This is a genomic window from Streptomyces lavendulae subsp. lavendulae (assembly GCF_002803845.1).
GTDB classification, from domain to species: Bacteria; Actinomycetota; Actinomycetes; order Streptomycetales; family Streptomycetaceae; genus Streptomyces; species Streptomyces lavendulae.
Window position 1 is genome coordinate 3,543,989 of sequence record NZ_CP024985.1, and the last position, 55,953, is coordinate 3,599,941.

General features: G+C 73.4%; 51 protein-coding genes and 1 riboswitch (1 of these 52 running past the window's edge). Of the genes, 19 read left to right on the top strand and 32 right to left on the bottom strand.

Annotation, left to right across the window (positions count from 1 at the left end):
- Positions 1–75: 75 nt before the first annotated feature.
- The 3 genes from SLAV_RS15065 to SLAV_RS15075 are packed head-to-tail and all read right to left on the bottom strand — an operon-like array spanning position 76 to position 3,367.
- Positions 76–2,481: an ATP-binding cassette domain-containing protein gene (locus SLAV_RS15065; RefSeq protein ID WP_030231005.1), complete on the bottom strand. Its 2,406-nt coding sequence runs from the start codon at positions 2,479–2,481 to the stop codon at positions 76–78.
- Between the two features lie 40 nt (positions 2,482–2,521).
- Entirely contained in the window at positions 2,522–2,938 is a 417-nt protein-coding gene (locus SLAV_RS15070) for a VOC family protein (protein ID WP_030231003.1), read from the bottom strand.
- A 9-nt stretch (positions 2,939–2,947) separates the two neighbouring features.
- A complete protein-coding gene (locus SLAV_RS15075) occupies positions 2,948–3,367 on the bottom strand; it encodes a helix-turn-helix domain-containing protein (protein ID WP_030231000.1) in 420 nt (139 codons plus the stop codon).
- A gap of 124 nt (positions 3,368–3,491) precedes the next feature.
- Between SLAV_RS15075 and SLAV_RS15080 the strand changes: the two genes are divergently transcribed.
- From SLAV_RS15080 to SLAV_RS15090, 3 genes are read left to right on the top strand one after another with little or no spacing between them, the layout of a single operon-like run.
- A complete protein-coding gene (locus SLAV_RS15080) occupies positions 3,492–3,896 on the top strand; it encodes a hypothetical protein (RefSeq protein WP_030230998.1) in 405 nt (134 codons plus the stop codon).
- Between the two features lie 27 nt (positions 3,897–3,923).
- Positions 3,924–4,328 (top strand): thiol-disulfide oxidoreductase DCC family protein, encoded by a 405-nt coding sequence (locus SLAV_RS15085; protein ID WP_037687460.1) that lies wholly within the window; start codon positions 3,924–3,926, stop codon positions 4,326–4,328.
- Positions 4,329–4,339: 11 nt separating this feature from the next.
- Complete coding sequence (locus SLAV_RS15090) at positions 4,340–5,071, top strand: TetR family transcriptional regulator (protein WP_030230988.1); 732 nt, start codon at positions 4,340–4,342, stop codon at positions 5,069–5,071.
- Between the two features lie 42 nt (positions 5,072–5,113).
- On the opposite strand, the gene SLAV_RS15095 is transcribed toward SLAV_RS15090, so the two are convergent.
- The gene (locus SLAV_RS15095) at positions 5,114–6,352 is read right to left on the bottom strand and encodes an MFS transporter (RefSeq protein ID WP_030230985.1); all 1,239 of its coding nucleotides are present in this window, start codon (positions 6,350–6,352) and stop codon (positions 5,114–5,116) included.
- Between the two features lie 109 nt (positions 6,353–6,461).
- On the opposite strand from SLAV_RS15095, the gene SLAV_RS15100 reads away from it, so the two are divergent.
- Positions 6,462–6,989: a MarR family winged helix-turn-helix transcriptional regulator gene (locus SLAV_RS15100; RefSeq protein WP_030230983.1), complete on the top strand. Its 528-nt coding sequence runs from the start codon at positions 6,462–6,464 to the stop codon at positions 6,987–6,989.
- Here SLAV_RS15100 and SLAV_RS15105 read toward each other — a convergent pair.
- The 3 genes from SLAV_RS15105 to SLAV_RS15115 all read right to left on the bottom strand — a co-directional run bounded on the left by SLAV_RS15105 (position 6,976) and on the right by SLAV_RS15115 (position 10,305).
- Complete coding sequence (locus SLAV_RS15105; RefSeq protein ID WP_030230980.1) at positions 6,976–8,532, bottom strand: ABC transporter substrate-binding protein; 1,557 nt, start codon at positions 8,530–8,532, stop codon at positions 6,976–6,978. The genes SLAV_RS15100 and SLAV_RS15105 overlap by 14 nt on opposite strands.
- 97 nt (positions 8,533–8,629) lie before the next feature.
- Positions 8,630–10,063, bottom strand: coding sequence for a metallophosphoesterase (locus SLAV_RS15110; RefSeq protein WP_030230978.1), 1,434 nt, complete (start codon positions 10,061–10,063; stop codon positions 8,630–8,632).
- Positions 10,060–10,305, bottom strand: coding sequence for an SCO4848 family membrane protein (locus tag SLAV_RS15115; protein ID WP_030230975.1), 246 nt, complete (start codon positions 10,303–10,305; stop codon positions 10,060–10,062). Before SLAV_RS15115 ends, SLAV_RS15110 begins: the two co-directional genes overlap by 4 nt.
- Positions 10,306–10,426: 121 nt before the next feature.
- Between SLAV_RS15115 and SLAV_RS15120 the strand changes: the two genes are divergently transcribed.
- On the top strand, positions 10,427–11,671 hold the full coding sequence (locus tag SLAV_RS15120; RefSeq protein WP_037687458.1) for a D-alanyl-D-alanine carboxypeptidase family protein: 1,245 nt from the start codon (positions 10,427–10,429) through the stop codon (positions 11,669–11,671).
- Here the strand turns inward: SLAV_RS15120 and SLAV_RS15125 are convergent.
- The 4 genes from SLAV_RS15125 to SLAV_RS15140 form a co-directional block, all read right to left on the bottom strand.
- Entirely contained in the window at positions 11,668–12,549 is an 882-nt protein-coding gene (locus tag SLAV_RS15125; protein ID WP_030230970.1) for a YihY/virulence factor BrkB family protein, read from the bottom strand. The genes SLAV_RS15120 and SLAV_RS15125 overlap by 4 nt on opposite strands.
- Before the next feature lie 167 nt (positions 12,550–12,716).
- On the bottom strand, positions 12,717–13,313 hold the full coding sequence (locus SLAV_RS15130) for a 2'-5' RNA ligase family protein (protein WP_030230968.1): 597 nt from the start codon (positions 13,311–13,313) through the stop codon (positions 12,717–12,719).
- An 83-nt stretch (positions 13,314–13,396) separates the two neighbouring features.
- On the bottom strand, positions 13,397–14,410 hold the full coding sequence (gene trpS, locus SLAV_RS15135) for a tryptophan--tRNA ligase (RefSeq protein ID WP_030230965.1): 1,014 nt from the start codon (positions 14,408–14,410) through the stop codon (positions 13,397–13,399).
- Positions 14,411–14,640: 230 nt separating this feature from the next.
- Positions 14,641–15,909 (bottom strand): serine hydroxymethyltransferase, encoded by a 1,269-nt coding sequence (locus SLAV_RS15140; protein WP_030230962.1) that lies wholly within the window; start codon positions 15,907–15,909, stop codon positions 14,641–14,643.
- Positions 15,910–15,944: 35 nt separating this feature from the next.
- Positions 15,945–16,035, bottom strand: a riboswitch (ZMP/ZTP riboswitch).
- A 108-nt stretch (positions 16,036–16,143) separates the two neighbouring features.
- On the opposite strand from SLAV_RS15140, the gene rocD reads away from it, so the two are divergent.
- Positions 16,144–17,346, top strand: coding sequence for an ornithine--oxo-acid transaminase (gene rocD, locus SLAV_RS15145; RefSeq protein WP_030230959.1), 1,203 nt, complete (start codon positions 16,144–16,146; stop codon positions 17,344–17,346).
- A 25-nt stretch (positions 17,347–17,371) separates the two neighbouring features.
- Here rocD and SLAV_RS15150 read toward each other — a convergent pair whose 3' ends face one another.
- Together SLAV_RS15150 and SLAV_RS15155 are read right to left on the bottom strand one after the other, a co-directional pair.
- Positions 17,372–18,571 carry a glutathionylspermidine synthase family protein gene (locus tag SLAV_RS15150; RefSeq protein WP_030230955.1) on the bottom strand — a complete coding sequence of 400 codons (1,200 nt, stop codon included), beginning with the start codon at positions 18,569–18,571 and terminating at the stop codon, positions 17,372–17,374.
- A gap of 7 nt (positions 18,572–18,578) precedes the next feature.
- The gene (locus SLAV_RS15155; RefSeq protein WP_285526224.1) at positions 18,579–18,851 is read right to left on the bottom strand and encodes a hypothetical protein; all 273 of its coding nucleotides are present in this window, start codon (positions 18,849–18,851) and stop codon (positions 18,579–18,581) included.
- Positions 18,852–19,047: 196 nt separating this feature from the next.
- On the opposite strand from SLAV_RS15155, the gene SLAV_RS15160 reads away from it, so the two are divergent.
- Complete coding sequence (locus tag SLAV_RS15160; protein WP_030230951.1) at positions 19,048–19,863, top strand: DMT family transporter; 816 nt, start codon at positions 19,048–19,050, stop codon at positions 19,861–19,863.
- A gap of 45 nt (positions 19,864–19,908) precedes the next feature.
- Here SLAV_RS15160 and pdxR read toward each other — a convergent pair whose 3' ends face one another.
- The gene (gene pdxR / locus SLAV_RS15165; protein ID WP_030230948.1) at positions 19,909–21,324 is read right to left on the bottom strand and encodes a MocR-like pyridoxine biosynthesis transcription factor PdxR; all 1,416 of its coding nucleotides are present in this window, start codon (positions 21,322–21,324) and stop codon (positions 19,909–19,911) included.
- A gap of 46 nt (positions 21,325–21,370) precedes the next feature.
- Here pdxR and SLAV_RS15170 point away from each other — a divergent pair, with 46 nt between their 5' ends.
- On the top strand, positions 21,371–21,871 hold the full coding sequence (locus tag SLAV_RS15170; RefSeq protein ID WP_030230945.1) for a carboxymuconolactone decarboxylase family protein: 501 nt from the start codon (positions 21,371–21,373) through the stop codon (positions 21,869–21,871).
- Positions 21,872–21,934: 63 nt separating this feature from the next.
- Here the strand turns inward: SLAV_RS15170 and SLAV_RS15175 are convergent, their stop codons facing one another.
- From SLAV_RS15175 to SLAV_RS15195, 5 genes are all read right to left on the bottom strand, one after another.
- Positions 21,935–22,906, bottom strand: coding sequence for a serine/threonine kinase C-terminal domain-containing protein (locus SLAV_RS15175; RefSeq protein WP_030230942.1), 972 nt, complete (start codon positions 22,904–22,906; stop codon positions 21,935–21,937).
- A gap of 3 nt (positions 22,907–22,909) precedes the next feature.
- The gene (locus tag SLAV_RS15180; RefSeq protein WP_037687456.1) at positions 22,910–23,281 is read right to left on the bottom strand and encodes a hypothetical protein; all 372 of its coding nucleotides are present in this window, start codon (positions 23,279–23,281) and stop codon (positions 22,910–22,912) included.
- Positions 23,271–25,049 (bottom strand): AbeC-like domain-containing protein, encoded by a 1,779-nt coding sequence (locus SLAV_RS15185; RefSeq protein ID WP_199922173.1) that lies wholly within the window; start codon positions 25,047–25,049, stop codon positions 23,271–23,273. The genes SLAV_RS15180 and SLAV_RS15185 overlap by 11 nt, the downstream gene beginning before the upstream one ends.
- 147 nt (positions 25,050–25,196) lie before the next feature.
- Positions 25,197–26,186, bottom strand: coding sequence for a malate dehydrogenase (locus tag SLAV_RS15190; RefSeq protein ID WP_030230922.1), 990 nt, complete (start codon positions 26,184–26,186; stop codon positions 25,197–25,199).
- A 238-nt stretch (positions 26,187–26,424) separates the two neighbouring features.
- Entirely contained in the window at positions 26,425–27,027 is a 603-nt protein-coding gene (locus SLAV_RS15195) for a short chain dehydrogenase (RefSeq protein ID WP_030230919.1), read from the bottom strand.
- An 80-nt stretch (positions 27,028–27,107) separates the two neighbouring features.
- Between SLAV_RS15195 and SLAV_RS15200 the strand changes: the two genes are divergently transcribed.
- Positions 27,108–28,004 (top strand): LysR family transcriptional regulator, encoded by an 897-nt coding sequence (locus SLAV_RS15200; protein ID WP_030230917.1) that lies wholly within the window; start codon positions 27,108–27,110, stop codon positions 28,002–28,004.
- Here the strand turns inward: SLAV_RS15200 and SLAV_RS15205 are convergent.
- Positions 27,991–28,569, bottom strand: coding sequence for a DUF3017 domain-containing protein (locus SLAV_RS15205; protein WP_030230904.1), 579 nt, complete (start codon positions 28,567–28,569; stop codon positions 27,991–27,993). The two genes, SLAV_RS15200 and SLAV_RS15205, sit on opposite strands and share 14 nt — an antisense overlap.
- On the bottom strand, positions 28,559–29,419 hold the full coding sequence (locus SLAV_RS15210) for a bifunctional methylenetetrahydrofolate dehydrogenase/methenyltetrahydrofolate cyclohydrolase (protein ID WP_030230892.1): 861 nt from the start codon (positions 29,417–29,419) through the stop codon (positions 28,559–28,561). Before SLAV_RS15210 ends, SLAV_RS15205 begins: the two co-directional genes overlap by 11 nt.
- Before the next feature lie 252 nt (positions 29,420–29,671).
- Between SLAV_RS15210 and SLAV_RS15215 the strand changes: the two genes are divergently transcribed.
- Positions 29,672–30,412, top strand: coding sequence for an RDD family protein (locus SLAV_RS15215; protein WP_030230889.1), 741 nt, complete (start codon positions 29,672–29,674; stop codon positions 30,410–30,412).
- A 66-nt stretch (positions 30,413–30,478) separates the two neighbouring features.
- On the opposite strand, the gene purH is transcribed toward SLAV_RS15215, so the two are convergent.
- Positions 30,479–32,074 (bottom strand): bifunctional phosphoribosylaminoimidazolecarboxamide formyltransferase/IMP cyclohydrolase, encoded by a 1,596-nt coding sequence (purH, locus tag SLAV_RS15220; RefSeq protein ID WP_030230886.1) that lies wholly within the window; start codon positions 32,072–32,074, stop codon positions 30,479–30,481.
- Positions 32,071–32,694, bottom strand: a complete 624-nt coding sequence (gene purN, locus SLAV_RS15225; RefSeq protein WP_030230885.1) for a phosphoribosylglycinamide formyltransferase — start codon at positions 32,692–32,694, stop codon at positions 32,071–32,073. The genes purH and purN overlap by 4 nt, the downstream gene beginning before the upstream one ends.
- Positions 32,695–32,919: 225 nt before the next feature.
- Here purN and SLAV_RS15230 point away from each other — a divergent pair, with 225 nt between their 5' ends.
- The gene (locus SLAV_RS15230; protein WP_037687453.1) at positions 32,920–33,522 is read left to right on the top strand and encodes a hypothetical protein; all 603 of its coding nucleotides are present in this window, start codon (positions 32,920–32,922) and stop codon (positions 33,520–33,522) included.
- A 77-nt stretch (positions 33,523–33,599) separates the two neighbouring features.
- Here the strand turns inward: SLAV_RS15230 and SLAV_RS43145 are convergent, their stop codons facing one another.
- Entirely contained in the window at positions 33,600–35,282 is a 1,683-nt protein-coding gene (locus SLAV_RS43145; RefSeq protein ID WP_158740690.1) for a cell division protein PerM, read from the bottom strand.
- A gap of 119 nt (positions 35,283–35,401) precedes the next feature.
- Between SLAV_RS43145 and SLAV_RS42430 the strand changes: the two genes are divergently transcribed.
- The gene (locus SLAV_RS42430; protein WP_244225240.1) at positions 35,402–37,171 is read left to right on the top strand and encodes a helix-turn-helix domain-containing protein; all 1,770 of its coding nucleotides are present in this window, start codon (positions 35,402–35,404) and stop codon (positions 37,169–37,171) included.
- A gap of 71 nt (positions 37,172–37,242) precedes the next feature.
- Here SLAV_RS42430 and sucD read toward each other — a convergent pair whose 3' ends face one another.
- From sucD to SLAV_RS15270, 5 genes are all read right to left on the bottom strand, one after another.
- Entirely contained in the window at positions 37,243–38,130 is an 888-nt protein-coding gene (gene sucD / locus SLAV_RS15250) for a succinate--CoA ligase subunit alpha (RefSeq protein ID WP_030230875.1), read from the bottom strand.
- Positions 38,131–38,151: 21 nt separating this feature from the next.
- A complete protein-coding gene (sucC, locus tag SLAV_RS15255) occupies positions 38,152–39,330 on the bottom strand; it encodes an ADP-forming succinate--CoA ligase subunit beta (RefSeq protein WP_030230873.1) in 1,179 nt (392 codons plus the stop codon).
- A gap of 257 nt (positions 39,331–39,587) precedes the next feature.
- Positions 39,588–40,784, bottom strand: a complete 1,197-nt coding sequence (locus SLAV_RS15260; RefSeq protein WP_030230870.1) for a VWA domain-containing protein — start codon at positions 40,782–40,784, stop codon at positions 39,588–39,590.
- A 92-nt stretch (positions 40,785–40,876) separates the two neighbouring features.
- Positions 40,877–43,147 (bottom strand): DUF5682 family protein, encoded by a 2,271-nt coding sequence (locus tag SLAV_RS15265; protein ID WP_030230868.1) that lies wholly within the window; start codon positions 43,145–43,147, stop codon positions 40,877–40,879.
- On the bottom strand, positions 43,144–44,250 hold the full coding sequence (locus tag SLAV_RS15270) for an ATP-binding protein (RefSeq protein WP_030230867.1): 1,107 nt from the start codon (positions 44,248–44,250) through the stop codon (positions 43,144–43,146). The genes SLAV_RS15265 and SLAV_RS15270 overlap by 4 nt, the downstream gene beginning before the upstream one ends.
- Before the next feature lie 134 nt (positions 44,251–44,384).
- On the opposite strand from SLAV_RS15270, the gene SLAV_RS15275 reads away from it, so the two are divergent.
- The 3 genes from SLAV_RS15275 to SLAV_RS15285 all read left to right on the top strand — a co-directional run bounded on the left by SLAV_RS15275 (position 44,385) and on the right by SLAV_RS15285 (position 49,126).
- The gene (locus SLAV_RS15275; protein ID WP_030230864.1) at positions 44,385–45,719 is read left to right on the top strand and encodes an SWIM zinc finger family protein; all 1,335 of its coding nucleotides are present in this window, start codon (positions 44,385–44,387) and stop codon (positions 45,717–45,719) included.
- Between the two features lie 293 nt (positions 45,720–46,012).
- Positions 46,013–47,653: a DUF5691 domain-containing protein gene (locus SLAV_RS15280; protein WP_394298620.1), complete on the top strand. Its 1,641-nt coding sequence runs from the start codon at positions 46,013–46,015 to the stop codon at positions 47,651–47,653.
- A 9-nt stretch (positions 47,654–47,662) separates the two neighbouring features.
- Positions 47,663–49,126, top strand: coding sequence for a hypothetical protein (locus SLAV_RS15285; RefSeq protein WP_030230854.1), 1,464 nt, complete (start codon positions 47,663–47,665; stop codon positions 49,124–49,126).
- Between the two features lie 9 nt (positions 49,127–49,135).
- Here SLAV_RS15285 and icmB read toward each other — a convergent pair whose 3' ends face one another.
- Positions 49,136–49,540: a coenzyme B12-dependent isobutyryl CoA mutase small subunit gene (gene icmB / locus SLAV_RS15290; protein ID WP_030230851.1), complete on the bottom strand. Its 405-nt coding sequence runs from the start codon at positions 49,538–49,540 to the stop codon at positions 49,136–49,138.
- A gap of 209 nt (positions 49,541–49,749) precedes the next feature.
- On the opposite strand from icmB, the gene SLAV_RS15295 reads away from it, so the two are divergent.
- The 3 genes from SLAV_RS15295 to SLAV_RS15305 all read left to right on the top strand — a co-directional run bounded on the left by SLAV_RS15295 (position 49,750) and on the right by SLAV_RS15305 (position 52,724).
- Positions 49,750–50,574, top strand: coding sequence for an esterase/lipase family protein (locus tag SLAV_RS15295; RefSeq protein WP_078950363.1), 825 nt, complete (start codon positions 49,750–49,752; stop codon positions 50,572–50,574).
- Between the two features lie 33 nt (positions 50,575–50,607).
- On the top strand, positions 50,608–50,979 hold the full coding sequence (locus SLAV_RS15300) for a hypothetical protein (RefSeq protein WP_030230846.1): 372 nt from the start codon (positions 50,608–50,610) through the stop codon (positions 50,977–50,979).
- Between the two features lie 254 nt (positions 50,980–51,233).
- A complete protein-coding gene (locus SLAV_RS15305; protein WP_078950362.1) occupies positions 51,234–52,724 on the top strand; it encodes a M23 family metallopeptidase in 1,491 nt (496 codons plus the stop codon).
- Positions 52,725–52,788: 64 nt separating this feature from the next.
- Here SLAV_RS15305 and pcrA read toward each other — a convergent pair whose 3' ends face one another.
- Together pcrA and SLAV_RS15315 are read right to left on the bottom strand one after the other, a co-directional pair.
- On the bottom strand, positions 52,789–55,281 hold the full coding sequence (pcrA, locus tag SLAV_RS15310) for a DNA helicase PcrA (protein WP_030230841.1): 2,493 nt from the start codon (positions 55,279–55,281) through the stop codon (positions 52,789–52,791).
- A 125-nt stretch (positions 55,282–55,406) separates the two neighbouring features.
- Complete coding sequence (locus tag SLAV_RS15315; protein WP_030230839.1) at positions 55,407–55,721, bottom strand: ArsR/SmtB family transcription factor; 315 nt, start codon at positions 55,719–55,721, stop codon at positions 55,407–55,409.
- Between the two features lie 91 nt (positions 55,722–55,812).
- Here SLAV_RS15315 and SLAV_RS15320 point away from each other — a divergent pair, with 91 nt between their 5' ends.
- Positions 55,813–55,953, top strand: partial view of a hypothetical protein gene (locus SLAV_RS15320; protein ID WP_030230836.1) — the beginning only. It continues 216 nt past the right edge of the window; the window shows 141 of its 357 coding nt (coding positions 1–141); its start codon is at positions 55,813–55,815; the stop codon falls past the right edge of the window.

A 55,953-nucleotide genomic window follows, 5' to 3' on the forward strand; every position in this document is an offset into this window, starting at 1 on the left:
AGGCAGCGCCGGCGGGCCGAGGACTTCGTCGAAGCCGCGTTCTGACCGCCGGCGCGGGCCACCTGCCCGCCCCGGTCAGGCGCCGACGTAGGCCGCGAGGTGTTCGCCCGTGAGGGTGGGGCGGGTGGCGACCAGGTCGGCGGGGGTGCCCTCGAAGACGACCGTGCCGCCGTCGTGGCCGGCGCCGGGGCCGAGGTCGATGATCCAGTCGGCGTGCGCCATGACCGCCTGGTGGTGCTCCACCACGATGACCGACTTGCCGGAGTCGACCAGCCGGTCGAGCAGGCCGAGCAGCTGCTCGACGTCGGCGAGGTGCAGGCCGGCGGTCGGCTCGTCCAGGACGTAGACCCCGCCCTTCTCCCCCATGTGCGTGGCCAGCTTCAGCCGCTGCCGCTCGCCGCCGGACAGCGTGGTGAGCGGCTGGCCCAGGCTGAGGTAGCCGAGGCCGACGTCGGCGAGCCGGGTCAGGACGCGGTGCGCCGCCGGGGTGCGGGCCTCGCCCACGCCGAAGAACTCCTCGGCCTCGGTGACCGACATCGCGAGCACCTCGCTGATGTCGCGGCCCCCGAAGCGGTGTTCCAGCACCGAGGCGTGGAACCGCTTGCCGTCGCACTCCTCGCAGGGGGCCGCCACGCCCGCCATCATCGCCAGGTCGGTGTAGACGACCCCGGCGCCGTTGCAGGTGGGGCAGGCGCCCTCGGAGTTGGCGCTGAACAGCGCCGGCTTCACGCCGTTGGCCTTGGCGAAGGCCTTGCGGATCGGGTCGAGGAGTCCCGTGTACGTCGCCGGGTTGCTCCGGCGGGAACCGCGGATGGGGCCCTGGTCGATCGAGACCACGCCCTCGGCCGCGGAGCCGGCGGTCAGCGACCCGTGCACGAGCGAGCTCTTGCCCGAGCCCGCGACGCCCGTGACGACGGTGAGCACCCCCAGCGGCACGTCGACGTCGACGTCCCGCAGGTTGTTCGTGCTCGCGCCGCGGATCTCCAGCACCCCGCTGGGCTCGCGGACCTCCGCCTTGACCTTGGCCCGGTCGTCGAAGTGGCGGCCGGTGACGGTGCCGCCGGCCCGCAGCCCCTCGACGGTGCCCTCGAAGCAGACGGTGCCGCCGCCCGAACCGGCGCCCGGGCCGAGGTCGACGACGTGGTCGGCGATCGCGATGACCTCCGGCTTGTGCTCCACGACGAGGACGGTGTTGCCCTTGTCCCGAAGGCGCAGCAGCAGCCCGTTCATCCGCTGGATGTCGTGCGGGTGCAGGCCCGTGGTGGGCTCGTCGAAGACGTAGGTGGTGTCGGTGAGCGAGGAGCCGAGGTGGCGGATCATCTTGACGCGCTGCGCCTCCCCGCCCGAGAGCGTGCCCGCGGGGCGGGCGAGCGAGAGGTAGCCCAGCCCGATCTCCACGAACGAGTCGAGGGTCTGGCGCAGCGTGGCCAGGAGCGGGGCCACCGAGGGGTCGTCGAGGGCGGCGACCCATGCGGCGAGGTCGCTGATCTGCATCGCGCAGGCGTCGGCGATGGAGATCCCCCGGATCTTCGAGGAGCGGGCGCCTTCGCTGAGCCGGGTGCCGTCGCAGTCGGGGCAGACGGCGAAGGCGACCGCCCGCTCGACGAAGGCCCGGACGTGGGGCTGGAGGGCGTCGACGTCCTTCGACAGCATCGACTTGCGGAGCTTGGGGATCAGGCCCTCGTAGGTCAGGTTGATCCCGTCGACCTTGATCTTGGTCGGTTCCTTGTGGAGCAGGTCCGCCAGCTCCCGCTTGGTGTACTTGCGGATCGGCTTGTCCGGGTCGAAGAAGCCGCAGCCCGCGAAGATGCGCCCGTACCAGCCGTCCATGCTGTAGCCGGGGATGGTCAGCGCACCCTCGTTCAGGGACTTGGTGTCGTCGTAGAGCGCGGTGAGGTCGATGTCGCTGACGGAGCCGCGGCCCTCGCAGCGCGGGCACATGCCGCCGGTGATGCTGAAGCTGCGGCGCTCCTTGACGGTCTGCCCGCCGCGCTCCACGGTGACCGCGCCCGCGCCGCTGATCGAGGCGACGTTGAAGGAGAAGGCCTTGGGCGAGCCGATGTGCGGCCGGCCGAGGCGGCTGAAGAGGATGCGGAGCATGGCGTTGGCGTCGGTGGCGGTGCCGACCGTGGAGCGGGGGTCGGCACCCATCCGCTGCTGGTCGACGATGATCGCGGTCGTCAGTCCTTCGAGGACGTCGACCTCGGGGCGGGCCAGCGTGGGCATGAAGCCCTGGACGAAGGCGCTGTAGGTCTCGTTGATCAGCCGTTGGGACTCGGCGGCGATCGTGCCGAAGACCAGGGAGCTCTTGCCGGAGCCGGAGACACCGGTGAACACCGTCAGGCGGCGCTTGGGGAGCTCGACGCTGACGTCCTTGAGGTTGTTCACGCGTGCGCCGTGCACCCGGATCAGATCGTGGCTGTCCGCCGCGTGCGGCACCGGCGCCGGCGCCGGCGTGCCCGTCCTCGTGGCCCTGCTCATCGTGTGGTGTCTCCCTCTGGCTCTGGCTCTGGCTCTGGCTCTAGCTCTTGCGGGGCTGGGTGAAGCGGAGCATGTTGCCCGCCGGGTCGCGGAAGGCGCAGTCGCGGACGCCGTACGGCTGGTCGATCGGCTCCTGGAGCACGTCCGCGCCGGCCGCCCGGAGGCGTTCGAAGGTGGCGTCGACGTCGTCGGTGGAGAAGATCACGCCGCGCAGCAGGCCCTTGGCCAGCAGTTCCGCCATGGCCTGCCGGTCGGCGGGCGAGGCGCCGGGGTCGGCGAGCGGGGGTTCGAGGACGATCTCCACGTCGGGCTGCTCGGGGGACCCGACGGTCACCCAGCGCATCCCCTCGAACCCGACGTCGTTACGGACCTCCAGGCCCAGGACGTCGCGGTAGAAGGCGAGCGCCTTGTCGTGGTCGTCGACGGCGATGAAGCACTGCGAAAGGTTGATGGTCATGCCTCGACGCTACGAGGGGGCGGCCGATTTCGCTTCTCCGTTCCTGACCGGTCGCGTGGAGACCTTCGCGACGCAGGCCGGGACCGCGGCGCCGTCCTCGTGGGAGCGGGCCCGGTAGGCGCTGGGGCTCTCGCCGACGAGTTCGCTGAAGCGGGAGCTGAACGACCCGAGCGAGGTGCAGCCGACCGCGAAGCAGACGTCCGTCACGCTCATGTCGCCGCGGCGCAGCAGGGCCTTGGCCCGCTCGACGCGGCGGGTCATCAGGTAGCTGTAGGGGGTCTCCCCGTAGGCGGCGCGGAAGCTGCGGGAGAAGTGCCCGGGTGACATGAGGGCGACCTTGGCCAGTGCCGGGACGTCGAGCGGCTGCGCGTAGTCGCGGTCCATCGCGTCCCGGGCGCGGCGCAGACGGACCAGGTCCTCCAGGTTCATGCCTTCCAGCATCGCACGGGGACCGCCGCGGGAGCCGGGGAAAAGGAAGGCTTGAACCTGTTCAAAAAGAGGGCTAGAGTCAGCGACGTCAGCAGTTGAACACGTTCAAAGGGGGCTGAGGGCAATGGACCTCACCGTGGTCGCGTACGTCATCTACCTGGTCATCAGCATCGGACTCACCGTCTGGGTGGCCCGTACGCTCAGCCGCAACGGCCGCGTCTTCATCGGCGACGTGCTGCAGGGCAACGAGAAGCTCGCGGACGCCGTCAACCACCTCCTGGTGGTCGGGTTCTACCTCGTGAACATCGGCTTCGTGACCCTCTACCTGCGCTCGGGGGAGACGATCCTCGACGCCCGCGGCCTCTTCGAGGCGCTGTCGGTGAAGATCGGCGTCGTCCTGCTCCTCCTCGGCGTCATGCACCTGGGCAACGTGTGGGTGCTCAACAAGATGCGCCGCCGCGGGATCATGGAGCGCCGCCAGACCCCGCCGGTCGTCCCGCAGGCCTGGACCACTCCGGCCGGGGCCTGACCGGTGGCGCGGACCGTACGGGGCCGCATGCGCCACCTGACCGTCCTCTACGACGCGGACTGCCCGGTGTGCGTGCACATCCGGCACTGGCTGCTCGGGCAGCGCCACCTCGTACCGCTCCTGCTCGTGCCCGCCGCGTCCGCCGAGGCGCGGCGGCGGTTCCCCGGGCTCGCACACGCCGAGACCCTGCGGGAGATCACCGTGATCGGGGACCAGGGACAGGTGTGGACCGGGACGGACGCCTTCATCGTGTGCCTGTGGGCGCTGGCCGAACACCGGCCGAAGGCGAACTGGCTGGCGACCCCGGCCGGCCGGCCCTTCGCCAAGGCCGCCATGTACACGGCCGCCGCCATCCGGCACGCGGTGCGCAGCGATTCCGGGGCGGAGCCCGGAGCACCGGCCTGTGACGAGCAGTGCTCCGTACCCCGATAAGGTCGGACACCGTGACAGATCAGAAGGCGCCCAAGAGCGAGCAGACCCGCACGCTCATCCTCGAAACCGCATTGAGGCTCTTCCAGGAGCGCGGCTTCGACAAGACGACCATGCGGGGCATCGCCAAGGAGGCGGGGGTCTCGGTCGGCAACGCGTACTACTACTTCGAGTCGAAGGAACACCTGGTCCAGGGCTTCTACGACCGGATCGGCGCCGCGCACCAGAAGGCGGTCCGGCCGATCCTGGACCAGGAGACCGATCTCCAGAAGCGGCTCGCGGGGGTCCTGACGAGCTGGCTGGACATCGCGGCGCCGTACCACGAGTTCGCTTCGCAGTTCTTCAAGAACGCGGCGGACCCGGAGAGCCCGCTCAGCCCCTTCTCCCCCGAGTCGGAGCCGGCCCGCAAGGCCGCGATCGACATGCACCGCGAGGTGCTGGCCGGGGCGAAGACCAAGGTGCCGGCCGAACTGGCCGACGTCCTGCCCGAGCTGATGTGGCTCTCGCAGATGGGCCTGGTCCTGTACTGGGTCTTCGACCGCTCCCCCGACAGCGAGAAGACGCGGCGGCTGGCCGAGCGCGGCGCGCAGCTGACGACGCGGGGCATCGTCCTGGCCCGCTTCCGTGTGCTGCGGCCGCTGGTGCGGGAGGTGCACGAGCTGTTCGCGGACTTCCTGCCGGGCATGGCCCAGACGGCGGTCTCGCGCGGCAAGCGGGCCTCGGACCCGCACCCCGGCGAGGAGTGAGGGTCCCAGGCCCGCTTCCCGCTCCCCGCAGGCACCCAGGACTCAGGCACCCAGGACCAGCAGGGCGGCGACGGCCGGCCCGAAGGCGCCGCCCAGCTGGTAGCAGAGGGTGAACAGACCGATGGCGGACGGGCGCTGGGCCGGGTCGGGGGCGGCGGCCACCGCGTGGGTGGACAGGACGGCGTTGGCGGCGCTGGCGGTGAAGACCCCCACCGCGGTGGCGACCAGCAGCAGCGGGCCCGAGGTGGCGAAGATCCCGGCGAGGGCGGCCAGGGCCCCGAGGGAGACGAGCACCGTACGGACGGCCGCGCGGCTCATGCGGGCCGAGGCGGCGGCGAGCAGCCAGGACAGCGCCGATCCGGTGAGCAGGGCGACCAGCTGTCCGGTCCCGGCGGAGGCGGTGTCCCAGCCGGCGCGGTCGGCGAGCAGCCGGGGCACCGAGAAGAGCAGGGTGAAGTAGGACGCCGACAGGGCGAGCGCCAGCAGGGCCGAGACCACGAAGACGGGCCGGCGCAGCAGGGCGGCGGGCACGAACCCCTCGGGGCGGCGGCGGACGTGCAGGGCGAGCAGCGCGGCGGCGACGAGGGCCCCGCCGAGGGCGGCGAGCGGCGCGGTCGGCAGCAGGACCAGGGCGGTGGCGAGTGCGGTCAGCAGGGCGGCGCCCCGGCCGTCGAAGCGGCCGGGCACGGGCGGGTTCGCCGCCCCGGCGCGGCGGCCGACGGCGGGTACCGCGAGCAGCGAGAGCGCCGAGACGGTGAGGGCGATCCGCCAGGACGCCCCGTCCGCGAGGGCCTTGCCGAGCAGCGGCCCGGCGGCGCCGAGCATCCCGAACCCGGCGCTGATGACGCCCATCCGGCGGGCGGTGCCGGCCAGGCTGATCGCCGCGGCCACCAGCCCGGCGCCGCCGGCGGCCTGGGCGCAGCGGCCGAGCAGCGTGAGCGCGAGCCACGGGGAGACGGCGACCAGCAGGGTGCCGGCCAGGACGAGCAGGGTGGACAGTCGCAGCACCGCGGGCAGGCCCCGGCGGCGCAGCAGCCCGGCGAGCAGCGGGGTGCCGACGGCCATGGCCCAGCCGAAGGCGGTGAGCAGCCAGGCGGCACCGCCCGTGGAAACGCCCAGGGAGCGGGCCATGTCCGGGAGGATCAGTACCGGCGCGTTGGCCCCGGCGGCGATGGGGGTGGCCAGCAGGGCGAGCCACAGGACGGGGACGGGCGCCCCGGCGGGTGCGGCGGCGGCCGTCCCGGAAGCCTTCACGGTGGTGGTGCCGGTGGTGACCGTCATGGATGACCCACTCCCCTTCACATCTCAACCTTGACAATCTCAACGTTGAAATAAAAACAGAGAGACTGCCTCAACGTCAAGTGTCTTAACGTTGAGGTAATCTGTGGGCATGGAGAAGGACACGGTGGCCACGTTCATCGGCCAGTGGCAGACGGAGCGGCCCGACCTCGCGGAGGAGCTCTGGCCCGTAGAGGTGCTCGCCCGCATCCAGCGGATGACCCGGATCATCGACAAGCAGCTGAAGGCCTTCATGGCCGGACACGGCCTGGAGGTGGGCGAGTTCGACGTGCTCGCCAGCCTGCGCCGCTCGGGCCCGCCGTACGCGCTGACCGCCGGCGCGCTGGTACCGGCCGCGATGGTGACCTCGGGCGCGATCACCAACCGGATCGACCGGCTGGAGGCCAAGGGCCTGGTCGAGCGGGTCCGTGACGACGTGGACCGCCGCTCGGTGCGGATCCGGCTGACCGAGCCGGGCCGCGCGCTCTGCGAGAGCGTGATGGAGGGGCACCTCAAGCACTACGCGGAGCTGCTCGCCCCCCTGGACCGGGCCACGTCGAGCGCGGTCGCCGAGGCCCTGCAGACCCTCCTGCTGGCGCACGGGGACACCGCCGCCGACCCGGCGCCTACATCCAGTTGAGCTCCCACAGGCGCCACACGCCCGTGCCGTCGGAGAGGTACTGCGCGCCGGTGACGGCCTCGCGGGACATGACGTAGTCCTTCTTCTGCCAGATCGGCAGCATCGGGACCTGCTGGGAGACCAGCCGCTGGAGCTCCCGGAAGTCGCCGGCCGCCCCGCCGCGGTCCGAGAAGGACTGGGTGCGGGTGATCAGTTCGTCCACGGCCTTGTCGGAGAAGCCGTTGTTCATGCTGGAGCCCGCGCCGACCAGCGGCGCGAGGAAGTTGTCCGCGTCCGGGAAGTCGGCGATCCAGCCGATCGTGTAGGCGTCGAACTGCCCGGCCGCGTAGGCCTTCTGGAAGTCCCCCCAGACCTCGACCGGCTTGATCTTCACCTGGAACAGGTTCGTCGACTCCAGCTGCCGCTTGATCTCCTCGGCCTCGGCGAGGTTCACGCCGCGCGCGTTGACGCCGAGGGTCAGCGGGACGGGGGCGGTGATCAGGGCGTCCTTGAGGATCTTGCGGGCGGTCAGGCCGTTCGGCGCGGGATAGGCGTCGAAGAAGGGCGTGCCGTGCGCGGCGATGCCCGCCGGGACCAGCGAGTACAGCGGGGTGACGGTGCCCTTGTGGATGTCCCCGGCGATCTTCGAGCGGTCCAGCACCGCGGCCACCGCCTGCCGGACGGCGGGCTTCGCGGCGCCCGAGCCGGGGCGCACGTTGAAGACGATGCTCCGGGTCTCGGTACCGCCGGAGGCCTGGTACCGGGTGTCCTTCATACCGGGGTTGAGACCGGCGAGGACGGCGGGCGGCATGTCCCGGTGCGCCACCTCGACCTGGTGGTCCCGCCAGGCCGCGTCGAGCTGGGCGGAGTCCTTGTAGTAGCGGACGGCGACGCTCGCCCGGGCCGGCCTGCCCTGGCCCCGGTAGGCGGGATTGGGCCTGAGGTCGACGCTCGTGCCCGCCTTGTACGCGACCAGGGTGTACGGGCCGCAGCCGTCGGCCTTGCCGTCCTTGCGGAGCTCCTTGGCCGGGTAGGTGTCCTTGTCGACGATCGAGGCGGCGCCCGTCGCGATCTTGAAGGGGAAGGTGGCGTCGCGGGCCGAGAGGTTGAAGGTGACGGTGCGGCCGTCGGCCTTGACCGATTCCAGGGTGTTGAAGAGCGGGGCCGGGCCCTGGTCCGAGTTGATCTGCTTGATGCGGTCGAACGAGAACTTCACGTCGGCCGCGGTGACCGCACGGCCGCTCGGGAAGGTCAGGTCGGGGCGCAGCTCGCACTGGTACGTCATCAGCTTCTGACCGATGAACCGGCAGGCGGACGCGGCGTCCGGGACGGGGGTGTCGGAGCCCGGCCCGATGGTCAGGAGCGACTGGTAGACGTTGCTGAACAGGGCCCAGGAACCGGCGTCGTAGGCCCCGGCGGGGTCGAGGGCGGAGACCACGTCGGTGGTCCCGACCCGGATCGAGCCCCGGCCGTCGTCACCCTCGGGCAGCAGCTGCCAGGCGCCGACGCCCGCGGTCGCGAGGACCAGCCCGGCCGCAATGACCTTCGCGCGGACAGACCGCATCCCTGAACCCCGTCATCCGAACCCGGTATCCGACTATCGGACATCCCATCACGGAAAATCGGCCACGGGAAGGTCCACGATGCCCGGTCGGGCCTGGTCAGGCCTGGTATGAGGCGAGTTCCACCACCGTGATGTCGGACGGCGCCCCGACCCGGACGGGCGGGCCCCAGGCACCGGCTCCCCGGGACACGTAGAGCTGGGTGTCGCCGTAGCGCTCCAGGCCCGCGACGGTCGGATTGGCCAGCTCGGCCAGGTAGTTGCCGGGCCACAGCTGGCCGCCGTGGGTGTGCCCCGAGAGCTGGAGGTCCACGCCGTGCCGGACGGCGTCGTGGATGACCACCGGCTGGTGGGCGAGGAGCACCGCGGTCCGGGACCGGTCGCGGTCCCCGAGGGCCGCGCGGAAGTCGGGGCCCTGGCCCTCGCTCTCCCCCTGCACGTCGTTGACCCCGGCGAGGTCGAAGTGGGGCAGCTCGCGGCGGGCGTTCTCCAGGGGGGTCAGGCCGAGCTCGCGGACGTGGTCGACCCACTGGCGGGCGCCGGAGAAGTACTCGTGGTTGCCGGTGACGAAGTACGAGCCGAGGCGCGAGCGGAGCAGGCGCAGCGGTTCGGCGGCGGGGCCGAGGTCGTGGACGCTGCCGTCGACGAGGTCACCGACGACGGCGATGAGGTCGGGCTGCGTGCGGTTGACGGTGTCCACGATGCGCTGGGTGTGGGCCCGGCCGAGGACCGGTCCGAGGTGGACGTCGCTGACGACGGCGATCCGGAACCCGTGCGCCGCGCGGGGCAGCCGGGCGAGCGGGACCTGCACGCGCTTGACGCGCGGGCCGCGGAGCACCCCGTAGGTACCCGTCCCGACGGTCGCGAGCGCGGCCGCGGCGGCCGCACCCCCGGCCACCCGGGCGACGAACACCCGCCGACTGACGGAAACGCCTCCGGCACTCGCGGACTGCGCAGCCTCGGGGGCCGCCGGGTCCCCCGCACCCGCGGTCTGCGGGGTCCCGGCGCCGTGCGCGCCCGCGGGCCGCGGAGCCTGCGCCCCGACAGCCGTCGCGCCCTGCACGGTCCCGGCACCACCCGCACCTGCGGGCTGCGAAACGGCGGCCCCCGCGGCCGTCGGGCCCGCGAGATCCGGACAATTGTCGGACGTCGTCGCGGGGCCTCCCGGGGTGTCCGGTGCGCCGGGGCCGGGGGGCGCGGGAGCGGCCTCCGTGCGGGCCAGGCGGCGCAGCCACCGGCGGCGGGCCGGTTCGGCCACGAGCATCGCCATGGTCAGGTACAGCAGCACCGCCAGCCACATGTACCCCGGCCACGCCACCACCTGCTGGAGCCAGAAGGGCGCTCCGGCCCGTCCGGCGGTCAGGGCGGCCAGTGCCAGCACCGGCAGCGCGAAGGCGAGGACGGTGCCCGTGCGGCGGGCCGCGCCGCCCGCCCGGGTCGTGTCACGGACCAGCCGCACCCACAGCCACCGGTGCACGAGCGCCAGCAGGACCAGTACGGCGACGACCGCCACGACCACCACCACGACGGTCATCGTGATTCCCGCCGCAGGGCCCGCACGCCACGCAACCCGATCACACCAACGGCCGTCCCCAGGAGAAAGGACGTGACCGCGAGGAGAAGGTGGACCCAGAAGTACGCAGTAGGGTCGCCGGCCGTGTCGAAGGACAGGCCGCTGCCGTTCTTCCACAAGTTCCGGACGAAGGACACCCAGATGAACCAGCTCCACACTCCGAAGGCGAGCAGGAACCAGGAGGCGGCGCGGCTGAGTTTCATGTCCCCAGTATCGGATTCGTCCCCAGGACGGACGCGCCGGGGTGGGCCGTACCGGCGGTGGTTCTCCACGGATGGCCGGTCCGGGAGGGCGGACAGCCCATCGGGATGTACGTTCACCTGCGTGTCTGCCAAAAAGACCGCATTGACGGTCCTGTCCGCCGCGCTGCTGGTCCCCGCGATGATCGTGTCGCCCGCGCACGCCGCGCCGGCGCCCCCCGCGGCGGGCGGGAAGGGCCGGCCTGCCAAGGCCCCGGCGGCGCCCGCGCCGCCCGCGTCGATGTCCACGGTCGGCGGGACCCGGCTCGGCCAGCCGGGCACGCAGGTGAACCTGCTGCCGGGGGCGCCGGCCCTGCCCGCGAACCTCACCGGCCGCTCCTGGATCGTGGCCGATGCCGAGACGGGCGAGGTCCTCGCCGCGCACAACGCGCACTGGCGGCTGCCCCCGGCCTCCACCATGAAGATGCTGTTCGCGGACACCGTGCTGCCGAGCCTGCCCAAGGACCAGGTGCACCGGGTCTCCGAGCAGGAGATGTCGGGCGTCGGCGCGGGCAGCAGCCTGGTGGGCGTCAAGGAGGACGAGGAGTACACGGTCCACGACCTGTGGCTGGGCGTGTTCCTGCGGTCCGGCAACGACGCCGTGCACGTGCTCTCCGCCATGAACGGCGGGATCGACAAGACCGTCAAGGACATGCAGGCGCACGCCGAGGAGCTCCAGGCACTGGACACCCACGTGATCTCGCCGGACGGCTACGACGCCCCGGAGCAGGTGTCGAGCGCCTACGACCTCACCCTCATCGCCCGCTCCGGACTGCAGAAGCAGGACTTCCGCGAGTACTGCGGGACGGTGAGCGCGCGCTTCCCGGGCAAGCAGGAGGCGGGCCGGCCGCGCGACTTCTTCGAGATCCAGAACACCAACCGGCTGATGACGGGCGCCGGCGGCATCACCCCGTACAAGGGCATCGCGGGCGTGAAGAACGGCAACACCACGATGGCCGGCTCCACCTTCACGGGCGCGGCGCAGCGCGGTGACAAGAAGCTGCTGGTCACGGTGATGAACCCGGACACGGGCGGGGTCAACTCGGTGTACGAGGAGACCGCCGAGCTCTTCGACTGGGGTTTCGCGGCGGTCGGGAAGGTGAAGCCGGTGGGCGAGCTCGTGCCGCCGAAGAGCGCGGACACCACCTCCCTCGGCTCGCCCGCCAAGTCCCACGAGAGCGACGCGTCGGCGAACGGTGACGACTCCGGCAGCAGCGGCGTCGGCACGGCCCTCGGCATCGCCGGCGGGGCGCTGGCGGTCCTGGCGGGCGGGGCGTTCGTGGTCAACCGGCGCTGGCCGCGCGGCGGCCGCCGGGGCCAGCGGGGCTAGCCCCGCGCGGGCTCGGGGTCCTTCTCGCCGTCGTCGCGGGCGGCCGTCCAGGCGGAGCAGAACAGGAGCAGCTTCGCCGAGAAGTTGATCCACAGCAGCAGGGCGATCGGCACGCCGAAGGCCCCGTACATGCTCTTGCCGGCGACCTCCCGCATATAGCCGCTGAGCAGCAGTTTCAGCAGTTCGAAGCCCGCCGCGCCGATCAGGGCGGCCTGGATCAGGCGGCCGCGCGGTGGTTCGACGCCGGGCAGCAGGGTGAGCAGGTAGAGCAGCACCAGGAAGGCCGCCACCACACCGACGAGGAAGGCGCCGGCGCGCAGCAGGGCGCCGCCCGCGCCCTCGCGCGGGACGCCGAGGGTCTCGCCGAACTTGCCGACCGCGCTGGCCCCGAGGATCGACGCGGCGGCCGAGGCCAGGCCCACGCCGCCGAGTCCGAACAGGACGAGGGCGTCCTTGCCCTTGCGGACGACGGGGTTGCCCTGGTCCTCGTCGTCCTTGTCCCAGACGGCGCGCAGGCAGTCCCGCATGGAGCCGACCCAGCCGATGCCGGTGAACAGGAGCAGGGCGCCCGCGACGAGGCCGATGGTGCCGGCGTTGGCGGCGAGTCCGTCGAGGTTCAGCTGGTCGGAGATGCCGGGGACCTGTTGGGCGAGGTTCTTCTGGAGCTTGGCGAGCTGCTCGGGGCTCAGCAGCGCGGCGCCGACGGCGATGCCCACGGTGAACAGCGGGAAGAGCGCGAGGAAGCTGATGAAGGTGATCGCGGCGGCGAGCCGGGCCCAGTGGACGCGTTCGAGGCGCTCGTAGGAGTGCCAGGCGTGGGTCCTCGTCGCGGCGGCCACCAGTGGCCCGATCACCGGGAGTTTCTTCAGCCAGTCCATGGGGGTCACCGTAAATGAGCTGTCGGAAATAGCCGGGATTGCCGGTTCCTGGGACTACGGTCGTCGATTGTGACTTTTCGCGAAGCGCGCCCGCCGGCCCGCCCGATCCATGCCCTGGTCCTGCGCGGGCTCCGTTTCCGCGTCCTGCGGGCCCTGCGGCCGCTGCGTCAGGAGTGGCGCGCGGCCGCGCCGGCGGCGGTGTCGGCGGCGGGCGCCGACTGTGCGGGGACGGGGGCCGGGCCGGTGCCGAAGGGGTACTCGCGCAGCTTGCGCCAGACCCCGTCCGAGCCCTGCTCGTAGAGCGCGAAGCCCTCGCACAGCCAGTCGGCGGCGTAGTCCGCGAGCTCGGCGTACGCCCGGTCCATCGCCTCCTCGGAGATCCCGTGGGCGACCGTGACGTGCGGGTGGTAGGGGAAGGCCAGCTCCCGGTTGACCGGGCCCTCGGGGTCGCGCACCCGGCCCTGGAGCCGGGTGCAGTCCGGGGCGCCCTCGACGAGCCGTACGTAGACGACCGGCGAGAGGGGACGGAAGGTTCCCGTCCCTTCCAGTCGCATCGGGAAGGACCGGAAGGCCCCGGCGACCTCGGCCAGGTGGGCGCGGATCCCGGGCAGCCGGTCCGCCTCCACCTCGGTGGGCGGTACGAGGGTGACGTGCGTGGGGATGCCGTGCGCGGCGGCGTCCCCGAAGCCGGCGCGCAGCCCCTGGAGCTGGCTGCCGTACGGCTCCGGGACCGCGATCGAAACGCCGAGCGTTACGGTCCCCACGTATGTCTCCTCCGTCTGTGTGCGGGATGCTGCCGCCTCAGTGTGGCGCCAGCACCCCCCCTACCGCCAGGGGCGTCGGTCCGTCAGTGCTTCGCGGGCAGGAAGCCGAGGCGGTCGTAGGTCTGCGCCAGCGTCTCGGCGGCGACCGCGCGGGCCTTCTCCGCGCCCTTGGCCAGCAAGGAGTCCAGGGTCTCCGGGTCGTCCAGGTACTCCTGGGTCCGCTGCTTGAAGGGTGTGACGAAATCGACCATCACGCCCGCGAGGTCCGTCTTGAGCGCTCCGTAACCCTTGCCCTCGTACGCGGCTTCCAGGGCGGGGATGCTCTCGCCCGTGAGGGTGGAGTAGATCGTGAGCAGGTTGCTGACGCCGGGCTTGTTCTCCGTGTCGAAACGGATCACGGCCTCGGTGTCGGTGACCGCGCTCTTGATCTTCTTCTCGGTGACCTTCGGCTCGTCGAGGAGGTTGATCAGGCCCTTGGGCGAGGACGCGGACTTCGACATCTTGATCGCCGGGTCCTGGAGGTCGTAGATCTTCGCGACCTCCTTGACGATGTGCGCCGCGGGGAGCGTGAAGGTGTCGCCGAAGCGCTGGTTGAAGCGCTCCGCGAGGTCGCGGGTCAGCTCGATGTGCTGGCGCTGGTCCTCACCGACCGGGACGGAGTCGGCCTGGTAGAGGAGGATGTCGGCGACCTGGAGGATCGGGTACGTGAACAGGCCGACGGTGGCGTTGTTGGCACCCGACTTGGCGGACTTGTCCTTGAACTGGGTCATCCGGCTGGCCTCGCCGAAACCGGTGATGCAGTTCATGACCCAGCCCAGCTGGGCGTGCTCCGGCACGTGGCTCTGGATGAAGAGCGTGCAGCGCTCCGGGTCCAGGCCGGCCGCGAGGAGCTGCGCCGCGGAGAGGCGGGTGTTCGCCCGCAGGTCCTTCGGATCCTGCGGCATGGTGATCGCGTGCAGGTCGACCACCATGTAGAAGGCGTCGTGCGTCTCCTGCAGGGCGACGTACTGGCGGATGGCTCCGAGGTAGTTCCCGAGGTGGAACGAGCCGGAGGTGGGCTGGATGCCGGAGAGCGCGCGAGGACGATCAGAAGCCATGGCCCCATTCTCTCAGGTGCGAGGGCGCGCTCCGGCCCCGTGCTGGCCTGAACCCTGCCTCCGTCGTGGCGCCGTGCGGGCGGGCCCGGATCCGCTCCCCCGGTCCCGCCCGGCCCCTGCCCACGTACCGGGCGGTAGCGGGGCGGCCGGATCCCGCCCCGGCCGAGCGACCGATTCGGGGGGGCGGACCGCTGCCGCCGCCGGGGCGGTCCCCGGCGGCGGCGCGGCGCCTACAGCGGGAGTCCGGGCGCCGGGAAGGCGGCCATCAGGTCCGCGACCTCGCGGCGGACCGCGGCGAGGGCCGGCTCGTCGCCCTTGGCGGCGGCGTCCACCGCCCGCGAGATCCAGTCGGCGACGACGGGCATGTGCTCCGCGGTCAGGCCGCGGGAGGTCAGCGAGGGGGTGCCGATCCGGATGCCCGACGGGTCGAACGGCTTGCGCGGGTCGAACGGCACGGTGTTGTAGTTCACGACGATCCCGGCCCGGTCCAGGGCCTTCGCCGCGACCTTGCCCGCCACCCCCCGTGAGGTGAGGTCCATCAGGATCAGGTGGTTGTCGGTGCCGCCCGAGACGAGGTCGAAGCCCCGCTCCAGCAGTGCGGCGGCCAGCGCCTTCGCGTTGGCGACGACCGCGTGGGCGTACGCCGTGAACGCGGGCTGCGCGGCCTCGTGCAGGGCGACCGCGATGCCCGCGGTCGTCTGGTTGTGGGGGCCGCCCTGGAGGCCCGGGAAGACCGCCTTGTCGATGGCCTTCGCGTGCTCCTCCCGGCACATCAGCATCGCGCCGCGCGGACCGCGCAGGGTCTTGTGGGTGGTCGTGGAGACCACGTCCACGTGCCCGACCGGGGACGGGTGGGCGCCGCCCGCGATCAGGCCCGCGATGTGGGCCACGTCCGCGACGAGGACCGAGCCCGCCTCCTCGGCGATCGAGGCGAAGGCCGCGAAGTCGATGGTCCGCGGCAGGGCCGTGCCGCCACAGAAGATGATCTTCGGTCGTTCGGCGAGGGCCAGCGCGCGCACCGCGTCGTAGTCGATCCGGCCGTCCTCCGGGCGGACGCCGTACTGGACGCCGCGGAACCAGGAGCCCGTCGCCGAGACCCCCCAGCCGTGGGTGAGGTGCCCGCCCATCGGCAGGGCCATGCCCATCACCGTGTCGCCGGGCTTCGCGAAGGCCAGGTAGACGGCGAGGTTCGCCGGGGACCCGGAGTACGGCTGGACGTTCGCGTGGTCCACCCCGAACAGGCCCTTGGCCCGCTCGACGGCGAGGGCCTCGACCCGGTCGATGTTCTGCTGGCCCTCGTAGTAGCGGCGGCCCGGGTAGCCCTCGCTGTACTTGTTCTGGAGCACCGTGCCGGAGGCCTCCAGCACGGCGGCGGAGACGTAGTTCTCACTGGGGATCAGGCGCAGGGTCTCCGCCTGGAGGCTCTCCTCGGCGGCGACGAAGGACGCCAGCTCGGGGTCGGTGGCGAGCAGTGCGGGGTGACGGTGGTTCGCGCTCATGGCGGCTCCTCCGGGGTCGATGTCGTCTCTCGTCCCCGCGAGGCCCAGGCGAGCGGCCCTGTGTGCGGTCGTGCGCGCACGACTCCCCCGGAGTTGGTTCTCCGTACGCCAGTCGCCGTGCGTACCGGACACCTTAGCGGGCGCGCCGGAAAGAAGGTTTCTCCGTCCGCGATCCGAGCGACGATAGAAAGGACGCCACCCACGTCACCGGCCAGACGGACGATCGGAGACCCCGTGTCGAGAACTGCTGATGCCATCCGCTCCGCCGACGAACACAGCGCGCACAACTACCACCCCCTGCCCGTCGTCGTCGCCTCGGCGGAGGGCGCGTGGATGACGGACGTGGAGGGCCGCCGGTACCTCGACATGCTCGCCGGGTACTCGGCGCTCAACTTCGGCCACGGCAACCGCCGTCTGATCGACGCCGCCCGCGACCAGCTGGAGCGGGTCACCCTCACCTCCCGCGCCTTCTTCCACGACCGCTTCGCGGACTTCTGCACGGAGCTGGCGCAGTTGTGCGGCAAGGAGATGGTGCTGCCCATGAACACGGGCGCGGAGGCGGTGGAGACGGCGGTCAAGACGGCCCGCAAGTGGGGGTACGAGGTCAAGGGCGTACCGGACGGGCACGCCAAGATCGTGGTGGCCGCCGACAACTTCCACGGCCGCACCACCACCATCGTGTCCTTCTCCACGGACCACGAGGCGCGCGACCACTTCGGGCCCTACACGCCCGGCTTCGAGATCGTCCCGTACGGGGACCTCACCGCGCTCTCCCACGCCGTCACCGAGAACACCGTGGCGGTGCTGCTGGAGCCGATCCAGGGCGAGGCCGGGGTGCTCGTGCCGCCCGCCGGGTACCTGGCGGGCGTACGGGAGCTGACGCGCGAGCGGAACGTGCTCTTCATGGCCGACGAGATCCAGTCGGGCCTGGGCCGCACCGGGAAGACCTTCGCCTGCGAGCACGAGGGCGTCGTCCCCGACGTCTACGTCCTCGGCAAGGCGCTGGGCGGCGGGGTGGTCCCCGTCTCCGCCGTGGTCGCCGACCGGGACGTGCTCGGGGTGTTCCGGCCGGGCGAGCACGGGTCCACCTTCGGCGGCAACCCGCTGGCCTGCGCCGTCGCCCTGGAGGTGATCGCAATGCTGCGCTCGGGCGAGTACCAGCAGCGCGCCGCCGAACTCGGCGACCACCTGCACCGGGAGCTGAACCTGCTGGTCGGCGGGGGTGCGGTGACCGCCGTGCGCGGACGCGGGCTGTGGGCGGGGGTGGACATCGAGCCCTCCCGCGGTACGGGCCGGCAGATCTCCGAGAAGCTGATGGAGCTGGGGGTGCTGGTGAAGGACACCCACGGGTCGACGATCCGGATCGCACCGCCGCTGGTGATCAGCAAGGAGGACCTGGACTGGGGCCTGGACCGGCTGCGCTCGGTCCTGGCCTAGTCCCCGTCCGCGTACCCGTCCGCGTTCAGAGGATGACGTGGGGCAGGAAGCGGGCGTACTCGTCCGTGACCGGCCCCGCCGATTCCCTGATCCCCAGGCCCGCCGCCTCCTCCTCGACCACCCAGGCGCCGAGGACGACCCGGTTGCCGTCGAAGTCGGGCAGCGGCGCCAGCGCCTGGAAGACGTACGTCTCCTCTTCGGCCGGGACGAAGGGCCCGCCCTCCCCGTCCGGTCCGTGGAGGGTGACCCCGGCGCCCTCGCGGCCCAGCAGGGGCTTGGCCGCGTAGCCGGCCGAGCCGGGACCGGCGAGTTCGCGCGGGCCGTCGAGGTAGGCGGGCAGCAGGTTGGGGTGCTCCGGGAAGAGCTCCCACAGGACCGCCAGCAGCGCCTTGTTCGCGAGCAGCATCTTCCACAGGGGCTCGATCCAGGCGGTGGTGCCGGAGCCGCCCCCGTGGTCGTAGGTGTCCAGGACCTGCGGGCCGAAGGTGTCCTCGGCCAGCCACTCCCACGGGTAGAGCTTGAAGCAGCCGCGGATGAAGCGGAGCTTCTCGTCGACGAACCGGCCCGAGAGGCTGTCCCAGCCGATCTGTTCGACCGACAGGGCGTGGGTCTCCAGGCCGGCCTGTCCGGCGGTCTCCTGGAGGTAGGCCACCGTCATCAGGTCCTCGCCGAGCTCGTCGGTCTCGGAGTGCGCGAAGTGCAGCGGACCGGGCGGCAGCAGCTCCGCCTGACGGCGCCAGGCCTCGACGAGCCGCTCGTGGAGGGAGTTCCACTGGTCGGCGCCGGGGAAGCGCTCCTCCATCCAGAACCACTGCGGGCTCGCCGCCTCCACCAGGGAGGTGGGGGTGTCGGCGTTGTACTCCAGCAACTTGGCCGGCCCCTCGCCGTCGTAGCGCAGGTCGAAACGGCCGTAGAGGGAGGGCTGTTCGGCGCGGCGGTGCCAGGACTCGGCGATCAGGCCGGCCAGCTTCGGATCGGTGATGCCGAGGTCCGCGAAGCGGTCGTGCTCGACGATGTGGGCCGCCGCGGCCAGGCACATGGCGTGCAGCTCCTCGACGACCTCCTCCAGCGCCTCGACCTCCGGGAGGGAGAAGGAGTAGTACGCGCTCTCGTCCCAGTAGGGGCGCAGGGAGTCGTCGGGGTAGCGGGTGAGGGGGTAGATCAGGCCCTGTGCCTCGACGGTCTTCTGCCAGTCGGGACGGGGTTCGATGGTGTGCCGCCGCATGGTGCGCTCAGCCGCCGGAGGAGCCGGAGTGGCTGCCGCCGCCGATGCCGCCGCGGGTGACGGCCGACTTGTCGAAGCTGCCGCCGGTCACCTTGCCCTTGCTGACGCTGCCGCCGTAGTAGTAGGCGCCGCGGCCGCCGCTCTTGCACTCCTTCGCGTTCAGGTGGTCCAGGGTGGACCGGGAGGCGCAGCGCTTGTCCGGCTCGTCGCTGCTGCCGCAGGCCACCAGGGTGGCGGCGAGCAGGCCCATGCCGCCGAGGGCGACGGCGCCGGAGCGCATGCGGCGTCGCGCCACGGTGCGGCCTGGGGTGCCGGTGCTTTCGGTACTGCCGGTGGTGCCGGTACTGCCGGTCGGGCTGCTGTCCATGGCCGACAGACTAGATCGGGGCGCGGGGGGATGGAATCCGGCCGTCGTCACACCCTTGTCACGGGTGGAGGCCCAGGTCAGGGCCTAGAGTCGGTTCGTGCTGATTGGGATGCTTTGCGCGCTGGGTGCGGCCGTCTGCTTCGGTACGGCGTCGGTGCTGCAGGCCGTCGCGGCGCGGGCGGCGGAGCCGGGCACGGGCTCGGGGGTGGACACCGCGCTGTTCCTGCGGGCCGTTCGGCAGTGGCGGTACCTGGCCGGGCTCGGCCTGGACGCGGTCGGCTTCGTGCTCCAGATCGTCGCGCTGCGGCACATCCCGATCTACGCGGTGGGCGCGGCGCTGGCCTCCAGCCTCGCCGTCACGGCGGTGGTCTCGGCGCGGCTGCTGCGGGTGCGGCTGTCGGGGCTGGAGTGGGGTGCGGTGGGGGTGGTGTGCGCGGGGCTGCTGATGCTGGGGCTGGCGTCCGGCGAGGAAGGTTCCGAGACCGGGTCGTTCGCGCTGAAGCTCGGGCTGCTGGGGGTGGCGGGGCTGGTGTTGCTGGTGGGCGCGGCGGCGGGCCGCCTGCCGGACGGCTCGCGGGCGCTGGTGCTGGGCCTGGCGGCGGGGACCGGCTTCGGGGTGGTGGAGGTGTCCGTCCGGCTCGTCGACTCCCTCTCGTGGCAGGAGCTGCGCAACCCGGCCCTGTACGCACTGCTGCTGGGCGGCGCGGCGGGCTTCCTGCTGCTCACCTCGGCCCTGCAGCGCGGCTCGGTGACGGCGGCGACCGCCGGCCTGGTCCTGGGCGAGACGATCGGCCCGGCGGTGGTGGGCGTGGCCTGGCTCGGCGACACCACCCGCGAGGGCTACACCTGGCTCGCGGTCCTCGGCTTCGCGGTGGCGGTGGCGGGCGCCCTCGCCCTGTCCCGCTTCGGCGAGCCGAAGGCCTAGCCGGCCCGGAACCCGCCCTGCGACCGGGCCCCGGACCCGGCGGCTCTACGGGAGGGAGGCGACCAGGGCCGCGAGGGTGGGGGCGAAGGCGCTGTCGGACGGGGTGCCGTAGCCGACGACCAGGGCCTCGCGCGGGGGCATCGCCGAGTCGGGGTGGCGGTAGGTGCCCAGCCCCTCCAGCGCCAGGTCCTGCCAGGCGGCCGACCGCAGCAGGGCCCGCTCCGTGCCCGGCGGGAGGTCCAGTACGGCGTGCAGCCCGGCGGCGACCCCGGAGACGGGGACCCGCCCCGCCACCGCCGCGACCAGCGCGTCCCGGCGGCGCCGGTAGCGCAGCCGCATGCCGCGCACGTGGCGGTCGTAGGCACCGGAGGTGATGAACTCCGCCAGGGTGAGCTGGTCGAGGGCGCTCGAACTCCAGTCGATCCGGCCCTTGGCCTCCAGCACCTCCTCCAGCAGGTCCGGCGGTACCACCATCCACCCCATCCGCAGCCCCGGCGCCAGGGACTTGCTGGCGGTGCCGAGGTAGACCACCCGGTCCGGGTCCAGGCCCTGGAGGGCGCCGACGGACTGGCGGTCGTAGCGGAACTCCCCGTCGTAGTCGTCCTCCAGGATGATCCCGCCGCTGGTCCGCGCCCAGTCCACCGCCGCCGCCCGCCGCTCGGGGGTGAGGGCCGCGCCGGTGGGGAACTGGTGCGCCGGGGTCAGCAGCACCGCGCCGGTGCGGGGGCCGAAACCCGCCAGGTCGGGGGTGCGGGCCCCGGCCCCGTCGACCCACAGCGGGCGGGTCCGCAGCCCGGCCCCGGCCAGCAGGTCGCGGTGGATGTCGAGGCTGTACCCCTCCACCGCCACCTCCCGCACCCGGCGCGCCCGCAGCACCGCGCCGAGCAGCCGCAGCCCGTGCGAGAACCCGGAGCACAGCACGATCCGGTCCGGGTCGGCGTACACCCCGCGGGCCCTGGCCAGGTATCCGGCGAGGGCCTCGCGCAGCTCCGCCCGGCCCCGTACGTCGAGCCCGTAGCCGAAGGCGTCGTTGGGGGCGTCGGTGACGGCCCGCCGGGCGGCCGCCAGCCAGCCGGCCCGCGGGAAGCCGCCGAGGTCGGGAGAGCCGGGGATCAGGCTGTACGAGGGCCCCCTGCGCGCGGGGTGGCGGACCCGCGCGGCGCCCGCGGGGCGGCGCGGCCGGGCCCGTTCGGCGACCCGGGTGCCCGAGCCCTGGCGGGCGGTCAGCCAGCCCTCGGCGACGAGCTCCCCGTACGCCTCGGCGACCGTGTTGCGGGCGATCCCGAGGTCGGCGGCGAAGGACCGGGAGGACGGCAGCCGGGTGCCCGGCGCGAGCCGCCCGCTGCGTGCGGCCTCCCTCAGCTCCTCCGTGAGCGCGGCCCGCAGTCCGCGTCCGCCGCGTACCGCGGCCGACAGGTCCAGATGGAGGTCGGCCCCTAAAGTGGCCCAAGATCCGGTCATGGATATGGACCATATCCGCGGGCCGCCCGCTCCGTACGGTGGTGTCATGACCAACGAGACGAAGACCACCGAACCGGCCGCCGAGCACACCCCCCGCATGAACCTCGCCAAGCACGCACCCGCCTTCTACAAGGCCGTCCTCGGCATGGAGATGGCCGCCGTCAAGGGTCTGGACGAGACCCTGGTCGAGCTGGTCAAGATCCGTGCCTCGCAGATCAACCACTGCGCGTTCTGCCTGGACATGCACACCAAGGACGCGCTCGCGCAGGGCGAGACCGTCGAGCGGATCGTGCAGCTCTCCGCGTGGGAGGAGTCGCGGCACTTCTACACGGAGAAGGAGCTGGCGGCGATCGAGCTGACCGAGGCCGTCACCGTCCTGACGGACGGGTTCGTCCCCGACGAGGTGTACGCGAAGGCCGCGGCGCACTTCGAGGAGGCGGAACTGGCCCAGCTGATCGCCGTGATCGCGACGATCAACGTCTGGAACCGCATCGGCGTCACCACCCGCAGCGTCCCCGGCCACTACACGGTGGGCATGTACAAGTAGCCGCACCCCGCGCACGCCCCGGCCGTCCCGCGGCCGGGGCGCACGCGTTGCGCCCCGGCCGGCTCAGCCCGGCCGGAAGGAGTCCAGGGCCGCCGTCAGGTGCGCGCGCACCGTCGGGGAGTCCGTGGCCGGTCCGGCCGCGAGCAGGGCCCACCGCTTGCCGTCGGGGGTGGTGACGATCCGCTCCATGCCGCGGCGGCGGCCGTGGGACTCGGCGCTGTCGTACTCGTAGACCAGTTCGCAGGCGTCGCCCGCGACCGGTTCGAGGGAGACCTGCCGGTAGGCGGGGGTGCCGTCGTCCAGGCGCTGCGAGGACATCCGCAGCAGCTCGCACGAGCCGGTGGCGGAGTCCTCGGTGACCCGGAAGATCTGGAGCAGGGCGCTGCGGTCGCCGGGCGGGCGGTAGAAGGACCCGCTGCCGGTCTCGTCGTGGCTGGGCTGCCAGCCGGTGGGGACGGCGACCGAGAAGCCGCTCTCGTTGCGCACCACCGTGTACCCCGCTCCGGCGGACGGCGAGCCGGAGGGCGTGGCGCTCGCGCCCGTGCTCGCGCCCGGCGGGGAGCTACGGGGGCCCGTGGGCTCCGTCCGCTCCTGCGAGGGCGCGCTCGCGGCGGGCGGGCCGGGGGCGGCGCTCTGCTCGCCCTTCCCGCCCAGCAGCATCCACGCCGCGACGGCCGAACCGCCCGCGACGGCCGCCACGAGTCCCACCAGCAGCGGGGTCCGCCACTGCCCGGCCCCGCCGCCGGCCCCGCCACCGCTGCCGCCGTCCGGCCCGTACGGAGGCAGCGGCGGGGGCGGCGGGGGCGGCAGGGGCGGCGACGGAGGGAGCGGCGACGGGGGCTGCAGGGTCGAGGACGGCGGCGCGGGCCAGAACCCGTACCCGGGCGGCGGCGCGGCCGGCAGGGTCGAGGGCTCGGCCTCGGCCGGCGCGTCGGCCTCAGGGCCGGCGGCCGGTCCCGGCTGCGCGCCCCACTCCCACCGCTGCGACTGCGAGTTCCACCAGGGGGCGCCGGGGGCGCCGTCGGGCGAGGACACCGGTCAGCCTCCCAGCGAGACGAGCAGTTCGCCCAGCGCGGTGGCCGCGCTCACCGACTCGACCAGCGGAGCCCAGCGCGTCAGTGCCCCGCGCAGCCGTGCGGCCATGCCGGGCCGGACCTCCCCGGCCTCCTCCAGCTCCCCGGCGACCTCGTCCAGCTCGGTGTCCAGCCCGGTGCGCTCCTCGCCCCGGGGCAGCCGCACGAGCGCGGCGCGCAGTTCGAGGACGGCCTCCAGCAGCTCCGCGGCGCCGGGCGCCGCCGCTCCCGTACCGCCGTGGTGCACGGTGTTGGTGTTCCCGCTGCCGCCGATGCTGAAGGCGCTGCCGCTGATCCCGCCGATCCGGACCGAGGGCCCTTCACCGTCATTTGCCACCGCTGCTCCCCTTTCCGCCCCCACCGCCGCCACCGGCGGTGTTGTGGTGTCCGGTGCCGCCGACGCTGAAGGCGCTGCCGTTCACCGACTGGATGAACACGCCGCCCTCGGCGACGTGGACCGCGCGCTGCGCGAATTCCTCCGTGTGCCAGCCCGCTTCGTGCAGAGCGACGGTAACCCCGCTGACCACCCGGTCCTGAATCGTTTTCAGATACCGGTCCAGGTCCATGAGGTGGAAGAGGGAGCCGTCCTCCTCCGCCGCGATCTCCCGCACCGACAGCCCGGGCCCTTCGGGGCGGGCCCCGCCGTGGCCGCCGGTGACGATCCGCCACCAGCTGGCGAGGCCCCGGCCGAGGGTGGCGAGGGCGCCGGTGAAGGAGCGGGGGGTGGCGGCGAGCGCCGCGACGGCCTTGCCGAACCGGGTGTTGTGCAGGAGCCGGTGGGCCTCCGCGTCGGCCCGCTGGAACCCGGTGCGTACGGGGAGCAGCACGTGCGGGGCCACTTCCAGCATCAGCATGCGGCCCTGGGTGTGGACCCGGACGAAGACGGTCACGACGAGGTTCTCGTCCCAGCCGCCGACCCGGACGCGCAGGAAGTGCCTGCGCCGCTCCCCGCCCTCCTCGATGGCGCCGGACCGGTGCTCGGCGAACTGCTGCGGGCTCAGCGGGGCCGCGTCCCGGTGCGGCAGGCCGCCGGCCGGGAGGAAGACGCACTCGTCGACGACCAGTTCGCGCAGCCGGTCCAGGACGGCGGCCTCGGCCTGCGGGGATCCGTGCGGGGACGGCACGCGCAGGGCGTGCAGGAGCGGCACGATGCGCCCGACGATGTGGGCGTTGGTGACGGCCTGCGGTGCGCGGTCGGTGCCGAGGTCCTCCCGGGGGCGCAGTTCGACGGACAGCTGCCAGGGCCGGAAGGCGTCCCCGGCCCCGGTGAAGGGGCCGTTGATGTCGTACATGACGAGCGGGGCGTGCTGTTCGGCCCGGATCCGGTCGCGGACGCGGGCGTAGCGGGCGCCCGGCGAGGCCTCGGCGGGGTCGCCGTGCCGGTCGGCGTAGCGGGCCGGGGAGAGCTCCGTGGCGACGATGCGGGCGGCGTGTCCGCGCTGGAGCCCCACGACGGCCACGACGGCGGCGAAGACGACGGGGGCCAGCCACACCGCGGCGGGCACGCCGTCGTCGTGCGGGTAGCCGCTCGCGGAGCCGTCGAAGCCGCTGTCGTAGTAGCCGTGGGGGGCGCCGGGGCTCACGAGGTCGCCGACGCCGGGGAAGAAGAAGGAGGCGAAGTCGCCCAGGGGTCCGTACAGGAAGATCCAGACGCCGGCCAGGACCGCGGCCAGCGACCACCAGGCGTAGATCCGGACCAGCACGGACAGGAAGCGCAGCAGGACGTTGGCCCGGGCGCGGAGCCAGCGGGCGAGGCTCAGCAGCACGAAGGGGACCAGCAGCAGGGTGAGCAGGCCGCCGGTCAGCAGGGAGCCGACGAACCAGGCGCCGAGGACGCCGGCGGCCCAGCCGAGTTCGATGCGGCGGGCGCGGAGCGCGTGGGCCAGGACCCGGGCCGCGTCGAAGCCGTAGGACGGAGCGGCGATGCGCTCCTCGTGGACGAAGAGTTCGTCGATCACCCGGTCGCGGTAGACCGCGTCGAGGTAGGTGCCGGCGCACAGCAGGCGGCCGGCCTCGCTGACGGCGGGATCCACGGGCGGACGGCCGGCCTGTCGGTCCGCCCGGGCGTCACCACCGGGCTGAGGGGGAATCAGGTGATCGGTCACCGGCCGACCTTATTTTCCGCCTACACGCACCCGACAGGCGAAAACGCGCCAAAGCGCCCCGGTCGGGTTTGACCGGGGCGCAAGGGCGTTCGTACAGGTCAGGCGATCAGATCAAAGGATCGGACCGGCCGTCCCGCGGGGTGTGGCTCAGAGGAGGCCGAGTTCGCGGACCGCGTCGCGCTCCTCGACGAGCTCCGCCACGGACGCGTCGATGCGCGCACGGGAGAACTCGTTGATGTCCAGGCCCTGGACGATCTCGTACTTGCCGTCCTTGGTGGTGACGGGGAAGGAGGAGATGATGCCCTCCGGGACGCCGTAGGAGCCGTCCGACGGGATGCCCATCGAGGTCCAGTCGCCCGCGGCGGTGCCGTTGACCCAGGTGTGCACGTGGTCGATGGCGGCGTTGGCGGCCGAGGCGGCCGAGGACGCGCCACGGGCGTCGATGATCGCGGCGCCGCGCTTGGCGACGGTCGGGATGAAGGTGTCGGCGAGCCACAGCTCGTCGTTCACGACCTCGGCGGCGTTCTTGCCGGCGATCTCCGCGTGGAAGACGTCGGGGTACTGGGTCGCCGAGTGGTTGCCCCAGATGGTCAGGCGCTTGATGTCGGTGACGTCGGCGCCGGTCTTCTTCGCGAGCTGCGAGATCGCGCGGTTGTGGTCCAGGCGGGTCATCGCGGTGAAGCGCTCGGCCGGGACGTCCGGGGCGGCGGCCTGCGCGATGAGCGCGTTGGTGTTGGCCGGGTTGCCCACGACCAGGACCTTGATGTCGTCCGCGGCGTGCGCGTTGATCGCGGCGCCCTGCGGCTTGAAGATGCCGCCGTTGGCGGAGAGCAGGTCACCGCGCTCCATGCCCGCGGTGCGCGGACGGGCGCCCACGAGCAGCGCGACGTTGGCGCCCTCGAAGCCCTTGTTCGGGTCGTCGAAGATGTCGATGCCCTTGAGCAGCGGGAAGGCGCAGTCGTCGAGCTCCATGGCGGTGCCCTCGGCGGCCTTCATGCCCTGCGGGATCTCCAGCAGGCGGAGCTTGACCGGCACGTCCGCGCCGAGCAGGTGGCCGGAGGCGATGCGGAAGAGCAGCGCGTAGCCGATCTGGCCGGCAGCGCCGGTCACGGTGACATTCACGGGAGTGCGGGTCATGGCCTTCTCCGTTAGACAGCTGGCGGTGGGGCGTCCCTGCCCCATGTGCTGGGCCCCAGGTTCTGGGAGGACGCCGCTTCCCTGTCCTTACGAATCTTGACGTGAAGAGACATCCGCGGTCAGGCTATCCGACCCGCGGGGCCCCCAACCCCCGGGTCCCTGTGGTCCACGGCACACGGACCCGCCGGATCGAAGGCCCGGCCCGGTCCGGGCCCCGTCCTCCGCCCGCCCGCGGCCACTACTCCACCCGGAAGATCTCCCCCGTCCGGTGCCCCTCGACCGACTTGACGTAGGCGTTCGCCGCGCGGGCGACCGGTACCGGATCGAATCCCGCGAAGGTGTCCCCGTAGACGCCGAGGGACTCGGTGAACACCGTCGGGCTGACGGCGTTGACGCGCTGACGGCCCGGCAGTTCGATCGCGGCGGCCCGTACGAACGCCTCGACCGCGCCGTTGGCGAGGGAAGCGACCGAGCCGGAGAGCAGCGGCTCGCGGGCCAGGATGCCGGTGATCAGGGTGAACGAGGCGTGCGCGGGCAGCCGGGCGGCGCCCTGGCGGACCAGCTCGATCTGGCTGACGGCCTTGCCCTCCAGGCCGGCCCGGACGTCGGCGGTGGTGAGCTCGCCCAGCGGGCGCCACGGGACGGAGCCGGCCGCGCAGGCCACCGCGTCGACGGGCCCGACCGCCTCGTACATCGCCCGGACGGATTCGGGGTCGGTGATGTCGACGTGGACGTCCGCGTCCTTGCGGGAGGCGGTGACCACCTCGTGGCCGCGCTCGCGCAGGGCCGTGTGCACCGCGCGGCCGAGCGTGCCGCCGGCGCCGATCAGGAGCACCTTCAAGGGATTCATGGCACGAGCATCACCCCCGCCCCAACGTGAAGTCCAGCTACCTTCACTACAGCAATCATTAAGATGAACTCATGCTTGACGTGAAGCGGATGGTCATCCTGCGGGACCTGGCGGAACACGGGAGGGTGACCGCGGTCGCCGACCTGCACCGCGTCACCCCCTCCGCCGTCTCCCAGCAGCTGCGGGCCCTGGAGGCCGAGGCCGGGGCCGTCCTCGTCGAACGGGACGGACGCGGGCTGCGCCTGACCCCCGCCGGCGCCGCCCTGGCCGCCGCCTGCGACCCGGTCCTGGCCGCGCTGGAACGCGCCGAGGGGGCGGTACGGGCCCTCGACGCCGGACCGGTCGGGGAGCTGCACGTGGGCTGCGCCCCGAGCGCGCTGGCGACGGTCGCCGCCCCGCTGGTCGCCGCCCTCGCCGCACGCCATCCGGGGCTGCGGCCGCGGATCGTGCAGGCCGATCCGGAGGACGCCCTGCCGCTGCTGCGCGGGCGCCGCCTGGACCTGGCGGTGACCTACGCCTACCCGCTGCTCGGCGCCCCGCCCGCGAGCGGCACCACCGCCGTCCCGCTGTTCGACGACCCGCTCTGCCTGGCGCTGCCCGAGGCCCTCCTCCCGGCCTACGGGCGGGACGGGCTGGCGGCCCTGCGGGACGCCGACTGGGTCTCGGCGCCCGCGCCGAGCAGCTGCCGGGAGATGCTGGTGCACGCCTGCCGCAACGCCGGGTTCACCCCGCGGATCGCGCACGAGTGCGGGGACCTGCGGGCCGGGCTGTGGCTGGTGGCGACCGGACGGGCCGCGTCGATCCTGCCGAAACTGCTGTGCGACGCACCGCCGCCCGGCACGGCGGTGGTGGAACTGCCGGGCCGGGGGCGGGTCCTGGAGGCGCTGGTCCGGGCGGGCACCGAGACCCGGCCGGCCGTCGCGGCCGCGCTGGCCGCGCTGACCGCGCTCCCGGTCACCGGACGGTGACCCGGACCGCGCTCTCCAGGAAGGGGACGTCCAGCCAGGGCTTGGGCTCCATGACCACCGCGAGCAGCGTGATCGCCACGCCGAGCAGTCCGTACGTGATCATGTCCGTGAAGCGGGAACGGACCGCGAGCATGCCCACCGAGGGCAGGAACCGGCGCAGCGCGGCGGCCGCCATCAGGGCGATGCCGATCATCAGGCAGCCGGCCCGCGGATGCCCCGTCGCCGTGGTCAGCAGCCCGGCGGCGGTGGCCGCCAGGACGCTGAGCATCGGCCACTGACGGGCGGGGGTGGACACCGCCCCGGGGACGGCGCGCCCGCCGCCCTCGGGACGTACGGTGCCCTCGGTGACGGAGGGGAACCGCCGCGACCTCGCGGCCCCCGCCCGCGGCTGCTCCCCCGGCTCGGGGGTGCGCTCCGCCTGCTCGGGGGCCCGTTCCGCCTGCTCGGGGGCCCGTTCCGCCTGCTCGGGGGTCCGTTCCGGCTCCGGCCCGCGCTGCGGTTCCGGCTCGCGCCGCGGCTCCGCCGGCCGCCCGGCCGCGCCGGGCTCGTCGTGCTCAGCCCGCACTGGGGGTCCGCTCCGCCGCCTCGACCACGTTGACCAGCAGCTGCGCGCGGGTCATCGGGCCGACGCCACCCGGGTTCGGGGAGATCCAGCCCGCCACCTCGGCGACGCCCGGGTGCACGTCCCCGACGATCTTGCCGTTCTCGTCGCGGCTGACGCCGACGTCGAGCACGGCCGCGCCCGGCTTCACGTCCTCCGGCTTCACCAGGTGCGGCACCCCGGCCGCCGCGACGACGACGTCCGCCTGGCGCAGCAGCCCGGCCAGGTCGCGGGTACCGGTGTGGCACAGGGTGACGGTCGCGTTCTCGGACTTGCGGGTCAGCAGCAGGCCGATGGACCGGCCGACGGTGATGCCCCGTCCGAGGACGACGACGTGCGCGCCGTTGAGCTCGACGCCGTGGTGGCGCAGCAGCTCGACGATGCCGTACGGCGTGCAGGGCAGCGGGCCGGGCTCGTTGAGGACCAGCCGGCCCAGCGACATGGGGTGCAGGCCGTCGGCGTCCTTGACCGGGTCCATCAGTTCGAGGACGCGGTTGGTGTCGATTCCCTTGGGGAGCGGCAGTTGGACGATGTAGCCGGTGCAGGCCGGGTTGGCGTTCAGCTCCCGCACGACCTCCTCGATGTCCTCCTGGGAGGCCGTCGCGGGCAGTTCGCGCTGGATGGAGGCGATGCCGACCTCGGCGCAGTCCTTGTGCTTGCCGTTGACGTACCAGCGGCTGCCCGGGTCGTCGCCGACCAGCAGGGTGCCGAGGCCGGGGGTGATGCCCCGCTCCTTCAGCGCCGCCACTCGGGCGGTCAGTTCGGACTTGATCGCGGCTGCGGTGGCCTTGCCATCGAGAATCTGGGCGGTCATACCGCCATCCTCCCGGATGTGGTGGTCCCGGTTCCAGTCGGCGGCGGCCGGAATGCGTTCTTCATTGCACTTGCACAACAAGTCGGGTCCGCTGGGACAACCGGCTGGACAAGGCCGGTACGGGCCCACCACGATGACGGTCGGCAAGACGATCGAAAGAGTGCCGCGGGCAGTGCCGGGGGGCGTACCGCAGAAAGCAGATGTCCTCCGTGCGTGCCGTGCGTCCCCGCACTTCACGGAGGAAAGACCCAGATGAGCTTCGGCGACCCGAACAACCCGTACGGGCAGCAGCAGCCGCCGGCCCCGCAGGGCCAGCCCGGCTACGGCTACCCCCAGCAGGCCCCGCAGGGCGTCCCGCCGCAGGGCGGCTACGGATACCCGCAGCAGGGCCAGCAGCCGTACGGCGGCGTGCCGCCGCAGGCGCCGGGCACGATCCAGGCGAACAACGGCTACATCAACGTCGCGGGTCTGGGCACCGTCCAGCTTCCGACCATGGGCCGCCGGCTCGGCGCGCGCCTGATCGACGGCGTGGCCATCGGCATCCTGTACGCCATCTTCAGCGCGATCGGCCTCGCGGGCGTCTTCGGCGCCTCGAAGTCCATCGACGACTGCTCCGGCATGGACCCGCTGTCCCCGGCGTACTCCTCCTGCCTCGACGACGCGAACGCGGCCGCCGGCGGCATCGTGATGACCTTCCTCGGCATCATGCTGCTGTTCTTCCTGGTCACCCTGCTCTACGAGTGGCTGATGATCGCCTTCGCGGGCGCCACGCTGGGCAAGATGGCGCTGGGCCTGAAGGTCGTCAAGGAGAACACCGGCCAGAACCCGGGCCTGGGCGGCGGTTTCATCCGCTGGATCATCCCGATCGTCGGCGCCTTCCTCTGCTACATCGGCGCCGTCCTGGTCTACCTGTCCCCGTTCTTCGACAACTCGGGCAAGCTCCAGGGCTGGCACGACCGCGCCGCGGGCACCATCGTCGTCAAGACGAAGTAACCCGCCCGCACACGGCGAAGGCCGCCACCCGCACCAGCGGGTGGCGGCCTTCGCCGTATCCGTGCCTCAGTGGAAGAAGTGGCGGGTGCCGGTGAAGTACATCGTCACCCCGGCCTTCTTCGCGGCCTCGACGACCTGCTCGTCACGGACCGAACCGCCCGGCTGGACCACGGCCTTGATGCCCGCGGCGGTGAGGATCTCCAGCCCGTCCGGGAAGGGGAAGAAGGCGTCGGACGCGGCGTACGAGCCCTGCGCGCGCTCGGCGCCCGCCCGCTCGACGGCGAGCTTCGCCGAGTCCACACGGTTGACCTGGCCCATGCCGACGCCGACCGAGGCACCGTCCTTGGCCAGCAGGATCGCGTTGGACTTGACGGCCCGGCAGGCCCTCCACGCGAAGGCGAGCTCGGCCAGCTCCTCGGCGGACAGCGCGTCGCCGGTGGCCAGCGTCCAGTTCGCCGGGTCGTCGCCCTCGGCCTGGAAGAGGTCGCTCTGCTGGAGCAGCGCGCCGCCCGAGACCGGCTTCAGGTCGCCCGGCTGGTGCGGGGTGCCGTCCACCTTCAGGACGCGGATGTTCTTCTTCTTGGCCAGGATCTCGACCGCACCGTCCTCGTAGGCCGGGGCGGCGATGACCTCGGTGAAGATCTCGGCGACCTGCTCGGCGAGCTCGACGGTCACCGGGCGGTTGACGGCGATGACCCCGCCGAAGGCCGACAGCGGGTCACAGGCGTGCGCCTTGCGGTGCGCGGCGGCGACGTCCTGGTCCACGGCGATCCCGCACGGGTTGGCGTGCTTGATGATCGCGACGCAGGGCTCGTCGTGGTCGTAGGCGGCCCGGCGGGCGGCCTCGGTGTCCACGTAGTTGTTGAAGGACATCTCCTTGCCGTGCAGCTGCTCGGCGTTGGCGATGCCGCCCGGCTGGCCGTCGGTGTAGAGCGCGGCGGCCTGGTGCGGGTTCTCGCCGTAGCGCAGGGTCGACTTGCGCTCCCACGCGCCCGCGAGGAACTCGGGCAGCGCCACCTCGGGGGACTCCGGGGCGTAGACGTTGGTGAACCAGGACGCGACGGCCACGTCGTAGGCGGCGGTGTGCTGGAAGGCCTCGGCCGCCAGCCGCTTGCGGGCGGTCAGGTCGAAGCCGCCCCCCTGGGCCGCCGCGAGCACGTCGGCGTAGCGGGCGGGGCTGGTGACGACGGCGACCGACGGGTGGTTCTTGGCGGCGGCGCGGACCATCGAGGGGCCGCCGATGTCGATCTGCTCGACGCACTCGTCGGGGGTGGCGCCGGAGGCGACGGTCTCCCGGAAGGGGTAGAGGTTGACGATCACCAGGTCGAAGGGCTCGACGCCCAGCTCGGCGAGCTGGTTGCGGTGGTCCTCCAGGCGCAGGTCGGCGAGGATGCCGGCGTGCACGCGCGGGTGGAGGGTCTTGACGCGGCCGTCGAGGCACTCGGGGAAGCCGGTCAGCTCCTCGACCTTGGTGACGGGCACCCCGGCAGCGGCGATCTTCGACGCGGTGGAGCCGGTGGAGACGAGCGAGACGCCCGCCTCGTGCAGGCCGCGGGCCAGCTCTTCCAGTCCCGTCTTGTCGTAGACGCTGACGAGCGCACGCCGGATCGGCCGCTGGGTGGTGGTCGGGTCGTTGCTCTGTGCGGAGTCTGCGGCGGTCACTGGATTGTTACCTTTCGTCCCTCAATGCGGTAGCCGTGCCGGGCCAGGCGCCCCACGACGTCGACGAGCAGCTGGCGCTCGACTTCCTTGATGCGCTCATGGAGAGCGGCTTCGTCCTCGCCGTCCCGGATCTCGACGACACCCTGGGCGATGATCGGACCGGTGTCCACGCCGGAGTCCACGAAGTGGACGGTGCAGCCGGTGACCTTCGCCCCGTAGGCGAGGGCGTCCCGTACGCCGTGGGCGCCGGGGAAGGCCGGGAGGAGGGCGGGGTGGGTGTTGACGAACCGGCCGCCGAAGCGGTCGATGAAGTTCTTGCCGACGATCTTCATGAACCCGGCGGAGACCACGAGGTCCGGCGCGTGCGCGTCCGTCGCCTCGGTCAGCGCCGCGTCCCACTCCTCGCGGCTGCCGTAGTCCTTGACCGGGCACACGAAAGTGGGGATCCCGGCCTTCTCGGCCCGTTCGAGTCCGGCGATGTTCGCGCGGTCGGCCCCCACGGCGACGACCTCGGCGCCGAATCCCTCGGCTCCGCCGGGGTGCGCGTCGATGGCATCGAGCAGGGCCTGGAGGTTGGTGCCGGAGCCGGAGACCAGCACGACCAGCCGGGAGGCGGGCATGGGAGGCCCTTTCTTACGGGATTGCCGTCGTTCGTCTTGTGTGGTCATACGAAACTTCGGGGTACCGATATACGGGGAACCATACGAAGCCACCGACCGCCTGCAACGATACCGGCACACGGGACCGCCCCCGAGGGACGGGGGGACGGGCGAGCGGTAGCGTCTGGCGTACACCGCACGCCGGGCGCGCGCCCGGCCCACGACACAGGGGAAGTAACGCACTCGATGCCGGACCGCCGTCAGCCCGACCCCTCGACCGACGACAACCCCTTCGCGGCGCCCCCGGAAGGCCGGCCCGACCAGCCGTGGCAGCCCCGGCAGCCGCAGCGGCCGCAGGACGGCGGCGGCCCCGGCGGCGGCCCCTCCGAGCCCGGCGGCCCCGGGGGCCCGGCCCGGTGGGACCCCATGGACCCGCTCCAGCGGCGCGCGCGGTACGCCCTGTTGGCGGGCATGTGGGGGTTCTTCTTCGGGATCTTCGGGATCCCTTCGGTGGGGCTGCTGCTGGGCGCGCTCGCGATGTACTGGGGCATCAGCGCCCTGCGCGGCCGCCCGGCGACCGAGGCCGACCCCGTGAAGGGCACCCCGTCCCGGCCGGGCGGCCTGGACTCCCTGGGCCCGGCGGCCCGCCCGCAGCGCGCGGCGGCGGTCGGCGGCCTGGTGACGGCGTCGATGGCACTGATGCTGGCCGCGAGCTCGTACGCGCTGCAGCTGGCGTACAAGGACTTCTTCGTCTGCCGCGACGACGCCCTGACCCGCACGGCGGAACTCCAGTGCAACGATCTCCTCCCGGACAACGTCCTTGGCGAGATCCTGAAGGTCCAGCGCTGACCGAACCGAGTGCCTCCGGCGGTCGGGACGGGGGCGGGGCCGGGCGGAGGCCCGCCGGCGATTGAGCCCCGGAGGGGTCAGGTCGGTGGGCGGCGGCGGGACAGTACGCGGACCCCCACCACCGGCGGCAGCAACGGCTCCGCGGGCGCCGCCGGCGGCGGGACCTCAGGAACACCGGGAGGCTCCGGAGCCGCCACGACCGGCGGAGCCACGGGCTCGGGTGGAGCAACCGCCCCCACCGGAACCGGCGGAGCCACGGGCTCCGGCGGCACGACCACCCCCACCGGAACCGGCGGAGCCACCGGCTCGGGCGGAACGACCACCCCCACCGGAACCGGCGGAGCCACCGGCTCCGGCGGAACGACCACCCCCACCGAAACCGGCGGAGCCACGGGCCGGGCCGCCTCCCGCAGCGCCGCCCACCGCAGCTCCCGCACCCCGGAGTCGTGCCACGCGTCCTCCTCCCCCGCCCCGTCGGAGGCCCCCCGCACGGGCCGGGTCCGCCACACGTGCACCCCCACCGCCAACGGCACCGCCAGCAGCAGCGTCCACCCCGCGGCCGCGGCCCCCACCGCCCACCACACGGGCCCGAAGCCGGCCAGCGCCCGCGACCCGAGCGGCCCGGCCGAAGCCGTGGCCAGGCCCGCCATCGCCAGCCCGCACACCAGCGCCCCGAGCGTCGCCGTCAGCGCGGCCTCCCCGGCGGAGACCTCCCGCGCCCGGCGCACCGCGAACCAGCCCACGACCAGCCCGGCCGCCACCGGCACCCCGGCCGCCGCCCAGGTGACGGGCGTTCCCGGCCCCTCCGGCGGCAGCGCCGCGAGCAGCGGAAACCTCGGCAGGGCAGGGGCGCCCCCGAAGCCGAGCGGGGTCGCCGTCACCCCGGCCCCCACCGCGAACCCGGGCCCCAGCCCGTACGCCGCGCCCCACACCATGGCGTTGGGGATCAGGGCCAGCGCGAGCAGCAGCACCGCGAACCGCCCGGACCACACCCCGGTCAGCGTCAGGAAGGAGGACTGCACCTCCGCTCCGTGCCAGGCCAGCGACGCGCCGACGAGCAGGACGCCGCCGCCCAGCAGGACGAGGACCCCGGCCGCGCCCGAACGCAGCGCCAGCGCGTAACGGGGGCGCGCGACGGCTTTCCGTACGCCCCCCGGGATCCAGCCGGGCAGCGGCCCGAGCGGCCTCCCCTTCGCCGACCAGACCCCGGCCGCGGCGGCGAGCACCGCCACCAGCGGGACGTGCCAGGCCGCGCTGAGCGGGTCGGCGGGCATCGGCCCCCCGGCGGCGTACACGGTGGCCAGCGCCCCGACGCACAGGTAGCCGCAGGTGACGGCGGAGAAGACGACGCTCGCCGGCAACACCTCATCGGCCTCCTCTCCCTCCGCGCCCCCGCCGTCCCCGGAGGCGCTGCCGAGCCGGGCCGCCCGCCGCATCAGCAGCACCGGCAGCGCCACCAGCAACAACGGGGTCAGGCCGACGGGCGCGGGCACCCCGGAGAGGGTCTCGTAGCGGACGAGTTCCGTCCCGTGGGCCATCAACCACAGCCCGGCGGCGAGGTGCAGCGCCCCGCCCGGACCGCTGTCCGGATAGGGGGAGCTGATCCACAGGACGATCACGAGCACGGCCAGGAAGCCGAGCCCCAGTCCGGCGGCCACGGCGCCGCCCAGCACGCAGGCCGCGGCGGCCGGCGAACGCCGCCGCGCACCGGCCCGCGGGACCGTCGGCAACGAGGTCCCGTGTTCGGTCACTTGGGTCACCCCGCCATGGTGCCAACGACACGCGCTATGGGCGGGTAACAGGCGAATGCCCGTGGTGTCGCTCAATATACGTTTATGTACTTTTTCGCGCAGGACTGTCGGGTCGCGGGGAGTGTGGCATGACACAAGGCGTCGAGACGACCTCCGACGCGGAGCTGGGCCTGCCGTCCCCCAAGGAACGCCGCAGGCTGCGCGAAGCGGGCCGGCTGACCCACGAGGAGGTCGCGACGACGGTGGGCGTCACCGCGACGACCGTCCGCTCCTGGGAGACGGGCCGCACCGAACCGCGCGGGCGCAAGCGCGAGGCGTACGCCGCGCTGCTGACCCGCCTCGCGGAAGCGGAGGGCGAGGCCGGGACCGGGACCGGCCCCGCCCCGGAGGCCGCCACCGCACCCGAACCGCCCGGCCAGGAAGAGGCGGACGCTCCCGCCGGCGCGGCCGCCCGGACCGCCGGGGGCGTACGCGCCTTCGCGGCGGGCGGTGCCCCCGCGCGCGCGGGCGGACCCGGTACGCGCCCCCGGCCGGCGGGCAAGGGAGCCGCCCGGCCACCCGTCTCCCTGACCCGCCACGAGACGAAACACCCCGTCAGAACCGGGGCCGGCGGGGGCGGCCCCACCGGCCCGACGGACCCACCCCCCTCCACACCCCCCCGCCCGGACCCCACCCGGCCCGACCCCGGGACCGGCACTTCCGCACAACCGGAACCCACCGGACCCGCTCCCCGGGCCGACACTCCCGCACGACCGGAACCCACCGGACCCGACCCCCGAACCAACACCCCCTCAGGACCGGACGCCGCCCGGCCCGACCCCCGGGCCGACGCCCCGTCACAACCGGCCCCCGCCCGGCCCGGCACTTCCGCACGGCCGGAACCCGACGGGCCCGACCCCGCTCAGCCCGACCCGCAGGCCGCCGACCCCGCCCGGCCCGACACCCCCCACCCCGACACCACGCACCCGGCATCCGCCCGCACGGGCCCCGAGCAGCCGGCCGCCGCAGGCGCCGACCCCGAGTCCCCGGACACCACGCACCCGGACCCCCCGCCGCCGGACGACCCCGCGCAACCGGTCCGCGGGGCAGCCGCACGGGCCTTCGACGGCCTCTACCTCTGCGCCGCCCCCGCGCTGGTCCGCCAGACCTACCTGCTCACCGGCCGCCGCGCCCTCGCCCGGCAGGCCGTCGAGCACGCCTTCCGGCAGGCCTGGGGGCGCTGGCCCGAGGTGGCCACCGACCCGGATCCCGTCGGCTGGGTCCGGGCCGTCGCCTACGAGTACGCCCTCTCGCCCTGGCGCCGGTTCCGCCGCGCATACCGGCACCCCGACCCGGGCCCGGTCGAACCCGTCGACCGGATGCTGCTGGACGCCCTGATCGACCTGCCCCCCGTCCACCGCAGGACCGTGCTGCTCTACGACGGCATCGGCCTCGACCTGCCCGACACCGCCGCCGAGACCGAGGCCACCACCCCCGCCGCCGGGAACCGGCTGCTGCGCGCCCACGCCACCCTCGCCGAACGGGTCCCCGGACTGGCCGACGTGGCGCCGGAGAAGCAGTCCGCCGCGCTGCGCGAGCTGCTCGGCACGCTCCGGCCCGCCGTGCCGCTGGAACCCCGCAGCACCCCGGCCACCGTCCGCGCCCTCACCGAGCGCACGGCCCGGCGGTGGGCGCGGGCCGCGATCTGCCTCACGGCGGCGATCGCCGTGGCGACCGGGTACACCGCCGTCACCGCGCCGGACCGCTACGTGGCCCCGGTCTCGCCCGGCAGCAGCGTCTCCGGGGTCCCCCCGCACAGCGGCCCGCAGCGGCTCACCGACCAGAGCCGGGAACTGCGGGAGAGACTGCGCGGCGACCCGGCATCGGGGCCCGCCCGGCTCTCCCCCGGCCTGGAATGAGGAACGGGCGTGGCCCGCACCCCCCGAAGGGATGCGGGCCACGCCCGTACACGTGCGGAAGACGAGAACGACTACTTGGCGTTCAGGATCTCGCGCGCCAGCTTGGCGGTCTCGGTCGGCGTCTTGCCGACCTTGACGCCGGCGGCCTCAAGGGCTTCCTTCTTGGCCTGTGCGGTGCCGGAAGAACCGGAGACGATGGCGCCGGCGTGGCCCATGGTCTTGCCCTCGGGGGCGGTGAAGCCCGCGACGTAACCGACGACCGGCTTGGTGACGTTCTTCGCGATGAAGTCCGCCGCACGCTCCTCGGCGTCGCCGCCGATCTCGCCGATCATGACGATGAGCTCGGTGTCCGGGTCGGCCTCGAAGGCCTCCAGGGCGTCGATGTGCGTGGTGCCGATGACCGGGTCGCCACCGATGCCGACGGCGGAGGTGAAGCCGATGTCACGGAGCTCGTACATCATCTGGTAGGTCAGCGTGCCGGACTTGGACACGAGACCGATCTTGCCGGGCTTGGTGATGTCGCCCGGGATGATGCCGGCGTTGGACTGGCCGGGGGTGATCAGACCCGGGCAGTTCGGGCCGATGATGCGGGTCTTGTTGCCCTTGGCGGTCGCGTACGCCCAGAAGGCGGCGGAGTCGTGCACCGCGATGCCCTCGGTGATGACGACGGCCAGCGGGATCTCGGCGTCGATGGCCTCGACGACGGCGGCCTTGGCGAAGGCCGGCGGGACGAAGAGGACGGAGACGTTGGCGCCCGTCTTCTCCATCGCCTCGGCGACGGAACCGAAGACCGGGACCTCGGTGCCGTCGAAGTCGACGGTGGTGCCGGCCTTGCGCGGGTTCACGCCACCGACGATGTTGGTGCCGTCAGCCAGCATCAGCTTGGTGTGCTTCATGCCCGTGGCACCGGTCATGCCCTGGACGATGACCTTGCTGTCCTTGTTGAGGAAGATAGCCATGTGAGTCTGTGACCTCTGCCCTTACTTCGCAGCCGCGAGCTCGGCGGCCTTGTCGGCCGCGCCGTCCATGGTGTCCACGCGCTGCACCAGCGGGTGGTTGGCGTCCGAGAGGATCTTGCGACCCAGCTCGGCGTTGTTGCCGTCGAGGCGGACGACCAGCGGCTTGGTGACCGCCTCGCCCTTGTCCGCGAGCAGCTGCAGGGCCTGGACGATGCCGTTGGCGACCTCGTCACACGCGGTGATGCCACCGAAGACGTTGACGAACACGGACTTGACGTCCGGGTCGCCGAGGATGATCTCAAGACCGTTGGCCATGACGGCGGCGGAGGCGCCACCGCCGATGTCCAGGAAGTTGGCGGGCTTGACGCCGCCGTGGTTCTCACCGGCGTACGCGACGACGTCGAGGGTGCTCATGACGAGACCCGCGCCGTTGCCGATGATGCCGACCTCACCGTCGAGCTTGACGTAGTTGAGGTTCTTCGCCTTGGCGGCGGCTTCCAGCGGGTTCGCGGCCGCGTGGTCCACGAACTCCTCGTGGCCCGGCTGGCGGAACTCGGCGTTCTCGTCGAGCGAGACCTTGCCGTCGAGCGCGATGACGTCGCCGTTGGCGACCTTCGCGAGCGGGTTGACCTCGACGAGGAGCGCGTCCTCGGCGATGAAGGTCTTCCACAGGGTCACGAGGACCTCGGCGACCTTCTCGGCGACCTCGGCCGGGAACTTCGCCAGGGCGACGATCTCGCGGGCCTTCTCGATGGTCACGCCCTCGTTGGCGTTCACCGGGACCTTGGCGAGCTTCTCCGGGGTCTCCTCGGCGACCTGCTCGATGTCCATGCCGCCCGCGACCGAGGCCATGGCGAGGAAGGTGCGGTTGGTGCGGTCGAGGAGGTACGAGACGTAGTACTCCTCCAGGATCTCCGGAGCGGTCTCGGCGATCATCACCTTGTGGACCGTGTGGCCCTTGATGTCCATGCCGAGGATGTCCGTCGCACGGGCGACGGCCTCGTCCGGGGTGGCGGCGAGCTTGACGCCACCGGCCTTGCCGCGGCCGCCGACCTTCACCTGGGCCTTGACGACCGACTTGCCGCCCAGCTTCTCGGTGGCCTCGCGAGCCGCCTCAGGCGTGTCGATGACTTCACCGGCCAGCACCGGTACACCGTGCTTGGCGAAGAGGTCCCTCGCCTGGTACTCGAACAGGTCCACGCGCGTCCGTCCCTTGTCTTCAAAGATTCGCAGTGATTCGCGGTTGTCTGCTATCTGCGTGGGCGTGCCGCGAAGGGCAACGTGACGGCGCTGTCACAGGGGAGGCGCACACGGTGACCGTGGACGCGGCATGTCCGTCTCGCAGGTTATCCCCGTGGGCCGTAGGTCCCTAAATCGCAGATCACACCTGCGCGGTGATACCTGTCACAGATCGCCTCACGGTTGAACTGCAACTTCGTGTGATCTGCCGATTTGCGTCAGCGTCCGTCCGTGCTGGGCAGGGGCCGCTTCTCCAGTGCCGCCGCCATCACCTCCGGGAACAGGTCGGGGGTGCAGGCGAAGGCGGGCGCGCCGAGTGCGGCGAGCGCCGCCGCGTGTTCGTGATCGTAGGCCGGGGCGCCCTCGTCGGACAGTGCGAGGAGGGTCACGAATTCCACTCCGGCGGCCTTCATCGCCGCGACCCGTTTGATCATCTCGTCGCGTATGCCGCCCTCGTACAGATCACTGATCAGGACGACGACCGTGTCGGCGGGACGGGTGATCCGGGACTGGCAGTAGGCGAGGGCGCGGTTGATGTCGGTGCCGCCGCCGAGCTGGGTGCCGAAGAGGACGTCGACCGGGTCGTCGAGCTCGTCGGTGAGGTCGACGACGGCCGTGTCGAAGACGACCAGGCGGGTCGCGATCGAGCGCATGGACGCCAGGACCGCCCCGAAGACCGAGGCGTAGACGACGGACGCGGCCATCGAACCCGACTGGTCGACGCAGAGGACGACCTCCTTGCGGACCGCCCGCGCGGACCGGCCGTGGCCGACGAGGCGCTCCGGCACGACCGTCCGGTGCTCGGGCAGGTAGTTCTTCAGGTTCGCCCGGATGGTCCGGTCCCAGTCGATGTCGCGGTGGCGGGGGCGGGCGGTCCGCGCCGACCGGTCGAGCGCGCCCGTGACGGTGGCCCGCGTACGGGAGGACAGGCGCCGCTCCAGGTCCTCCACCACCTTGCGGACCACGGCCCGCGCGGTCTCCCTGGTGGTGTCCGGGAGGGCCTTGTTCAGCGACAGCAGGGTGCCGACCAGGTGGACGTCCGGCTCGACGGCCTCCAGCATCTCCGGCTCCAGCAGCAGCGTGGCCAGGCCGAGCCGCTCGATGGCGTCCCGCTGCATGACCTGGACCACCGTGGTGGGGAAGTACGTACGGATGTCCCCGAGCCAGCGCGCCACCTGCGGCGCGGAGCCCCCGAGCCCGGCGGACCGCTCCCCCGCCGGCCGTCCGCCGCCGTCACCGCCGCTCCCGTAGAGCGCTTCCAGGGCGGCGTCCATCGCGGCGTCGCGCCCGGCCGGCGCGTACCCCGTGCCGTCGGCCCCGCCGCCGAGCACCATCCGCCAGCGCCGCAGCCGCTCGTCCCCCGCGACGGCCTCCGCCGCCGCCGTCCCGTCGGCCGTCCGCTCCCGCTCCGTCATCCGTCCTTCCCCCTCCGCTCGTTCCCTGCGTTCCCTGCGTTCCCTGCGTTCCCGCTCCGGCCGCCGCCCCGCCGCCCCCGTGTGCCAGCGCCTCAGCCCGCCGCGGCCAGCAGCAGGCGGGCCAGGGCCTCCGCCGCGTCCGCGCGGGCCGGATCGAGGTCCGGGGCGAAGCCCTCGGGGGCGGCCCGGGAGGCGGAGCGCGCCCGCCCGGCGCCGGGGCCCCGGCGCACCAGCTCGCCCAGGCTCCGCTTCACCCCGGGCTCGTACGCCCCGAACGTCCGCCGCAGCAGCGGCAGTACGTCGACGAAGGCGTCCGGCGGCACCGACACCAGCCAGGTGTCGATCAGGCCCAGCAGCCGCTCGTCGTGCACCAGCAGGGTGCCGCCGCCCGCGTTCCCCCCGGCGAAGCCCTCGATCCAGCCCGCCGCGTCGGCCGGGGCCGCCGCCGGGGACAGCGCGAGCCCCATCAGCCGCGCCGTCTCCTCAGCCGGGAGCCGGCCGCCGTCCAGCAGCAGCCGGGCGGCCCGGCCGCGGATCACCCCGGGTACGGCGTCCCGCCCGGCCAGCGTCCGCAGCACCCCCGACCAGCGCTCGCGCAGCCCCGGGTCGGTGTCCGCCAGCAGGGCGACCGCTCCGTGCACCCCGTCCACGTGCCCGCGCAGCGCCGCCGCCCCGTCGGCGTCCAGCCCGGCCGCGCAGGCCGCGGGCAGGGCCACGCAGATCCGCTCCGCCAGCCCCGCCGCGACCGTGCCCAGGGCCGAGGCGTCGGTCCCCCGCACGTCCCCGTAGCGCAGCGAACGGGCCAGCGCGGGCAGCGCCCCCGCGAGCCGGGCCACGTCCGTGTCGAGCGCCGCCCGGTCGGCGAGGGCCCGCAGCACGGCGGGCAGCGCCTCGGACAGCCCGGCCAGCAGGCACCGCTCGGCCAGCGCCGTGATCTCGCCGAGCTCCCCGGCGCCGCGGGCTTCGGCCTCCGCCCTGGCGGTGGCGGCCCCCGGGACGGTGGTGCCCCAGATCCCGGCCTCGGCCACCCGTACCGACAGCTCGGGCTCCCAGCACAGCCGCCAGGTCTCGCGGAAGGTGCCCGTGCCGGTGCGGGAGGCGGTCGGCACGCCCCAGTCGACACCGAGCAGCCGCAGCCGGTGCAGCAGCAGGGACTTGGCCGCGTCGGTGTCCTTGCGCAGGTCGAGCTCCAGGTCTCGGCTCTGCGCCTCGGCCTTCAGACGCAGGGTGCGCATGCGGCGGGTGAGGTCCCGCTGGAGCGGAACGGCGGGCGCGGTCCCGGGTACCTCGCCGAGCACGTCGCCGACGACGAGCCGGTCCTCGATCAGCGCGAGCGGCACGTCGGAGCCGTCGCACATGACCGCCCGGACGGCCTCCAGGGTCTCGGTGAGCCCGGGCAGCGGTCGGCCCCGCAGGGCGGCGAGGGTCCGGGCGAGGCGGACGGTCTCGATGACGTGCGCCGGGGAGACCTGCCGGTCCTCCTCGCGCAGCAGGCCCGCGACCTTGGTCAGCCAGCGCTCGACGGGCCGGTCGGGGGCCGCGAAGAGGTGCGCGTACCAGCCGGGCGAGGTGATGCCCGCGCCGTATCCGCCGGCCCTGGCGAGCCTGCGGTGGGTCCAGGGCACCCAGGTGGTCTCCACCTTGGTCCTCGGGAGTCCGGTGAGCAGGGCCCGGTCGGCCGCCGCCGTGGTCCGGGCGCGCAGCGCCGGTACGTGCCAGGCCCCGCACACCACGGCGTAGTCCGCGCCGAACTCCCGGCGGGCGGCCCGCATCCGCTGCCGCATGTGCGCCTCGCGGACCAGGTCGCCGGGGCGGCCGCCGTCCCCGTGGGTCTCGCGCAGGGCGCCCATCGCCTCCGCGAGCGCCGCGAAGGGGGCCAGCGGATCGGGTGCGGAGTCCGCGTCCCGGTGTTCGACCACGTCCTCCCACCAGCGCTCCGGGTCGTCGTACCCGGCGGCGCCGGCGAGTGCCGTGAGCGGGTCCACCGGCACGGAGCCGGCTCCGCCGTCGTCCTCGTCCGCGCCGGGGCCTTCGGCCAGCGTGTGCGCGGCCGGCAGGTCGATGAAGCGCACCGGCACGTCCCGGGCCTGGGCCCAGCGCAGGGCGACCCATTCGGGGGAGAAGGAGGCGAGCGGCCAGAACGCGGCCCGGCCCGGATCGTCCGCCGCGTGGGCGAGCAGGGCGACGGGCGGGCGCATGTCCGGTTCGGCGGCCAGTGCCAGCAGGGCGTCCCCTTCGGGCGGCCCCTCGATCAGCACGGCCCGCGGCTGCGCCGCGTCGAGCGCGGCCCGGACCGAGCGGGCGGAGCCGGGGCCGTGGTGGCGCACCCCCAGCAGCAGCGGCTGCGCGGCCCCCGGGCTCATGCGCTCACCTCCCGGCAGGCACGGTAGAAGTCCTTCCAGCCGTCCCGCTCGCGGACGACCGCCTCCAGGTACTCCTGCCAGACGAGCCGGTCGGCGGCCGGGTCGCGCACGACGGCGCCGAGGATGCCGGCGGCCACGTCGCAGGGGCGCAGGACGCCGTCGCCGAAGTGGGCGGCCAGTGCCAGCCCGCCGGTGACCACCGAGATGGCCTCGGCGGTGGAGAGGGTGCCGCTGGGCGACTTCACCTTGGTGCGGCCGTCGCCGGTGACGCCCTCGCGCAGCTCCCGGAAGACGGTGACGACGCGGCGGATCTCCTCCAGTCCCTCGGGGGCGGGCGGCAGGTCCAGGGAGCGGCCCAGCTGGTCGACGCGGCGGGCGACGATGTCGACCTCGGCGTCGGCGGTGGCGGGCAGCGGCAGCACGACGGTGTTGAAGCGGCGGCGCAGCGCGCTGGAGAGCTCGTTGACCCCGCGGTCGCGGTCGTTGGCGGTGGCGATGAGGTTGAACCCGCGGACGGCCTGCACCTCCTGGCCGAGCTCCGGTATCGGGAGCGTCTTCTCGGACAGGATGGTGATGAGGCTGTCCTGGACGTCGGCGGGGATGCGGGTGAGCTCCTCGACGCGGGCGGTCGAGCCCTCGGCCATGGCCCGCATGACGGGGCTGGGGACGAGTGCCTCGCGGCCGGGGCCGTGGGCGAGGAGGCGGGCGTAGTTCCAGCCGTAGCGGACGGCTTCTTCGGGGGTGCCGGCGGTGCCCTGGACCAGGAGGGTGGAATCGCCGCTGACGGCGGCGGCGAGGTGCTCGGAGACCCAGGTCTTGGCGGTGCCGGGGACGCCGAGGAGGAGCAGGGCCCGGTCGGTGGCGAGGGTGGTGACGGCGACCTCGACGATCCTGCGCGGGCCGACGTACTTGGGCGTGACGACGGTGCCGTCGGCGAGCGTGCCGCCGAGCAGGTAGGTGGCGACGGCCCAGGGGGAGAGTTTCCAGCGGGCCGGGCGGGGCCGGTCGTCGGCCGCTTCCAGGGCTTTCAGTTCGTGTGCGAAGGCGTCTTCGGCGTGCGGTCGCAGCGCTTCGCCTGCGGTGTCGGTTCCGGGCATGGTCATGGTCCCCCTCCAATGCTCGGCAGCCGTTCCCGACTGCTGTACCCACCGTGCACCATGCCACTGACAACACCCCCCGATATCAACGTCGTTGCAGGTCAGAGCGATTGTCAGTGGGGGTCTCTACGGTGGTTCACATGACTGGGCAGCAGGTCCGCCGGACGGCGGAACAGGTACTGGCTCTGGCACCTGACGAAGCGTCGCGCAAGGCGGGGGGAAAGCTAGGAGGGGAGGGTTCGTGGACGCATACCGGAGGTTCCGCTTCCGGTGCTGTGTGGGGGTTGTGCAAGGGCAGCGGCAGCACGCCGTACCGGACGGTCGTGGACCTCACGGGACCGGCGTACAAGTGCTCCTGCCCGAGCCGGAAGTTCCCGTGCAAGCACGCGCTGGGACTGCTGCTGCTCTGGGCGCGCCGGGGGGCGGGAGATCCCGTCGCGGCCCCGGACTGGGCCGCGGAGTGGCTGGCGGGGCGGACGGCCCGGGCGGAGCGCCGGACGGCCGGTCCGGTGGACGCCGAGGCGGCCCGCAAGCGGGCCGAGCGCCGGGCCGGGCGGGTCGGGGCGGGGGTCGCGGAGCTGGAGCGGCGGCTCTCGGACGTGCTGAGCGGGGGGCTCGCCGGGCAGGAGCGGTCAGGGTACGCGGGCTGGGAGGAGACCGCGGCCCGGATGGTCGACGCCCAGGCGCCCGGGCTCGCCTCCCGGGTGCGGGAGCTCGGGGCAATACCCGGTTGCGGCGCCGGCTGGCCCGCCCGGATGCTTGAGGAGTTCGCGCTGCTGCACCTGCTGGACCGGGCCTGGTTGGGGGTGTCCGGGCTTCCGGAGCCGCTGGCCGCGACCGTCCGCAGCCGGGTGGGGCTGCCACAGCCGGCGGAGGGGGAGGCCGTCGGGGACCAATGGCTCGTACTGGCCCAGTACGACTCGGTGTCCGCGGACGGCCGGCTCACCACCCGCCGGACGTGGCTGTGGGGGCTGGGGAGCGGACGCCCGGCCCTGGTGCTGGACTTCGGCCCGCCCGGGCGGCCGCCGGAGCTGGCACTGCCCGTCGGACTGGCACTGGAGGCGGAAATCCGCTTCCGGCCCGGCTCGGCGGGACTCCGCGGGGACCTGGGGGACCGCACCGTCACGGCGGCGGTCCCGGGGGTGCCCGAGGGGGTGAGCACCGGCGAGGCCCTCGCGGCCTACGGGGCCGCGCTGCGGGAGGACCCGTGGCTGGAGTCCTGGCCGGTGGTGCTCGGCCCGGTGATCCCGATACCGGGGGAAGCCGGTGACGGGGCCTGGCAGATCGCGGACGTGGAGGGGACGTCCGCGCTGCCGGTGACCCTCGCCCAAGGCCGCTCGCGGTCCGGACTGTGGCAGCTCGCCGCCCTCTCGGGCGGTGGCCCCGTCACGGTCTTCGGCGAGTGCGGCCACCGCGGATTCACTCCGCTGACGGCCTGGGATCCGCACACCGCGGAGCCGGTCGCCCTGGGGTGACCGGGGCCCGGGGGGGGCCGTGCGAGGAGGGGAAGGGCGGATCGGGGCCGGAAGGGCCGGTACCGGAAGGGACCGGAACGACCGGGATCCGCCCTGCACGTCGAGTACCCGGAACGGGGCGCGGGGGCGCCGCCGTACGGGACGAGAAAGCCGGGGGGCTTTGTGATGAACGACAACCACGCCAGCTGACGCATGCCCCGGTCCCGCACAGGGGGCGGGACCGGGGCCCTAACACCGACACGGACACGGACACGGACACGCGAGAAGACGAGGGAGGGGGTCCGGTGAACGACATCGACCAGGCCGGCGGTACGACGACGGCGGACGGGGACGCGGAGCGGCACGGGGAGCGGGACTGGGAGGACCTGGTCGCGACCGCGCTGCTGGGCACCGAACGGCGGGGCGGCTCACCTCAGGCACTGCTCGGCGCGGCGGCGCTGCGGACGGTGCGCCGCCGCGCCGGGCTGCGGCCCGCCGAGGCGGCGCACCGTCCGCGGCCCGCGCCGCGGGACCCGCGCCCGGCTCCGCCGCGGGCCGCCCGGCGGCGGCTCGCCCAGCTGCTGGCGGGCCGCACCGCGGCGAACAACGGCGGCGGGCGGCGGGGGGCCGCCCCGGATCTGACGGAGCTGCTCCCGCAGTGGCTGGCCGCGGCCGGCCGGCACGGCTACCGCGCGCCGGAGGCGCTGGTCCCGGCGCTGCTGGACGCGGCGCGGGCCCGGACCGACCTGCGCCCGCAGGCCCTGGCCCTGGCCGGGGCCCGGGGGCTGTGGCTGGCCCGGATGAATCCGGACTGGCGGTTCGCGCTGCGCGGGGCGGCGGGCGGCGGCGGGGGCCTGCCCGACCCGGCGGACGGCCCGGCGGTGGAACGGCTCTGGGAGGAGGGGCTGTTCGCGGAACGGGTCGCCCTGCTCGGCATCGTACGGGCGCACGACGCGGGGGCCGCGACCCGGCTGCTGACCACGACCTGGCCCACCGAACGGGCTGAGGACCGGCTGATGTTCCTCGACTCGCTCAGGACCGGACTCTCCCCCGCGGACGAGCCGTTCCTGGAAGCGGCACTGGCCGACCGCAGCCGCAACGTCCGGGCCACCGCGGCCGAACTGCTCTCCGCCCTGCCCGGTTCGGCGCTGGCCGGGCGGATGGCCCGGCGGGCGCTGGCCTGCGTGGGCCCGGGCGCCGTCGAACCGCCCGCGGAGTGCGACGCGGGGATGCTGCGCGACGGGGTGGTCAAGCGGCCGCCCGCGGGACGCGGTGAACGGGCTTGGTGGCTGGGCCAGTTGGTGGAGGCCGCGCCCCTGTCCTGCTGGCCGGAGCGGTTCGGGGGGCTCGACCCGGCCGGGATCGTGGCACTGCCGGTGCCCGGGGGCTGGGCGGAGGAGCTGCATGCGGCCTGGTGCCGGGCGGCGGTGCGCCAGCGGGATCCGCAGTGGTCGAAGGCCCTGCTCGGCCCGGCGTCCGCACCGCCCGCGGCGGGTCCGGGGACCGCCTCGCTGGCGGAGCGGGCGAAGCTGCTGGAGACCCTGCCGGAGGGGGAACGGGCCGACTGGGTCGCGGAGTTCGTACGGGCGCACGGCCTGTCGGAGGCCTTCCAGCTGCTCGGCGTGTGCCGGGTCCCCTGGGCCGGGGCGCTGGGCCGGGCGGTGGTCGAGGCCCTGGACGCGGCGCGCGAGGCGGGCAGCTACCCGTGGAGCTTCAGCGGGGTGATGGGCCTGGCCGAACGCTGCCTCGATCCCGCCGAGGCCTCCCGCCTGGAGGCCCTGACCACCCTCGGGGAGGACCACCAGGACACGGAAGCCTCCCAGGACACCTCCCCGGGCGCCGCCGCGTACTGGTCGGAGGCCTTCCAGCGCCTGGTGGCCACCCTGCGCCTGCGCGCGGCGATGCTCGCCGAACTGGCCCCGCCGCCTGATGTCCCACCGGGCCCGTGGAGTTAGGTTGCGCCCATGGTGGCATACGAGGAACTGAGCACGGCCGAACGCCTGGTGTGGGACGCGTTCCCCGGGGGACACCCGATCGACCTGCGGCTGCCGGGACCGGATGGAGGCGTCCCGGAACCGGCCGTGCGGGCTTCGGTACTCAAGACCCTGCTGCTGGGCGAGGGTGACCGGCCGCCGGGGGCGGTGCCCGCCGTGCGGCTGTCGGGGGCCCGGATCACCGGCCCGCTCGACCTGAGCGGCGCGGAGCTCGCCTACGCCCTGCGGCTGGAGGACTGCCGGCTGGAAGGGGAGTTCAGCCTCTACGGGGCCGCCACCCGTACGGTCTCCCTGCTCGACTGCACGCTGGCGGGCGGCATCGACGCCTGTATGGCCCGGGTCGAGGGCCGGCTCGAACTGAAGGGCTCGCGCCTCGCCGGGGCGCTGCTCCTGCGCAACGCCCGGATATCCGGCGAACTGTTCCTGGAACGCGCGGAGATCACGGCGGACGGCCGCTGGGCCCTCGACGCGGGCGGCCTCGACATGGGCGGCGGCATCTGGGCTTGCAAGGGGTTCACGGCACACGGGGGCGTCCGCCTGCCGGGGGCCACACTGCCCGGGGGACTGTTCCTGTCCGGGGCCCGGCTGCACCCCCACCCCTCGGGCACCGCCCTGCGCGCGGCGGACGTCATCGCCTCCACCCTGGTCCTCTCGGACGGGTTCACCGCGCACGGCGCCGTGGACCTGCGGGGCGCGCAGGTGAGCGGCTCGGTGACCTTCGAGGGCGCCGTCCTGAAGGGTGCGGACACCGCTGTGGACGGCTCCCTGATGCGCGCGGCCGTCCTCGACTTCACTCCGGCCGAGCCGCCGTCCGCGGCGGTGGACCTGCGGGACGCCCGGATCGAGGCACTGCGCGACCGGCCCGGCAGCTGGCCCGCGACCGTGCTGCTCCAGGGGCTCGTCTACGGCTCCCTCCCGTCGGGCGGCGGCGACAGGCGCGAGGTGGGGCGGCGCGTGGAGTGGATACGCCGCGAACCGGGCTACGCCCCGCAGCCGTACGAGCAGCTGGCCGCCTGGTACCGGAAGGTGGGGCACGACGACGACGCCCGCCGGGTGCTGCTGTTCAAGCAGCGCCACCGGCGGCGGGCGATGAACCCCGCCGGCCGCCTCTGGAGCCACGTCCTGGACGTCACCGTCGGCTTCGGGTACCGCCCGTGGCTGGCCGGGGTCTGGCTGGCCGCCCTCACGGCGCTCGGCACGGCGGTGTTCGGCAGCCGGACGCCGACCCCCGTCCAGAGCGGACAGGGGCCTCGGTTCAGCGCGCTCGTCTACTCCCTCGACCTGCTCGTGCCCATCGGCAACCTGGGTCAGCGCTCGGCCTGGTACTGGTCGGACCCGGCCGTCCAGTGGGTGGCGTACGCGCTGATCGCGGCGGGCTGGCTGCTGACGACGGCGGCCGTCGCGGGCGTGACCCGGACGCTCAGCAAGAACTGAGCGGACGGATTACGCCTGGCGGACGTTCGCGTTGACCCAGTCCACGATGGAGGTGGTGGTGGCACCCGGAGTGAAGATCTCCGCGACGCCCTTGGCCTTGAGCGGGGCGATGTCGTCCTCGGGGATGATCCCGCCGCCGAAGACCTTGATGTCCTCGGCGTCGCGCTCCTTGAGGAGTTCGAGGACGCGCACGAACAGCGTGTTGTGCGCCCCGGAGAGGATCGAGAGGCCGATGGCGTCCGCGTCCTCCTGGATCGCGGTGTCCACGATCTGCTCGGGGGTCTGGTGGAGGCCGGTGTAGATGACCTCCATGCCGGCGTCCCGCAGCGCACGCGCGATCACCTTGGCGCCGCGGTCGTGGCCGTCGAGACCCGGCTTGGCCACCACCACACGGATCGGACCGGTCACACCCATCGCACTGCCTCCCGAGTGAACGAACGTTAAGTACAGCATTGCGCACGCCGCCGTTTCGCGGTCAACCACGAGGGGGAAATCACACGTGGGACGCCGCTGATTCACCACCGCCCGGTCGCCCCGTCACCGCGCCGACAGCCGCACGGCACGGTGACGGGGCCGTGTCGGCGGCACGGCCCCGCACCCAAGAGGTCCAGGGGAGGCCGTCCATGGGGCTGATGACCGCGCCGCCGTCCGTATCGCGAACGGGTGCCGCACTGCGGGCCGCGCTGCTGGAGGCGGTGGTGCTCGCCGGGCACCTGCTCCTCTACCCGACCGGCGTGCGGTCGGAGGACCCCGCGCCGGCCGGCGGCCCGGCGCCGCTCCCGCCCGTGCTGCTCCTGCACGGCTTCACCGACAACCGCTCGGTCTTCGTCCTGCTGCGCCGCGCCCTCGGCGCGGGCGGCCGGCGCCGCGTGGAGACGTACAACTACTCCCCCTTCACCCGCGATCTGCGCGTCACCGCCCGCCACCTCGCCCGCCGCGTCGAGGAGCTGTGCGAGCGCAGCGGGCAGGACCGGGTGGACCTCGTCGGCCACAGTCTCGGCGGACTGGTCGGCCGGTACTACGTCCAGCGGCTCGGCGGCGACGCGCGCGTGCGCACGCTGGTCACCCTGGGCACCCCGCACGAGGGGACCCGGGTGGCCCCGTTCATGGACGCGCACCCGCTGGTCCGCCAGATGCGTCCGGATTCCGCGGTGATGGCGGAACTGCGCGCACCCGTGCCCGGCTGCCGGACCCGCTGCCTGGCGTTCTGGAGCGAGTTCGACGCCCTGATGGCGCCCACCGGCACGGCCCGGATCGAGCACCCGGACCTGGATGCGACGAACATCCAGGTCATGGGCATCGGGCACCTCGCGCTGCCCGTCCACCCGGCCGTCATCACCGCCGTCCGCCGCGCGCTCGACGGCCCGGTCCGCGCCACGGACGCAGCCTCCCGTCCCACCGAAAACCTCCGCCCCACGGGAACCGAAGGGGAGAGCCGGGCCATCTGAGCCTCCGAGAGGTCCGCGCACCGGGGAGGGCGGATGGGCACCGACAGCGCGCCGCGCCGCGGACTGTGGGCGGCGGGTCTGGCGAACCTGGCCCTCGGCGTGCCCGCGACCGTCCCCTTCCACCTGCTCTGGTGGGTGGTGACGGAGTACCTGCCCATGGACTGCCACAGCACGGACGACCTCGCCGACCCGAACCTCGGCAACTGCGACTACACCACCCTCGACCACTCCACGGGCGTGCTGTTCCTGCTGGTCGTGACCGGTGTGCTGCTGCTCGGGGCGGTCTTCGTCGTCGACGCCGTCCTGCCCCCGAAGGAGCGGCGGCGCGTGTGGCTCGGGTCGGCCGCGCTCATACCGGTGCCGTTCGTCCTGCTCCTGGCGCTGGCCTCGTCCGGCACCGACTGACGGTCAAACGGAACTCGAACGAATTTCGAACTCAAGGCCAAGGCTCGGTGATACGGCGACCGAAAGGCCGCCGAATGCCCGGTTCCCCCGAGACCGGAACCCGTCGAAGATTGTCGTGGCGAGTAACCGCCGGGTACAGTCACGCCACTGCTCTCCTCCGGTGAACCTTGAGTTCCCGGCCACCCAGGCCCCCCACTGCCGAGGCGAAAGAGAAGTTGGTGAACGACCGCCCGACGTCGGGCCAGTATCCCGAAATGGGATACGACGGCCTTTCCACCACCACTTTCGCTGGTGACCAGGCATACGTTTCCTACGAAACGCAGGGTCAGGGCTACCAGTACGTCACGGACTACGGCATCGGCGGCGCCTACGAAGCCCCCGCGCACACCGGCTCGTACGACACCACCGCGTGGGCTCCGCAGGAGGGCCACCTCACCGGCGTCCCCTCCCAGAGCGTCCCCGAGGACACGACGGGAGCGGGGGGCTGGGCCACGGACACCGGCGCCTGGAGTGCCCCGGCCGTCGACTACGCGTCCTCGCCCGCGGCCTTCGCCTACGACCCCACCGGCGTGGACCAGAGCGGACATTGGACCCTCCCCGGCTACGGGCAGGACACCGGCACCTACGACGCGACCGCCTGGAACGGCGGCGCCGCCGCCGACCCGGCCACCGCCACCGCCACCGCCTATGCCGGCTACGAGGCCACGACCGTCGTCCCGGCCGTCCCCGCGTCCGACACCGCCGCCGACCCGTACGACGCGGCCGACTCCTACGGCGACGCGTACGCCGACGACGAAACCTCCGTCTTCGAGCCGCTCGCCTTCACGGTCGACGAGGAGCCGGAGTTCACCGACGTCGTGCACGACCTGCCCACGCAGGCCATGCCCGTCACCCCCGCCGAACCGCGCGCGGCGCGCCGCGCCACCGGCAGGAACAACGCCAAGGGCAACGCCAAGAGCGGCCGGACCAAGGCCAAGGGCGGTGACGGGGAAGCGCACGCCGGCAACCGTCGCCGCTCCCCCGCCAAGCGGTCCGCGCTGCTGACCGTGGCCGTCCCCTCCGTCTGCGTGATGGGAGTCGCGGGAGTCGCCGCCGCCTCCGTCGGCGGACTCACCGGCGCCGACAAGCCGGCCGAGGAAACGACCACCATGGCCGCGGCCGACCCCGCGTCGGTGAAGCCGGTCGCGGCGAACAACAAGCTCGACACCCAGCTGGCCGCGCTCAGCGCCGACGCGGGCGACTTCGCTGACCGCGCGAGCCGCACCCAGGAACGCATCGACCTCAAGCAGCGCCAGGAAGACGAGAAGAAGAAGCGGGCCGAGGAGGCGGCGGCCAAGGAGGCGGCCCGCCCCAAGTTCGCGATCCCGGTCACCCAGCACGGCCTGAGCGCCGGGTTCGGACAGGCCGGCGGCATGTGGATGTCGGTGCACACCGGCATCGACTTCCCCGTCTCCTACGGCACCCCGGTCATGGCCGCCACCGACGGCACCGTGCGCACGCAGTGGAACAGCGCCTACGGGAACATGGCCATAGTGACCTCGCCCGACGGCACCGAGACCTGGTACTGCCACCTCAGCAGCACCAAGATCCGCTCCGGCAAGGTGCAGGCCGGTGACGTCATCGCGTACTCCGGCAACTCGGGCAACTCCACCGGCCCGCATCTCCACTTCGAGGTACGGCCCGGCGCCGGCGCCGCGATCGACCCCGCGTCGTGGCTGCGCAGCCACGGCCTGGACCCGACGTAACCGCACGCCGGACCCGACCGGACCCGACCGGACCCGACCCAGCCGGGCCGGACGGCCGCCTCCGCTACAGCTTCTGGACCGGCGCGTAGCGCAGCAGGAGCCGCTTCGGCTTGGCGTCCCCGAAGTCGATGGTGGCCTGCGCGTCCGCGCCCGCTCCCCTGACCTCCATCACGGTGCCCAGCCCGAACTGGTCGTGCGTGACCCGGTCCCCGACCGCCAACGCGATGACCGGCTTGTCGGCGGCGCGGCGCGTGGCGAACCCGGACGGACCCGACTTCGTACGCGACGAGGACAGGAACGCCTCGGGCGAGGTCCCGAACGAGGACCTGCCACCGGACGACGAGGACGAGGACGAGCCGTACCCGGAGCCGCGCACCGGTCCCGCCGGCTTCTGCGAGGCACCCGTCCGCTTCCACTGGAGGTACTCGGCCGGGATCTCCTCCAGGAACCGCGAGGGCGGGTTGTACGAGGGGGTGCCCCACGCGCTGCGCATGCTGGAGCGGGTCAGGTACAGCCGCTCGCGGGCACGGGTGATGCCGACGTAGGCGAGGCGGCGCTCCTCCTCCAGCTCCTTGGTCTGCCCGAGCGCGCGCATGTGCGGGAAGACCCCGTCCTCCATGCCCGTCAGGAAGACCACCGGGAACTCCAGGCCCTTGGCGGTGTGCAGGGTCATCAGCGTGATGACGCCGCTGCCGTCCTCGTCCTCGTCGGGGATCTGGTCGGAATCGGCGACGAGCGCGACCTGTTCCAGGAACTCGGCCAGGGTGCCGGGGTTCGACTCGTCCCGGGCCTGCTCGAACTCCAGTGCCACGGCGGCGAGTTCCTGGAGGTTCTCGATGCGCGTCTCGTCCTGCGGGTCGGTCGACGCCTGGAGTTCGGCGAGGTACCCCGTGCGCTCCAGGACCGCCTCCAGCACCACGGCCGGGCCCGCGCCGGAGTCGACGATGGTCCGCAGCTCCTCCATCAGCACGTTGAACCGCTTGACGGCGTTGGTGGAGCGGGCGGCCATGCCGAAGGCCTCGTCCACGCGGCGCAGCGCCTGCGGGAAGGTGATCTTCTCGCGCAGCGCGAGCGCGTCGATCATCGCCTCGGCCCGCTCGCCGATGCCGCGCTTGGGCACGTTCAGGATGCGCCGGAGCGGGACGTTGTCCTCGGGGTTCGCCAGGACGCGCAGGTAGGCCAGGACGTCCCGGACCTCCTTGCGCTCGTAGAAGCGGACGCCGCCGACGACCTTGTAGGGCAGTCCGACACGGATGAAGATCTCCTCGAACACGCGCGACTGCGCGTTGGTCCGGTAGAAGATCGCCACGTCGCCGGCCTTGGCGTCGCCGGCGTCGGTGAGCCGGTCGATCTCGTCGGCGACGAACTGGGCCTCGTCGTGCTCGGTGTCCGCGACGTAGCCGGTGATCACCGAGCCGGAGCCGGCCTGGGTCCACAGGTTCTTCGCGCGGCGGTTCTCGTTGCGCTCGATGACCGCGTTGGCGGCGGACAGGATCGTCTGCGTGGAGCGGTAGTTCTGCTCCAGCAGGATCGTGGTCGCGTCCTTGTAGTCCTCCTCGAACTGGAGGATGTTGCGGATCGTCGCGCCGCGGAAGGCGTAGATCGACTGGTCGGCGTCACCCACCACGCACAGTTCGGCGGGCGGCAGGTCCGGGTAGCCGGGGCCGACGAGCTCGCGCACCAGGGTGTACTGGGCGTGGTTGGTGTCCTGGTACTCGTCGACCAGCACGTGGCGGAAGCGGCGCCGGTAGTGCTCGGCGACGTCCGGGAAGGCCTGGAGCAGGTGGACGGTGGTCATGATGATGTCGTCGAAGTCGAGCGCGTTGGCCTCGCGCAGCCGGCCCTGGTACATCGCGTACGCCTGGGCCAGGGTCTTCTCGAAGCCGTCCGCGGCCTGTGCGGCGAAGGCGTCCTCGTCGATCAGCTCGTTCTTGAGGTTCGAGATCTTGGCGTTGAAGGACTTGGGCGGGAACTTCTTCGGGTCCAGGTCCAGGTCGCGGCAGACGAGCGCCATCAGGCGCTTCGAGTCGGCCGCGTCGTAGATCGAGAACGAGGAGGTGAAGCCGAGCCGCTTCGACTCGCGGCGCAGGATCCGCACGCACGCGCTGTGGAAGGTCGAGACCCACATGGCGTTCGCGCGCGGGCCGACGAGGCCCTCGACGCGCTCCTTCATCTCACCGGCGGCCTTGTTGGTGAAGGTGATCGCCAGGATCTGGCCGGGGTGGACGCCGCGCGCGGACAGCAGGTGTCCGATGCGGTGGGTCAGCACCCGGGTCTTGCCGGAACCGGCGCCGGCCACGATGAGCAGCGGCGAGCCCGCGTGCACCACGGCCGCGGCCTGCTCGGTGTTCAGCCCGTCCAGGAGCACCGCCGGGTCGATGACGGGCCGGGGGGCGCCGTCCCGGTAGTACGCGTCCCCGCTCATGGGCGCGTCGAACCGGCCCCCGAAGAGGTCGTCCGCGCCCGGCTCCGGGGCGGGGTGGTCCTCGGGCGGGGGCGGCACCTCGTCGGAGGGGGTGAGGTCCGCCAGGAAACTGTCGTCAAAGAGGCTGCTCATCGCCTTCCGAGTTTAGAGGCCGGGACCGACAGCCGGTCCCGGCGCCGGAAAATCGCTCGGAATCCGCACGCGGACGCGACGCCCGTGCCCGGGACCGCGGCACCCGCCGGGGCCCCCGGGACCGGCTAGCCGGCCCGCAGTACGACGTCCAGCAGGCCGGGGAAGCGGGCGTCGAGGTCCGTGCGGCGCAGGGCGAGCAGGTGCTTGCGGCCGCGGGGGTGCTGGAGGATCACGCCGCTCTCGCGCAGGGTCCTGATGTGGTGGGTGACGCTGGAGCGCGGCAGGTCGGGGACCACGTCCCCGCAGCAGGACTCCTCGCCTGCGGCCAGCCTGCGGACGATCTCCAGCCGGGCGGGGTGGCCCAGCGCCGCGAGGACCGCGGCCAGCTCGATCCGGTCGGCGGCGGGATGGGTCGGCTCGGCGGCGGCAGCGGGCGGCATGGGACCACCCTACGCAGGTCCGCCGCCGGCCCCCGGCCCCGCCCGAACACCGCCGTCGGGGGCCCGTGGGCCGCCCCGTACGCTCGACGCCATGACTGTCCTCACCAATGCCTTCGTCGGCCTGCACATCATCGGCATCGCCTCCCTCCTCGGCGGTTTCCTCACCCAGATGAAGGCCATGGGCGCCGGCACCGCCCGCTTCGTGCCCGCGATGCTGCACGGCGCGCTCACC

Bases quoted from the DNA above. Each gene is read 5' to 3' on its own strand.
- SLAV_RS15080 (WP_030230998.1), top strand. From the start codon at position 3,492: ATGGACCTCACCGTGGTCGCGTACGTCATCTACCTGGTCATCAGCATC.
- SLAV_RS15095 (WP_030230985.1), bottom strand. From the start codon at position 6,352: ATGACGGTCACCACCGGCACCACCACCGTGAAGGCTTCCGGGACGGCC.
- SLAV_RS15075 (WP_030231000.1), bottom strand. From the start codon at position 3,367: ATGAACCTGGAGGACCTGGTCCGTCTGCGCCGCGCCCGGGACGCGATG.
- SLAV_RS15160 (WP_030230951.1), top strand. From the start codon at position 19,048: ATGCTTTGCGCGCTGGGTGCGGCCGTCTGCTTCGGTACGGCGTCGGTG.
- SLAV_RS15155 (WP_285526224.1), bottom strand. From the start codon at position 18,851: ATGCGCTCCGGCGCCGTCGCCCTCGGCGGCATGGGCCTGCTCGCCGCC.
- SLAV_RS15140 (WP_030230962.1), bottom strand. From the start codon at position 15,909: ATGAGCGCGAACCACCGTCACCCCGCACTGCTCGCCACCGACCCCGAG.
- SLAV_RS15170 (WP_030230945.1), top strand. From the start codon at position 21,371: ATGACCAACGAGACGAAGACCACCGAACCGGCCGCCGAGCACACCCCC.
- SLAV_RS15260 (WP_030230870.1), bottom strand. From the start codon at position 40,784: ATGACGGAGCGGGAGCGGACGGCCGACGGGACGGCGGCGGCGGAGGCC.
- SLAV_RS15285 (WP_030230854.1), top strand. From the start codon at position 47,663: ATGGTGGCATACGAGGAACTGAGCACGGCCGAACGCCTGGTGTGGGAC.
- SLAV_RS15105 (WP_030230980.1), bottom strand. From the start codon at position 8,532: ATGCGGTCTGTCCGCGCGAAGGTCATTGCGGCCGGGCTGGTCCTCGCG.
- SLAV_RS15190 (WP_030230922.1), bottom strand. From the start codon at position 26,186: ATGACCCGCACTCCCGTGAATGTCACCGTGACCGGCGCTGCCGGCCAG.
- purN (WP_030230885.1), bottom strand. From the start codon at position 32,694: ATGCCCGCCTCCCGGCTGGTCGTGCTGGTCTCCGGCTCCGGCACCAAC.
- SLAV_RS42430 (WP_244225240.1), top strand. From the start codon at position 35,402: ATGACACAAGGCGTCGAGACGACCTCCGACGCGGAGCTGGGCCTGCCG.
- SLAV_RS15300 (WP_030230846.1), top strand. From the start codon at position 50,608: ATGGGCACCGACAGCGCGCCGCGCCGCGGACTGTGGGCGGCGGGTCTG.
- trpS (WP_030230965.1), bottom strand. From the start codon at position 14,410: ATGGCTTCTGATCGTCCTCGCGCGCTCTCCGGCATCCAGCCCACCTCC.
- pcrA (WP_030230841.1), bottom strand. From the start codon at position 55,281: ATGAGCAGCCTCTTTGACGACAGTTTCCTGGCGGACCTCACCCCCTCC.
- SLAV_RS15200 (WP_030230917.1), top strand. From the start codon at position 27,108: ATGCTTGACGTGAAGCGGATGGTCATCCTGCGGGACCTGGCGGAACAC.
- SLAV_RS15230 (WP_037687453.1), top strand. From the start codon at position 32,920: ATGCCGGACCGCCGTCAGCCCGACCCCTCGACCGACGACAACCCCTTC.
- pdxR (WP_030230948.1), bottom strand. From the start codon at position 21,324: ATGACCGGATCTTGGGCCACTTTAGGGGCCGACCTCCATCTGGACCTG.
- SLAV_RS15110 (WP_030230978.1), bottom strand. From the start codon at position 10,063: ATGACCGTCGTGGTGGTGGTCGTGGCGGTCGTCGCCGTACTGGTCCTG.
- SLAV_RS15315 (WP_030230839.1), bottom strand. From the start codon at position 55,721: ATGCCGCCCGCTGCCGCCGCCGAGCCGACCCATCCCGCCGCCGACCGG.
- SLAV_RS15125 (WP_030230970.1), bottom strand. From the start codon at position 12,549: ATGGACTGGCTGAAGAAACTCCCGGTGATCGGGCCACTGGTGGCCGCC.
- SLAV_RS15305 (WP_078950362.1), top strand. From the start codon at position 51,234: ATGGGATACGACGGCCTTTCCACCACCACTTTCGCTGGTGACCAGGCA.
- SLAV_RS15215 (WP_030230889.1), top strand. From the start codon at position 29,672: ATGAGCTTCGGCGACCCGAACAACCCGTACGGGCAGCAGCAGCCGCCG.
- SLAV_RS15210 (WP_030230892.1), bottom strand. From the start codon at position 29,419: ATGACCGCCCAGATTCTCGATGGCAAGGCCACCGCAGCCGCGATCAAG.
- SLAV_RS15065 (WP_030231005.1), bottom strand. From the start codon at position 2,481: ATGAGCAGGGCCACGAGGACGGGCACGCCGGCGCCGGCGCCGGTGCCG.
- SLAV_RS15295 (WP_078950363.1), top strand. From the start codon at position 49,750: ATGGGGCTGATGACCGCGCCGCCGTCCGTATCGCGAACGGGTGCCGCA.
- SLAV_RS15070 (WP_030231003.1), bottom strand. From the start codon at position 2,938: ATGACCATCAACCTTTCGCAGTGCTTCATCGCCGTCGACGACCACGAC.
- icmB (WP_030230851.1), bottom strand. From the start codon at position 49,540: ATGGGTGTGACCGGTCCGATCCGTGTGGTGGTGGCCAAGCCGGGTCTC.
- SLAV_RS15115 (WP_030230975.1), bottom strand. From the start codon at position 10,305: ATGAAACTCAGCCGCGCCGCCTCCTGGTTCCTGCTCGCCTTCGGAGTG.
- SLAV_RS15150 (WP_030230955.1), bottom strand. From the start codon at position 18,571: ATGCGGCGGCACACCATCGAACCCCGTCCCGACTGGCAGAAGACCGTC.
- sucD (WP_030230875.1), bottom strand. From the start codon at position 38,130: ATGGCTATCTTCCTCAACAAGGACAGCAAGGTCATCGTCCAGGGCATG.
- SLAV_RS15270 (WP_030230867.1), bottom strand. From the start codon at position 44,250: ATGACCATGCCCGGAACCGACACCGCAGGCGAAGCGCTGCGACCGCAC.
- SLAV_RS15085 (WP_037687460.1), top strand. From the start codon at position 3,924: ATGCGCCACCTGACCGTCCTCTACGACGCGGACTGCCCGGTGTGCGTG.
- SLAV_RS15275 (WP_030230864.1), top strand. From the start codon at position 44,385: ATGACTGGGCAGCAGGTCCGCCGGACGGCGGAACAGGTACTGGCTCTG.
- SLAV_RS15100 (WP_030230983.1), top strand. From the start codon at position 6,462: ATGGAGAAGGACACGGTGGCCACGTTCATCGGCCAGTGGCAGACGGAG.
- SLAV_RS15265 (WP_030230868.1), bottom strand. From the start codon at position 43,147: ATGAGCCCGGGGGCCGCGCAGCCGCTGCTGCTGGGGGTGCGCCACCAC.